This window comes from Hydrogenophaga sp. (assembly GCF_041913525.1).
Taxonomy (GTDB): domain Bacteria; phylum Pseudomonadota; class Gammaproteobacteria; order Burkholderiales; family Burkholderiaceae_C; genus Hydrogenophaga.
In genome coordinates this window covers 1-56,941 of the sequence record NZ_JAYSFD010000015.1, presented here as the reverse complement: position 1 = coordinate 56,941, position 56,941 = coordinate 1, and the positions used below count along the sequence as shown (strand labels likewise).

48 protein-coding genes and 1 tRNA gene (1 of these 49 cut by a window edge) are annotated in these 56,941 nt (G+C 66.9%); 16 read left to right on the top strand and 33 right to left on the bottom strand.

Annotated elements, in window-relative coordinates:
- Together fadB and ACE3RQ_RS16100 are read right to left on the bottom strand one after the other, a co-directional pair.
- Positions 1-265 carry the start of a fatty acid oxidation complex subunit alpha FadB gene (gene fadB / locus ACE3RQ_RS16105; protein WP_374523075.1) on the bottom strand. 1,889 nt of this gene lie to the left of the window's left edge, so 265 of the gene's 2,154 nt are visible here — the first part of the coding sequence; its start codon is at positions 263-265; its stop codon lies off the left edge, out of view.
- Positions 266-385: 120 nt separating this feature from the next.
- Complete coding sequence (locus tag ACE3RQ_RS16100) at positions 386-1,276, bottom strand: acyl-CoA thioesterase (protein ID WP_374523074.1); 891 nt, start codon at positions 1,274-1,276, stop codon at positions 386-388.
- 108 nt (positions 1,277-1,384) lie between these two features.
- Between ACE3RQ_RS16100 and ACE3RQ_RS16095 the strand changes: the two genes are divergently transcribed.
- Positions 1,385-4,087, top strand: coding sequence for a LuxR C-terminal-related transcriptional regulator (locus tag ACE3RQ_RS16095; protein ID WP_374523073.1), 2,703 nt, complete (start codon positions 1,385-1,387; stop codon positions 4,085-4,087).
- A gap of 18 nt (positions 4,088-4,105) precedes the next feature.
- Here the strand turns inward: ACE3RQ_RS16095 and ACE3RQ_RS16090 are convergent, their stop codons facing one another.
- The 3 genes from ACE3RQ_RS16090 to ACE3RQ_RS16080 are packed head-to-tail and all read right to left on the bottom strand — an operon-like array spanning position 4,106 to position 7,244.
- Positions 4,106-4,900, bottom strand: a complete 795-nt coding sequence (locus ACE3RQ_RS16090) for an enoyl-CoA hydratase/isomerase family protein (protein WP_374523072.1) — start codon at positions 4,898-4,900, stop codon at positions 4,106-4,108.
- Positions 4,901-4,946: 46 nt separating this feature from the next.
- Positions 4,947-6,107: an acyl-CoA dehydrogenase family protein gene (locus tag ACE3RQ_RS16085; RefSeq protein ID WP_374523071.1), complete on the bottom strand. Its 1,161-nt coding sequence runs from the start codon at positions 6,105-6,107 to the stop codon at positions 4,947-4,949.
- 42 nt (positions 6,108-6,149) lie between these two features.
- Positions 6,150-7,244 carry a CaiB/BaiF CoA transferase family protein gene (locus ACE3RQ_RS16080; RefSeq protein ID WP_374523070.1) on the bottom strand — a complete coding sequence of 365 codons (1,095 nt, stop codon included), beginning with the start codon at positions 7,242-7,244 and terminating at the stop codon, positions 6,150-6,152.
- Positions 7,245-7,418: 174 nt separating this feature from the next.
- Here ACE3RQ_RS16080 and ACE3RQ_RS16075 point away from each other — a divergent pair, with 174 nt between their 5' ends.
- Complete coding sequence (locus ACE3RQ_RS16075; RefSeq protein WP_374523069.1) at positions 7,419-8,171, top strand: SDR family NAD(P)-dependent oxidoreductase; 753 nt, start codon at positions 7,419-7,421, stop codon at positions 8,169-8,171.
- A 142-nt stretch (positions 8,172-8,313) separates the two neighbouring features.
- Positions 8,314-8,979 carry a DUF2202 domain-containing protein gene (locus ACE3RQ_RS16070; protein ID WP_374523068.1) on the top strand — a complete coding sequence of 222 codons (666 nt, stop codon included), beginning with the start codon at positions 8,314-8,316 and terminating at the stop codon, positions 8,977-8,979.
- A gap of 9 nt (positions 8,980-8,988) precedes the next feature.
- Here ACE3RQ_RS16070 and ACE3RQ_RS16065 read toward each other — a convergent pair whose 3' ends face one another.
- Positions 8,989-9,513, bottom strand: a complete 525-nt coding sequence (locus ACE3RQ_RS16065; protein WP_374523067.1) for a GNAT family N-acetyltransferase — start codon at positions 9,511-9,513, stop codon at positions 8,989-8,991.
- 145 nt (positions 9,514-9,658) lie between these two features.
- Between ACE3RQ_RS16065 and ACE3RQ_RS16060 the strand changes: the two genes are divergently transcribed.
- Both ACE3RQ_RS16060 and ACE3RQ_RS16055 read left to right on the top strand, forming a co-directional pair.
- A complete protein-coding gene (locus ACE3RQ_RS16060; RefSeq protein ID WP_374523066.1) occupies positions 9,659-11,203 on the top strand; it encodes a murein L,D-transpeptidase in 1,545 nt (514 codons plus the stop codon).
- Positions 11,200-11,766, top strand: coding sequence for a DUF882 domain-containing protein (locus ACE3RQ_RS16055; protein WP_374523065.1), 567 nt, complete (start codon positions 11,200-11,202; stop codon positions 11,764-11,766). The genes ACE3RQ_RS16060 and ACE3RQ_RS16055 overlap by 4 nt, the downstream gene beginning before the upstream one ends.
- A gap of 9 nt (positions 11,767-11,775) precedes the next feature.
- Here the strand turns inward: ACE3RQ_RS16055 and ACE3RQ_RS16050 are convergent, their stop codons facing one another.
- Together ACE3RQ_RS16050 and ftsH are read right to left on the bottom strand one after the other, a co-directional pair.
- On the bottom strand, positions 11,776-12,615 hold the full coding sequence (locus ACE3RQ_RS16050; protein ID WP_374523064.1) for a plasmid replication/partition related protein: 840 nt from the start codon (positions 12,613-12,615) through the stop codon (positions 11,776-11,778).
- Positions 12,612-14,489, bottom strand: coding sequence for an ATP-dependent zinc metalloprotease FtsH (gene ftsH, locus ACE3RQ_RS16045; RefSeq protein ID WP_374523063.1), 1,878 nt, complete (start codon positions 14,487-14,489; stop codon positions 12,612-12,614). The genes ACE3RQ_RS16050 and ftsH overlap by 4 nt, the downstream gene beginning before the upstream one ends.
- Before the next feature lie 384 nt (positions 14,490-14,873).
- On the opposite strand from ftsH, the gene ACE3RQ_RS16040 reads away from it, so the two are divergent.
- From ACE3RQ_RS16040 to ACE3RQ_RS16020, 5 genes are read left to right on the top strand one after another with little or no spacing between them, the layout of a single operon-like run.
- A complete protein-coding gene (locus tag ACE3RQ_RS16040; protein WP_374523107.1) occupies positions 14,874-15,860 on the top strand; it encodes an ABC transporter substrate-binding protein in 987 nt (328 codons plus the stop codon).
- Between the two features lie 5 nt (positions 15,861-15,865).
- Positions 15,866-16,708: an ABC transporter permease gene (locus tag ACE3RQ_RS16035; protein WP_374523062.1), complete on the top strand. Its 843-nt coding sequence runs from the start codon at positions 15,866-15,868 to the stop codon at positions 16,706-16,708.
- On the top strand, positions 16,705-17,526 hold the full coding sequence (locus tag ACE3RQ_RS16030) for an ABC transporter ATP-binding protein (RefSeq protein WP_374523061.1): 822 nt from the start codon (positions 16,705-16,707) through the stop codon (positions 17,524-17,526). The genes ACE3RQ_RS16035 and ACE3RQ_RS16030 overlap by 4 nt, the downstream gene beginning before the upstream one ends.
- Complete coding sequence (locus tag ACE3RQ_RS16025; RefSeq protein WP_374523060.1) at positions 17,523-17,729, top strand: DUF4089 domain-containing protein; 207 nt, start codon at positions 17,523-17,525, stop codon at positions 17,727-17,729. The genes ACE3RQ_RS16030 and ACE3RQ_RS16025 overlap by 4 nt, the downstream gene beginning before the upstream one ends.
- A 16-nt stretch (positions 17,730-17,745) precedes the next feature.
- On the top strand, positions 17,746-19,140 hold the full coding sequence (locus tag ACE3RQ_RS16020; protein ID WP_374523059.1) for an AtzE family amidohydrolase: 1,395 nt from the start codon (positions 17,746-17,748) through the stop codon (positions 19,138-19,140).
- Between the two features lie 71 nt (positions 19,141-19,211).
- On the opposite strand, the gene lpdA is transcribed toward ACE3RQ_RS16020, so the two are convergent.
- Genes lpdA through aceE form a run of 3 tightly spaced genes read right to left on the bottom strand, consistent with a single transcriptional unit; the run spans position 19,212 to position 25,426 of the window.
- Positions 19,212-21,041 carry a dihydrolipoyl dehydrogenase gene (gene lpdA / locus ACE3RQ_RS16015; RefSeq protein WP_374523058.1) on the bottom strand — a complete coding sequence of 610 codons (1,830 nt, stop codon included), beginning with the start codon at positions 21,039-21,041 and terminating at the stop codon, positions 19,212-19,214.
- 15 nt (positions 21,042-21,056) lie between these two features.
- A complete protein-coding gene (aceF, locus tag ACE3RQ_RS16010; protein WP_374523057.1) occupies positions 21,057-22,706 on the bottom strand; it encodes a dihydrolipoyllysine-residue acetyltransferase in 1,650 nt (549 codons plus the stop codon).
- 17 nt (positions 22,707-22,723) lie between these two features.
- Positions 22,724-25,426, bottom strand: coding sequence for a pyruvate dehydrogenase (acetyl-transferring), homodimeric type (gene aceE, locus ACE3RQ_RS16005; protein ID WP_374523056.1), 2,703 nt, complete (start codon positions 25,424-25,426; stop codon positions 22,724-22,726).
- Positions 25,427-25,593: 167 nt separating this feature from the next.
- Here aceE and ACE3RQ_RS16000 point away from each other — a divergent pair, with 167 nt between their 5' ends.
- From ACE3RQ_RS16000 to folD, 3 genes are all read left to right on the top strand, one after another.
- Positions 25,594-28,158 carry a PAS domain S-box protein gene (locus ACE3RQ_RS16000; RefSeq protein WP_374523055.1) on the top strand — a complete coding sequence of 855 codons (2,565 nt, stop codon included), beginning with the start codon at positions 25,594-25,596 and terminating at the stop codon, positions 28,156-28,158.
- Positions 28,158-28,784 (top strand): response regulator transcription factor, encoded by a 627-nt coding sequence (locus tag ACE3RQ_RS15995; protein WP_374523054.1) that lies wholly within the window; start codon positions 28,158-28,160, stop codon positions 28,782-28,784. Before ACE3RQ_RS16000 ends, ACE3RQ_RS15995 begins: the two co-directional genes overlap by 1 nt.
- Positions 28,785-28,854: 70 nt before the next feature.
- A complete protein-coding gene (gene folD, locus ACE3RQ_RS15990) occupies positions 28,855-29,712 on the top strand; it encodes a bifunctional methylenetetrahydrofolate dehydrogenase/methenyltetrahydrofolate cyclohydrolase FolD (RefSeq protein ID WP_374523053.1) in 858 nt (285 codons plus the stop codon).
- Between the two features lie 66 nt (positions 29,713-29,778).
- Here folD and ACE3RQ_RS15985 read toward each other — a convergent pair whose 3' ends face one another.
- From ACE3RQ_RS15985 to rpsB, 20 genes are all read right to left on the bottom strand, one after another.
- Positions 29,779-30,246: a DUF4149 domain-containing protein gene (locus ACE3RQ_RS15985; RefSeq protein ID WP_374523052.1), complete on the bottom strand. Its 468-nt coding sequence runs from the start codon at positions 30,244-30,246 to the stop codon at positions 29,779-29,781.
- Positions 30,247-30,254: 8 nt separating this feature from the next.
- Positions 30,255-30,731, bottom strand: coding sequence for a transcription elongation factor GreA (greA, locus tag ACE3RQ_RS15980; protein WP_374523051.1), 477 nt, complete (start codon positions 30,729-30,731; stop codon positions 30,255-30,257).
- Between the two features lie 169 nt (positions 30,732-30,900).
- Positions 30,901-34,173, bottom strand: a complete 3,273-nt coding sequence (gene carB, locus ACE3RQ_RS15975) for a carbamoyl-phosphate synthase large subunit (RefSeq protein WP_374523050.1) — start codon at positions 34,171-34,173, stop codon at positions 30,901-30,903.
- A complete protein-coding gene (gene carA, locus ACE3RQ_RS15970) occupies positions 34,173-35,336 on the bottom strand; it encodes a glutamine-hydrolyzing carbamoyl-phosphate synthase small subunit (protein ID WP_374523049.1) in 1,164 nt (387 codons plus the stop codon). Before carA ends, carB begins: the two co-directional genes overlap by 1 nt.
- Before the next feature lie 209 nt (positions 35,337-35,545).
- The gene (locus ACE3RQ_RS15965) at positions 35,546-36,319 is read right to left on the bottom strand and encodes a TrmH family RNA methyltransferase (protein WP_374523048.1); all 774 of its coding nucleotides are present in this window, start codon (positions 36,317-36,319) and stop codon (positions 35,546-35,548) included.
- Positions 36,316-36,942 carry a ribonuclease HII gene (gene rnhB / locus ACE3RQ_RS15960; RefSeq protein WP_374523047.1) on the bottom strand — a complete coding sequence of 209 codons (627 nt, stop codon included), beginning with the start codon at positions 36,940-36,942 and terminating at the stop codon, positions 36,316-36,318. The genes ACE3RQ_RS15965 and rnhB overlap by 4 nt, the downstream gene beginning before the upstream one ends.
- On the bottom strand, positions 36,914-38,059 hold the full coding sequence (gene lpxB / locus ACE3RQ_RS15955; protein WP_374523046.1) for a lipid-A-disaccharide synthase: 1,146 nt from the start codon (positions 38,057-38,059) through the stop codon (positions 36,914-36,916). The genes rnhB and lpxB overlap by 29 nt, the downstream gene beginning before the upstream one ends.
- A gap of 8 nt (positions 38,060-38,067) precedes the next feature.
- Positions 38,068-38,862 (bottom strand): acyl-ACP--UDP-N-acetylglucosamine O-acyltransferase, encoded by a 795-nt coding sequence (gene lpxA, locus ACE3RQ_RS15950; protein ID WP_374523045.1) that lies wholly within the window; start codon positions 38,860-38,862, stop codon positions 38,068-38,070.
- A 19-nt stretch (positions 38,863-38,881) separates the two neighbouring features.
- Positions 38,882-39,322: a 3-hydroxyacyl-ACP dehydratase FabZ gene (gene fabZ, locus ACE3RQ_RS15945; protein WP_374523044.1), complete on the bottom strand. Its 441-nt coding sequence runs from the start codon at positions 39,320-39,322 to the stop codon at positions 38,882-38,884.
- Positions 39,319-40,371, bottom strand: coding sequence for a UDP-3-O-(3-hydroxymyristoyl)glucosamine N-acyltransferase (gene lpxD, locus ACE3RQ_RS15940; RefSeq protein ID WP_374523043.1), 1,053 nt, complete (start codon positions 40,369-40,371; stop codon positions 39,319-39,321). The genes fabZ and lpxD overlap by 4 nt, the downstream gene beginning before the upstream one ends.
- A gap of 14 nt (positions 40,372-40,385) precedes the next feature.
- On the bottom strand, positions 40,386-40,898 hold the full coding sequence (locus tag ACE3RQ_RS15935; RefSeq protein WP_374523042.1) for an OmpH family outer membrane protein: 513 nt from the start codon (positions 40,896-40,898) through the stop codon (positions 40,386-40,388).
- Positions 40,899-40,903: 5 nt separating this feature from the next.
- Positions 40,904-43,219 carry an outer membrane protein assembly factor BamA gene (gene bamA / locus ACE3RQ_RS15930; protein WP_374523041.1) on the bottom strand — a complete coding sequence of 772 codons (2,316 nt, stop codon included), beginning with the start codon at positions 43,217-43,219 and terminating at the stop codon, positions 40,904-40,906.
- A 19-nt stretch (positions 43,220-43,238) separates the two neighbouring features.
- Positions 43,239-44,606, bottom strand: a complete 1,368-nt coding sequence (gene rseP / locus ACE3RQ_RS15925) for an RIP metalloprotease RseP (protein ID WP_374523040.1) — start codon at positions 44,604-44,606, stop codon at positions 43,239-43,241.
- A gap of 6 nt (positions 44,607-44,612) precedes the next feature.
- On the bottom strand, positions 44,613-45,797 hold the full coding sequence (gene ispC / locus ACE3RQ_RS15920) for a 1-deoxy-D-xylulose-5-phosphate reductoisomerase (protein ID WP_374523039.1): 1,185 nt from the start codon (positions 45,795-45,797) through the stop codon (positions 44,613-44,615).
- Positions 45,798-45,801: 4 nt separating this feature from the next.
- On the bottom strand, positions 45,802-46,635 hold the full coding sequence (locus tag ACE3RQ_RS15915) for a phosphatidate cytidylyltransferase (protein ID WP_374523106.1): 834 nt from the start codon (positions 46,633-46,635) through the stop codon (positions 45,802-45,804).
- Positions 46,628-47,380 (bottom strand): polyprenyl diphosphate synthase, encoded by a 753-nt coding sequence (gene uppS, locus ACE3RQ_RS15910; RefSeq protein WP_374523038.1) that lies wholly within the window; start codon positions 47,378-47,380, stop codon positions 46,628-46,630. Before uppS ends, ACE3RQ_RS15915 begins: the two co-directional genes overlap by 8 nt.
- Before the next feature lie 24 nt (positions 47,381-47,404).
- The gene (gene frr / locus ACE3RQ_RS15905; RefSeq protein WP_374523037.1) at positions 47,405-47,965 is read right to left on the bottom strand and encodes a ribosome recycling factor; all 561 of its coding nucleotides are present in this window, start codon (positions 47,963-47,965) and stop codon (positions 47,405-47,407) included.
- A gap of 37 nt (positions 47,966-48,002) precedes the next feature.
- Positions 48,003-48,722 (bottom strand): UMP kinase, encoded by a 720-nt coding sequence (gene pyrH / locus ACE3RQ_RS15900; RefSeq protein ID WP_374523036.1) that lies wholly within the window; start codon positions 48,720-48,722, stop codon positions 48,003-48,005.
- Between the two features lie 143 nt (positions 48,723-48,865).
- Positions 48,866-49,759, bottom strand: a complete 894-nt coding sequence (tsf, locus tag ACE3RQ_RS15895; protein ID WP_374523035.1) for a translation elongation factor Ts — start codon at positions 49,757-49,759, stop codon at positions 48,866-48,868.
- Positions 49,760-49,872: 113 nt separating this feature from the next.
- The gene (rpsB, locus tag ACE3RQ_RS15890; RefSeq protein ID WP_374523034.1) at positions 49,873-50,628 is read right to left on the bottom strand and encodes a 30S ribosomal protein S2; all 756 of its coding nucleotides are present in this window, start codon (positions 50,626-50,628) and stop codon (positions 49,873-49,875) included.
- Between the two features lie 297 nt (positions 50,629-50,925).
- On the opposite strand from rpsB, the gene ACE3RQ_RS15885 reads away from it, so the two are divergent.
- Both ACE3RQ_RS15885 and ACE3RQ_RS15880 read left to right on the top strand, forming a co-directional pair.
- Positions 50,926-52,194 (top strand): FAD-dependent oxidoreductase, encoded by a 1,269-nt coding sequence (locus ACE3RQ_RS15885; protein WP_374523033.1) that lies wholly within the window; start codon positions 50,926-50,928, stop codon positions 52,192-52,194.
- 34 nt (positions 52,195-52,228) lie between these two features.
- A complete protein-coding gene (locus tag ACE3RQ_RS15880) occupies positions 52,229-53,761 on the top strand; it encodes an NAD(P)H-hydrate dehydratase (RefSeq protein WP_374523032.1) in 1,533 nt (510 codons plus the stop codon).
- A gap of 5 nt (positions 53,762-53,766) precedes the next feature.
- On the opposite strand, the gene ACE3RQ_RS15875 is transcribed toward ACE3RQ_RS15880, so the two are convergent.
- Positions 53,767-54,318, bottom strand: coding sequence for a YggT family protein (locus ACE3RQ_RS15875; RefSeq protein WP_374523031.1), 552 nt, complete (start codon positions 54,316-54,318; stop codon positions 53,767-53,769).
- Positions 54,319-54,348: 30 nt separating this feature from the next.
- Positions 54,349-56,589, bottom strand: coding sequence for a ribonuclease R (rnr, locus tag ACE3RQ_RS15870; RefSeq protein ID WP_374523030.1), 2,241 nt, complete (start codon positions 56,587-56,589; stop codon positions 54,349-54,351).
- A gap of 49 nt (positions 56,590-56,638) precedes the next feature.
- Here rnr and ACE3RQ_RS15865 point away from each other — a divergent pair.
- Positions 56,639-56,723 (top strand) — tRNA-Leu (locus ACE3RQ_RS15865).
- Positions 56,724-56,941: the final 218 nt, after the last annotated feature.

The window sequence follows — 56,941 nt, the reverse complement described above, 5'->3', positions numbered from 1 at the left end:
CGTCGGCCGCGATCTGCTCGGCCGGCTTGTTGAACTTCTGGCCGAACTCGGTGATGTCCGCGCCCACGATGAACACGTCTTTGGCGCTGCTCACCAGCACGCCCTTCAGGTCGGGCTGGGCGGCCAGCCAGCGCGTGGCCTGGTCCAGCTCGGCCACGGTGCGGTTGTCGAACTTGTTGATCGCCTCGCCCTGGCGGTCAAAACACAGCTCGTAAACGCCGGGGGTCGTCAGCGCGCTGACGCGAATGCTCTGTCCTTCAAACACCTGCGGTCTCCTCGAAGCCGGCGTGAGCCGACGATGGAGACCAGTCTAGGCAGGCGCGAGGGCGCGGGCATCGTCCGAAGCGACGAAAGCGAGGCCGGGCCACGCCCCGCGCCAGTCGCCTCAGCGACGCTGGCGGCGCAGCAGGCCCTCTTGCGCCACCGAGGCCACCAGGCGGCCGTCGCGCGCAAAGAGGCTGCCGCGGCAGAAGCCCCGGCCCTGCGAGGCCGAGGGCGAATCGGTTTCGTACAAGAGCCAGTCGTCGAAGCGGAAATCGCGGTGGAACCACATGGCGTGGTCCAGGCTCACGATCTGCTGCCCTGGCTGCATGAAGCTCATGCCGTGCGGGCGCATGGCCACGCCCAGCAGGCTGAAGTCAGACGCATAGGCCAGCAGCGCCTGGTGGATCAGCGGGTCATCGGGCAAGGCGCCGGCAGCGCGGAACCAGGTGCGGCTGTAGGGCGGCGCGGGCTCGGGCGTGAGCAGGTGCACCGGGTCGGCCGGGCGAATTTCGATGGCGCGCGCCTGGTCCACCACGGCGCGGGCAAAGGGCAGCAATTGCTCGCGCAAGGCCAGGCGGGCTTCGTGCTCGTCGCGCAGGCCTTCGGGATCCGGGGCCTGGGGCATCTCGCGCTGGTGCTCGGGGCCGTCTTCCGGGCGGTGGAACGAGGCCGACATCACGAAGATGGTGCGGTCGTGCTGGCGCGCCACCACGCGGCGCATGGTGAAACCGGCGCCATCGCGCACGCGGTCCACCTCGTAGACGATGGGCACCGCCTTGTCGCCCGCGCGCAGAAAGTAGCCGTGCAGCGAGTGCACCGGCTGGCCGCTCACGGTGCGGGCCGCGGCCATCAGGGCCTGGCCCAGCACCTGGCCGCCAAACACCGAGGGGCTGCCGATGTCGATGTGACCGCCCTCGAAGCGGTCATCGTCCAGCGGGGTGAGGCTCAGGCGGTCCACCAGCTCGCGCAGCGCGGCCTGGCGCTCGGCCAAAGAGGGAAGTGAAGGGTTCATGGTGGGGATGCCGTGACATGCAAGAGACGTTTGCGCGCAAGTGTATGGCGCACAATGCACCGCGTTTTTCGTCCGAAGAGACGAAGCGGCCCCGGACACCCAGAGACAATGCGCCCCGCCGAGACCCCCCTGCCCCCTTCGCTTGCGCCGTCACCGGCCCAGACGCCCCCCGTGCACGCCGTGCTGGACGCCAAGTTCCTGCCCCCGGCGGGCCAGTCCATCCAGGTGCTGCGCCAGGCCCTGTGCGAGGCGGTGCGCCGCGCCTCGGGGCAGCTGGTGCTGGTGAGCGCCCCGGCCGGTTTTGGCAAGAGCACGGCCATGGCGCAGGCGCGCGAGCGGCTGGAGGCCGACGGCGTGCCCACCGTGTGGCTCACGCTGGACCGGGCCGATAACGACGTGTCGCGCTTTCTGAGCGGCCTGAGCGAGGCGGTGAACCGCCTGGGGCTGGACAGTGGCAGCGGCGACGCGGTGCAAACCCTCACCCATGCGCAGGCGCCCTACGCGCTGTTTCTGGACGAGTTCGAGGCCGTGCACGAGCCCGCCGTGCTGGGCCTGGTGCGCGAAGTGGCCGAGCACCTGCCGCGCAGCGCCCACCTGGTGATCGGCTCGCGCCAATTGCCGCAGATCGGCCTCTCACGCCTGCGGGTGCGCGGGCAACTGGTGGAGATCGACGCCGACCGCCTGCGCTTCAACGCCAGCGACGTGATCGACTTTTTCCGCCAGCGCGCGCCCGCGCAGGTGCTGGACGCCGAGCAACTGCGCCGCCTGCACCAGAAGACCGAAGGCTGGATCGCCGCGCTGTGGCTGGCCGCCATGGCGCTGGAGCGCAGCGACAACCCGGCCGAATTCGTGGACCGCTTCTCGGGCTCCAACCGCGCCGTGGCCGACTACCTGGCCGAAGACGTGCTGGCCCGCCAGCCCGAGGCCATTCGCCGCTTTCTGCTGCGCACCAGCCTGCTGCGCCAGCTCGACGCCTCGGTGTGCGCGGCGCTCAACCCGCGCACCGACTGCGCCGCCATGCTGGAGCGCCTGGACGCCGAGCACCTGTTCCTCACCCCGGTGGCCGGCGCGCAGCGCACCTGGCGCTACCACAGCCTGTTCGCCGACTACCTGCGCACCCAGCTGGAGCGCGAGCACCCCGACGAGGTGGCGCGCCTGCACCTGGCGGCCTCGGGCTGGTACGAATCGCAAGGGCGGCCGGTGCCCGCGATTGACCACGCCATCGAAGGCGGCGACTACCCCCACGCCATGGACCTGCTCGACGAGCACGCCGAGGCCTTTCTGGAGCAAGGCCGCATGCGCCTGCTCACGCGCTGGTTCTCCAGCCTGCCAGCCGCCCAACTGCAGCAGCGCCCGCGCCTGCAAATGGTGGCCGTGTGGGCCACCGGCTTCACGCGCGGCCCCTGGGAGGCCATGGACCTGCTCGACCACAGCGGCGCCGAGCAGTCGCCCGACCCCTACCTGCGCGCCCACGCCAACGGCCTGCGCCCCATGCTGCTGGCCATGCAAGACCGGGCCGAGGAAGGCCTGCGCCTGGGCCGCCTGGCGCTGGCGCGCCTGCCCACGGGCCAGCGCTTTGCCGACACCGCCCTGCTCAACGCCATGGCGCACATCACCACCATCTCGGGCGACGCGCGCGAGGCCCAGCAACTGCTGGACGCCGCGCGCCACGAGCACGGCGGCGGCAGCACCTTCAACCGCATGTACACCGAGTCGCTGGAGGGCCAGCTTGACTTGCTGCAAGGTCGCCTGCGCCACGCCACCGCGCGCTTTCGGCTGGCGGTGGACGCCACCCACGCGGTGAACCTGCACCACACCCACGGCAACGCCTGGGCCGGCGTGTTCTACACCAGCGTGGTGTACGAGGCCAACCAGCTCGACCAGGCCGAGCACCTGCTTAACGTGTACCTGCCGCTGGCGCGCGACGTGGGCCTGCCCGATCACATGATCGTCACGCACGCGATGCGATCGCGCATCGCCTTTCTCAACGGCGACGTGGACGCCGCCGCCATGGCCCTCACCGAGCTGGAGTACCTGGGCAACCAGCGCAAGCTGCCGCGCGTGGTGGCCTCGGCCAAGCTGGAGCGCGCCCGCCTGCTGCAGGCGCAAGGCAACGCCGCCGCCGCGCACGACGAGCTGGTGCGCGCCGACGACCCCACCCTGTGGGCGCGCGAGCAGCAGCAGCGCCTGGTGGTGCACGACGTGCAGTACATGGCCCTGGCCCGGCTGCGCTGGGCGGTGGCCTTCGGCGACGCGGGCGCCAGCATCGAGCCGCTGCGCGCGCAGCTTCAAGCCGCCACGGCCCAGGGGCGCCGGCGCCGAGCGCTGGTGCTGCAGTTGCTGCTGGGCCTGGCGCTGCAGCGCACCGGCGACAGCGCCGCCGCCATGCAAGAAACCGGCAGCGCCCTGCAGTTCGCCTGCCAGGAAGGCTTCATGCGCCTGATCCTGGACGAAGGCCCCGCCGTGGGCGCGCTGGTGCAGCGCTACCAGGCCCTGCACGACAGCGGGCAGGTGCGCGACCCGATCTTGGGCGAGTACCTGCAGCGCCTGCTGGCGGCCTTCGGCCCCCTGCCCACCGAACCCGAGGTGGGCGCCGAGCTGGCGCACGGCGTGCTGGAGCCGCTCACGCGCAAAGAGATTCGCGTGCTGCAACTGCTGGTGGAGGGCTATTCCAACAGCGCCATGGCCGAGAAACTGTTCGTGTCCGACAGCACGGTGCGCACCCACCTGCGCAACATCAACACCAAGCTGGGCGCGCACAGCCGCACCCAGGCGGTGGCGATTGCGCGCAAGCTCGGCCTGCTGGGCTGAGCCTGGCGCCTTGGCCCATCAGGCGTTGCGGTAGCGCGGCGGGCGCTTTTCCAGAAAGGCCTGCACGCCTTCGTGAAAGTCTTCGCTCTGGGTGCACAGCACCTGCTGGCGGTCTTCCAGCGCCACCACGGCTTCCAGGCTGTTCATGTCCAGCGTCTGGCACAGCGCCTCTTTGGTCAGGCGCAGGCCCAGGGGCGTGGCGTGCAGCATGTCGTCGGCCAGGGCCTGGGCCTCGGCCTGCAGCTCGGGCAGCGGGGCCACGCGGCTGTAAAGCCCCAGGGCGTGGCCTCGCGCGGCGTCCATGAAGCGGCCCGTCAGCAGGTACTCGGCCGCCACCGAGCTGCCCACCATGCGCGGCAGAAAGTAGCTCACGCCCGTGTCGCAGCCGGTCAGGCCAATGCGGATGAAGGCCGCGTTCATGCGCGAATCGGGCGTGACCAGGCGCACATCGCTGGCCAGGGCCAGCGCGAAACCGCCGCCGCTGGCCGCGCCCTGCGCGACGCAAATGATGGGCTGCGGGCAGCGGCGCATGGCCACCATGATGTCGCGAATGCTGTGCTGCACGTCCATGCCGGCCTGCGCCCCGCTGAAATGACCGGGCGTCTGGTCTTTCAGGTCAAGCCCGGCGCAGAAGCTCTTGCCCGCGCCCTGCAAGATCACCACGCGCACGTCGTGGCGGCGGTATAGGCCCTGGAAGTACTCGCGCAGCGCGGTGGCGAGCGCGGTGTTCAGCGCGTTCAGGCGCTCGGGGCGGTTGAGCGTGAGGCGGGCGATGCCGCCGCTTTCTTCAATGAGCAGAACGTCGTCGGCCATGGCTGCCTCTCGTGTGAAACCTCGGGATGAATGGAATCGCGTGCCATTACATGGCGCGCGAGATGACCTCTTTCATGATCTCGCTGGTGCCGCCGTAGATGCGCTGGATGCGCGCGTCGGTGTACAGGCGCGCCACCAGGTACTCGTTCATGTAGCCATAGCCACCGAAGAGCTGCACGCAGGCGTCCACCACGCGGCCCTGCGCTTCCGATCCCCAGAGCTTGGCCATGGACGCGGTGGCGGTGTCCAACTCGCCACGCACCAGGCGCTCCACGCAGCGGTCGATGAAGGCGCGGCCCACCTGGATCTCGGTGGCGATCTCGGCCAGCTTGAACTTGGTGTTCTGAAAGTCGGCAATGGGCTGGCCAAAGGCCTTGCGGTCGCGCACATAGGCCAGCGTGGCCTCGTAGGCGCCTTCCATGGCGGCCAGTGCTGTCACGCCAATGATCAGGCGCTCATACGGCAGATCGGCCATGAGCTGGAAGAAGCCCTGGCCTTCGCGCCCGCCCAGCAACTGTTCCTCGCCCACCCACACGTCGTCGAAGAACAGCTCAGAGGTGTCTTGCGCCTTCAGGCCCATCTTGTCGAGCAGGCGCCCCACGCGGAAACCGGGGCAGTCTTGCGTGTCCACGATCAGGATGGACGTGCCCTTGGCGCCCTGCGCCGGGTCGGTCTTGGCCACCACCAGCACCAGGCCGGCCAGGAAGCCGTTGGAGATGAAGGTCTTGGCGCCGTTGATGAGGTAACCCTTGCGGCCATCGCGCTCGGTGCGCTCGGCGCGGGTGCGAATGCCTTGCAGGTCTGAGCCGGTGCCGGGCTCGGTCATGGCGATGGCGCCCACCAGCTCGCCGCGCGCCATGCGCGGCAGGTAGCGCGGCTTCTGCGCTTCGGTGCCGTGGTTGAGCAGGTAGTGCGCCACGATGCTGTGCACCGAGGCGTTCATGCCGGTGAGGCTGCGGCGCGACATCTCTTCGTAAAACACCGCCTCGTGGCGGAAGTCGCCGCCCGCGCCGCCCCATTCCTCAGGAATGTCGGTGCACAGCAGGCCGGCCTCGCCGGCGCGGCGCCACAGCTCATGGCCCACGTGGCCGCGTTGTCGGGCGGCCTCGTCGTCGGGCTGCATGTGGTCGTCAATGAAGCGCACCACGGTGTCGCGGTACTGCTCGATGTCGCTGTCGCTCCAGGAGCGCTCGAAGGTGATGGGCATGGTGGTGAAGGCTCGGGGTGAAATCAAAGGGTTGGGCGCGGCTCAGTCGGCCACGCCCCAGCGGCGGCGCAGCTCTGCCAGGGCAGCCGCATCGACCGGCCGGCCAACCTGGGGCGCATCGGGGGTGCTGCGCGAAAAACGCGGCGCGGGGGCGGGCTGCACCACGCCGTCCACGCTCACGAAGGTGTGCCGCGCCACGTTGTGCGGGTGGCGCGGGGCCTCGTCCCAGTCCAGCACCGGGGCCACGCAGGCGTCGGTGCCCTCCAGCACGGCGCACCACTCGTCGCGCGTACGGGTGCGCAGCACGGCGGCCAGCTTCTCGCGCAACGCGGGCCAGGCGCGCGGGTCCATCTGGCGGTCAAAGTCGGGGTCATCGGCCAGGCCCACGCGCTGGCGCAGCTCGGCATAAAACTGCGGCTCGATCGGCCCCAGCGCCAGGTAGCGGCCATCGGCGCAGGCGTAGGTGTCGTAGAAGAAGGCGCCGCCGTCGAGCAGGTTGGTGCCGCGCTCGTTGCGCCACTGGCCTTGCGCCTTGAAGCCGAACATCATGGCCGAGAGCAGCGCGGCGCCGTCGGTCATGGCGGCGTCCACCACCTGGCCCTGGCCACTGCGCCCGGCCTCCAGCAAGGCGCTCAGCAGGCCCACGGCCAGCAGCATGGCGCCACCGCCAAAGTCGCCCACGTAGTTCAGCGGCGGCACCGGCGCTTCGCCGCGCCGGCCAATGGCCTGCAGCGCGCCGGTGATGGCGATGTAGTTGATGTCGTGCCCGGCGGCGTGGGCCAGCGGGCCGTGCTGGCCCCAGCCCGTCATGCGGCCGTACACCAGGCGCGGGTTGGCGGCCAGGCACACGTCAGGCCCCAGGCCCAGGCGCTCCATCACGCCAGGGCGAAAGCCCTCGATCAGCGCATCGGCCTTCGCCACCAGGGCCAGCGCCTGCTGCGCGCCCTCGGGCTGGCGCAGGTCGAGCTCCACCGTCTGGCGGCTGCGCCCCAGCACCGGGCCGGCCGCGCCCTGCCCGCCCGGGCGGGCGATGCACAGCACCTCGGCCCCCAGGTCGGCCAGCAACATCGCGCAAAACGGCCCCGGGCCAATGCCCGCGAACTCCACCACCTTGAATCCCGCCAACGGTCCGGGCATGCCAGTCTCCTGGGCGCCCCCTGGCGCCCGATCGCCACGGATGATGGGCAAGGCCCGCCCGCGCGGCATCGTCCGAACCGACGAAGTTGGGGCCTGCCCGGGTGACAGCGCCCCGCCACATGCGCTGCCCATAATGGGGCGATACCCCCACCCGGCATTCAAAGGAGAGACCCCATGCGCCTGCCAGACAAGACCATCCTCATCACCGGCGGGGCCAGCGGCATTGGCCTGGCCACCGTGCAGCGCTGCCTGCAAGAAGGCGCCAACGTGGTGATGGCCGACCTGCCCGGCAGCGACGGCCCCCAGCAGGCCCAGGCACTGGACGCGCAATACCCCGGCCGCTGCGCCTTTCTGCCGGTGGACGTGACCTCCACCGAGCAGGTGGACGCACTGGTGGCCGCCGCGGTGGGCCGCTTTGGCCGCCTGGATGGCGTGTTCAACAACGCCGGCATCGGTGGCATGAGCCCGGCCGAGCAATACCCCGACGCCGACTACCTGCGCGTCATCGACATCAACCTCAACGGCGTGTTCCGCGTGGCCCGCGCGGCGCTGCGCCAGATGTACGCGCAGGGCAGCGGCAGCATCGTGAACTGCGCCTCCATCCTGGGCGTGTTCGGCCAGAGCGCCACCGCCGCCTACACCGCGGCCAAGGGCGGCGTGGTCAACCTCACGCGCACCCTGGCGCTGGAAGGCGCGGCGCACGGCGTGCGGGTGAACGCCCTCGGCCCCGGCTACATCGACACCCCGCTGCTGGCCGGGCTTGACCCCGCCATGCGCCAGGCCCTCATTGGCCTGCACCCGCTGGGGCGCCTGGGCCGCCCCGAAGAAATTGCCAGCGCCACCGTGTTCCTGCTCAGCGAAGAGGCCAGCTTCGTGACCGGCGCCCACCTGTTGGTGGACGGCGGCTTCACGGCCGGCAAGTCCTGAGGCGGGTGCCGCGCGCTGTCATCGCTGCAACATTTGCAACGAACGCTTACGCCAGCGGGACGAACGGCACCTTGGAATGCCACCAGGCGGGGCCACCTGCCACAGAAGGGCTGCGAGGGCAGCCGTCTGGAGGAACCCCAACATGCAGCGAAAGCAGTTCTTGCGCGCCCTGGGCGCGATGGTCGGTGCCGGCGCCCTGGGCTCGGTGTTGTCGGCCTGTGGCGGCGGTAGCGCCGCCGATGGTCTTGAGCCCGTGGCCAGCGCCACCGGCACCTCTGGCACCACCACCCTGTCGGCCGAGGAGATCGCCGGCCTGAAGTTCATGCGGGAAGAGGAAAAACTCGCCCACGACGTGTACGCCGCCCTGTACAGCGTGTGGGGCGCGACGATCTTCGACAACATCTCGCAGAGCGAAACCACGCACACCGAAACCATCCTGGCCTTGCTCGACAAATACGGCGTGGCCGACCCGGCCGCCGGCAAGGCCCCGGGCGAGTTTGAAGACCCCGAGCTGCAGGCCCTCTACAACGCGCTGATCGCGGCCGGCCGCGCGTCGCTGATCGAGAGCCTGAAGGTGGGCGCCCTGATCGAAGAAACCGACATTCGCGACATCACCGAAAAGAAGCTGGCCACCGACGAGGCCGACATCCTGCGCGTGTACGACAGCCTGATGTGCGGCTCGCGCAACCACCTGCGGGCCTTCAACGGCGCCCTGCTCGATCAGGGCGTGGTGTACGTGCCCACCGTGATCACGCAAGCCGAGTGGGACGCCATCGCCAACTCGACCATGGAAACCTGCGGCGGCTGACCCCGGCCCTCAGGCCCCGGCCTCGGCGCCCCGCCACATGAGGCGGGCGTCCGCCCCGTAGCTGGCGAGCTTGGCCGCCATCTCGCGCGGGGCCACCTCGCGGAAACCGTGGCGCGCCCAGTAGCTGCTGGAGCCCTGGATGGCGATCAGGCACATCTGGCGCCACTGGCCGTGGCGGGCGGCGTCCATCACCCGGCGAATCAAAGCGCCGGCCGCGCCGCTGCCGCGCAGCGTGGGCGACACGGCCACGTCGTGCACATAGAGCGCGTCGGCGTGGGGTGGGGGGTTGCAGTGCGGCTGGTCGAGCACGGGCAGCTCGGGAAAGGCCACCGGCACCGCGATGGCGTAGGCCACGGGCTGCTGGTCGGCCACGGCCACGAAGCAGGTGTCGGGCGCGGCTTGCAGCTTGGCCTGCAGCGACTCGCGCGACTCGGGCTCGATGGCGGTGTAACAGGCCGCCTGGATGCGCAGGACGGCGTCAAGATCGGCCACGGCCATGGGCCGGACCTTCAGGTCGGAATGCAGGGAAGTCATGGGCTTGAAGGGCGGGCATTTTAGTCCCGGGGGTATGCACCGCCGGGAAGCTCGGGCAGCCAGACGGCGGCCGGATACCCCCCCGGAGCACCGACAATGGCGCGATATGCCTTTTTGTGAGCCCGTTTCCCGTGGCCTGCGCGGCATGGCACTGGCCCTGACCCTGGGGCTTGGGTTCATGGCGTCTGCCCAGGCCAACGCCGCCGACACGCCCTCGCCCTGGTTCGAGGCCGGCCGCCCCAGCCCACTGGCCCGGCAGGCGCTGGACCTGCTGGCCGCCGCCCCCAGCCACGGCCTGAGCCCTTCCGACTACGCCACCGAGACCCTGCGCCAGCGCCTGGGCTTGGCCACCGACGACGCCACGCGCCAGCGCCTGGGCCAAGACCTGACGCAGGCCCTCACCCAGTACCTGCGCGACCTGCGCCAGGGCCGGGTGGACCCGCGCCAACTGGGCTACCGCTTCGAGCCGCCCGCCCACGCCAGCTTCGACCCCGCCGCCCTGCTGGCCCAAGGCCTGGCCACCGGGCGACTGGCCGACTTGCCCAGGCAGGCCGCCCCCGCCCTGCCTCAGTACGCCGAACTGCGCCAGGCAATGCAAGGCCTGCAGGCCCTGGCCGGCCACCCCGCCTGGGCCCAGCCCCTGGCGCCGCTGCCGCGCCCCAAGCCCAAGCGCCCGGGCAAGCTGGAGCCCGGCCAAGCCTGGGACGGTCTGCCGCGCCTGGGCGAGCGCCTGCGCCTGCTGGGCGACCTGCCCCCCAACGCCGCCCTGCCCGCCAGCTACACCGGCCCCTGGGTAGACGCCGTGAAGGGCTTCCAGGTGCGGCATGGCCTCACGGCCGATGGCGTGATCGGCCAGGGCACGCTGGCCGCGCTGGAGGTGACGCCCGAGGCGCGCGCCCAGCAAGTGGCGCTCAACCTGGAGCGCCTGCGCTGGACACCGCTCACCCAGGCGCCGCGCATGGTGGTGATCAACATCCCCGAGTTCACCCTGCGCGCCTACGAGGTGCAGGGCGAGCGCATCGCCGTGCGCCACACCATGCGCGTGATCGTGGGCAAGGCACTCGACACCCGCACCCCCGTGTTCGACGAGTGGATGCGCTTCATCGAGTTCAGCCCCTACTGGAACATCCCGCCCTCCATCGCGCGGGCCGAGACCGTGCCGCGCCTGCGCCGCGACCCGGGCTACCTGGCGCGCGAAAACATGGAGTTCGTGCACGGCAGCGGCGCCACCAGCACCGAGGTCACGCCCCAGGTGCTGGCCGACGTGCTGGCCGGGCGCGCGCGCATCCGCCAGCGCCCGGGCCCCAAGAACGCGCTGGGCGAGATCAAGTTCACCTTCCCCAACAGCGAACACATCTACCTGCACCACACGCCCTCGGTGGGCCTGTTCGAGCGCACCCAGCGCGACTTCAGCCACGGCTGCGTGCGGGTGCAAGACCCGGTGGCCCTGGCCCTGTTCGTGCTGCAAGACATGCCGCAATGGACCGAGGCCCGCGTGCGCGAGGCCATGGCTGCCGGCCAACTGCAAACCGTGAAGCTGGCCACGCCGGTGCCAGTGCTCATTGCCTATGGCACGGCCCTGGTGAAACAGGGCCAGTTGCACTTCTACCCCGACATCTACGGGCACGACCGCGCCCTGGCCCAGGCCATGGCCCAGACCCGCGCCCTTCCCCTCAAGGCCACGCCATGAACCCACCCCACCACGCCCCCCGCCGGCGCTGGCTGCGCCAGGCCGCCACCACCACCCTGGCCCTGGCGCTGCCGGGCCTGGCCAGCAGCGCCCGCGCCGCCAGCCTGAACAGCGGCCCCGAGCGCGCCCTGGCCTTTGCCCACACCCACACCGGCGAGCGCCTGAGCCTGGTCTATGCCGTGGGCGACCACTACCTGAACGATTCGCTCTTCAGCCTGAACCACTTCCTGCGCGACCACTACAGCGGCGAGCAAGGCGTGATGGACCCCCGCCTGTTTGACCTGCTGCACCGCCTGCGGCTGGAGCTGGGCGCGAGCCAGAACTTCGAGGTGATCTCGGCCTACCGCAGCCCCAGCACCAACGAGCACCTGCGCGCCACCCGCGCCGGTGGCGTGGCCAAGCGCAGCCTGCACATGGACGGCCGCGCCATGGACATTCGCCTGCCCGGCGTGCCCCTGGCCGACCTGCGCCAGGCCGCGCTGTCACTGCGCCTGGGTGGCGTGGGCTACTACCCGCGCGAACAGTTCGTGCACGTGGACACCGGGCCGGTGCGCCACTGGTAAGGCCAAGGCTCAGAACGGGGCCGTGCCACCGGGCGCCTGAAGCGCCTGCAATTGCTCGCGCAGGGCGGCGTTCTCGGCCTCCAGCTCGGCCACGCGGCGGCGCAGGGCCTGCAGCTCATCGGCGCCGCCTTCTTTGCCAGTGGCCGGTGCCATCGCCTCGTCGGGCGGGGCCGCAGGCGCTTCGGCGCGCGGTTTGCGCTTGGCCTCGCGCACGCGCTTGGCAGCCTGCTTGAGTTCGTCCACACCGGCCTGGGCCACGGCCTTTTGCTCCTCTTCGGGCAGCGAGGCCACGGCTGCGGCGGCGTTGATGGAAATGGCGCCGGCCTTCACCGCCGCCACCACCTCGGGCGCGGCCTGCTTTTGAATTTTCTCGATCAGCACCACCTGGCTGCTGCTCAGGCGGGCTGCCTTGGCAATGTCTTCGCGGCTCTTGAGCGGCTGGGGCTCGGGCGCGGGCACCGGCTCGGCCGGTGTGTCAGCGGCCCCGGTGGGGGGCACGTCATCCGTGGCCTGCGCGCGGGCGCGGCGCGCCGCCAGAATTTCGCGCTGGCGCAGGGCCAGCACACCGCGCTGAAAGTCGGACACGCTGCGCCGGCCCAGGTGCTGCTCGATCATCCACAGGTGCACGTCTTCCAGCGACTGAAAGCGCGGGTTCTGCACCGTCTTGAACGGCAGGCCGTGTTTCTGGCAAATGCCGTAGCGGTTGTGGCCGTCCACCAGCACATCGCCCCACAGCACCAGGGCATCACGGCAGCCCTCGGCCAGGATGCTGCGCTCCAGCGATTCGTGCTCTTGCGGCGTGAGGGGTTCGATATAGGCTTTGAGTTCTTCGTTGACGACGATGTTCATGGGGTCTGGTCAGGGGCACGGCTGGGGGCCGGCATTGTAGGCGCCGCCCTCCCCTCGTCCACGCCGACGATCGCCCTCAGCGCCGCCTCGTCCAGCGTCTCGCGCTCCAGCAGGGCCTGCGCGCCGGCCTCCAGTCGCGCGCGTTCGCGCACCAGCAGTTCGGTGGTTCGCGCCAGGGCCTGGGTCACGATCTCGCGCACCGCCTCGTCGATGCGCTGGCGCGTCTCGGCGCTGAGCTGCCAGCCGCCCGGCGCGTAGCCAGGCACCTCCAGAAAGGCCTGGCGCGGTGGCTCGTAACTCAAGGGCCCCAGCGCGGGCACCATGCCAAAGCGCGTGACCATGTCGCGCGCGATGTCGGTGACCTTGGCCAGGTCGTCCGCCGCGCCGGTGGACAGCTCGCCAAACACCAGTTGCTCGGCCGCGCGCCCGCCCAGCAACACCATGATCTTGTGCTCCAGCTCGGCGCGGGTCATCAGGAAGCGGTCTTCGGTGGGCCGTTGAATGGTGTAGCCCAGCGCGCCAATGCCGCGCGGAATGATGGACACCTTGTGCACCACGCCGCCGTCGCCCAGGCGCAGCGCCACCAGGGCGTGGCCCATCTCGTGGTAGGCCACGATGCGCCGCTCGCGCGGGTTGAGCAGGCGGTTCTTCTTCTCCAGCCCGGCCACGATGCGCTCCACCGCCACGGTGAAGTCGTCCACGCTCACCTCATCGGCGCCCCGGCGCGTGGCGGCCAGCGCGGCCTCGTTGCACAGGTTGGCCAGGTCGGCGCCCGAGAAGCCGGTGGTGAGCTGGGCCACCTGCTCCAGGTCCACCTGGGCACCGAGCGTGATTTTGCGGGTGTGCACGCGCAGCACCTGCACGCGGCCGGTCTTGTCGGGCCGATCCACCAGCACCTGGCGGTCAAAGCGGCCGGCGCGCAGCAGGGCCGGGTCCAGCACCTCGGGCCGGTTGGTGGCCGCCAGCAGCACCAGCCCGGTGGAGCTGTCAAAACCGTCGAGTTCGGCCAGCAACTGGTTAAGCGTCTGCTCGCGCTCGTCGTGCCCGCCAATGGCCGAGGCCGCGCCACGCGCGCGGCCCAGCGCGTCAAGTTCGTCAATGAAGATGATGGCCGGCGCCTGCGCCCGCGCCTGCTCAAACAAGTCGCGCACGCGGGCCGCGCCCACGCCCACGAACATCTCCACGAACTCGCTGCCCGAGATGCTGAAAAACGGCACCCCGGCCTCGCCCGCCACCGCCTTGGCCAGCAGGGTCTTGCCCGTGCCAGGTGGGCCCACCAGCAGCACGCCACGCGGCAGGCGCGCCCCCAGCCGGCCCCGGCCCTTGGGGTCTTTCAGAAAGGCCACGATCTCCTGCAGCTCGGCCTTGGCCTCGTCCACCCCGGCCACGTCGGCAAAGGTGACGCCGGTGTCGGCCTGCACGTACACCTTGGCGCGGCTCTTGCCCACGCTCATGAAGCCACCCAGCCCGCCGCCCTGCTTGTCCAGCACGCGGCGAATCAGGAAGAACCACAAGGCAAAAAACACCAGCCCCGGCAGCACCCACGAGAGCAGGTCGCGCAGCAGCGTGCTTTCCACCACGCGGCGGTACGGCACCGGGTAGGCCGAAAGGCGCTGCGCCAGGTCGGGCTCCACCCGGTTGGCCACCAGCGTGGTCTTGCCGTCGGACCCGGGGGATTTCAGCCGCCCGGTGAGCGTGGTGTCGCCCACCGTCACCTCGTCGATGCGGCCATCGGCCAAGGCCCGCTCGAACTCGCTGTAGGGCACGGCCTCCACCGTGCTGGCCGCCTGCCAGGCCGACTGCAACCACACCAGCAGCAGCAAGGCGAACACCCAGTAGCCCACGTTCCACGATGTCTTGTTCACGGCCGGCATGGCACCCCCTCTTTTCTCGGCTTGGCGATACAGCGGGGAGCATCGCCGCAAACGGCGCGGGCGTCAAAGCACCGAGCGGCTCAGGCCTGCGCCAAGTAAGTGATCGATCAGCCCGATCGGCAGCAGGTCCGTCGTGGTGCACAGGCCGCGCCAATCTGGCGCGTTGCGCACCGCCCCGATGCCAGCTACCCCGCTGTGCACCTGGCGGGCCCCACAGCGCGCGCCAAACCATCATCGAGAGGCGAATGGGAGACCGGCACCAGATGGCATCGATATTGCGAAGGAGAAGAACAAGCAATCGCTTGATTGCCTCAAGTCCCCAAATTCACTTCTCATCGTTCTCATAGGAGCCTTTCCATGACCACCACCTCGTCCACCGCCCCCATGAGCCCCCAGCGCCGACACCTGCTGCGCGCCGGCGCGACCAGCCTGGCCATCGGCGCGCTGGGCGCGCCCGCCGTGTTGCGCGCCCAGAGTGCCCCGGTGGTACGCGTGGGTTATTGGCCCATCGCCGCGGGCCTGCCTTTCTACGCGGCCGTCGAGCTGGGCTACTTCAAGGAAGCGGGCCTGAACGTCGAGGTACAGCGCTACGCCGGCGCACAGCAGGTAATGGAGGCCATGCTGGCCGAGCGCTGTGACGGCAGCGCCAACGGCACCGGCTCGGCCAACATCGCCATCGGCGAACTGGCCGCGCCGGGCAGCTTCAAGATCTTCTGCTCCAACCCGAGCAATGCCAAAAACGTACTCGATGAAGTGATCGTGCCCGTGGGCAGCAGCGCCAAGTCGGTGGCCGACCTCAAAGGCAAGCGCGTGGGCAGCGGCCCCGGCATCCAGAACGTGACCTTGGCCAAGACCGTGCTTGAGCGTGGCGGCGCCACCGGGGCCACCGTGGTCGAGCTGCCCATTGGTCAGCACGTGGCGGCACTGGCCGCCGGCCAGATCGACGGCGCCTATACGCTGGAGCCCACCGGCACCGTGGGCCGCCTCAATGGCAGCACCCGCGTGCTGGAAGCGGGCGTGATCTCGCGCTACGTGCTGGGCGACCCCATGGCCCCCTGGTTCGGCGGCTCGGCCTCGCTCACCGCCAGCTTCCTGAAAAAGCACCCAGCCGAAGCGAAGAAGTACATCGCCGCCTATGGCCGGGGCGTGGCCTATGTGCGCCAGCAGCCAGCCGAAGCGCGCAAGTTCCTGAAGGGCTACACCGCCATCGAAGGCGCGCTCACCGCCGAGGTACCACTGGCGGCCTACACGATGTACAACGAGTTCACCCCGGCCGACGTGGCGCACTTTCAAAAGTTCTTCGACCTGTTCGCCGAGAAGGGCGTGTTCAGCTCGCGCCTGATGGTCGACTCCATGCTCTACAAAGGCTGAGCGCCATGGCCGCCCAACCTCTTGCCGCGGCCAACGAGGCCGCCAAACCCTGGGTGTCCCCGGCTGCCAGCGCCCCGATCGCCGTCCCGCGTACCACCGACTGGGGCCGCGCCCTGCCCTTCGTGGGCCCGGTGGTGCTGTTCATCGTGTGGGACCTGGTGGTGCGCCTGGGCTTGGTCAAGCCCATCCTGCTGCCGCCGCCGCTGGCCGCACTTGGCGCTTTGGCCAATGGCCTGGCGGGCGGTGCGCTGCTTGGCGATTTCGCCGTCACGGTGTGGCGCACGGTGCAGGCCTTCGGCATCGCTGCCGTCATCGGCATGCCCCTGGGCGTGCTGCTGGGCAGCAACGAGAAGGCTTACCGCAGCGTGGAGTTCCTGATCGACTTCTTCCGCTCCACGCCCTCATCGGCCCTGATCCCGCTGTTCCTGATGATCTTCGGCGTGTCCGACATCAACAAGGTGGCGATCGCGGCTTTCGGTGCCCTGCTGATCGTCACCTTCAACAGCGCCTACGGCGTGATCAACGCCCGCAAGCAGCGCGTGATGGCGGCGCGGGTGATGGGCGCTACGCGATGGCAGATCTTCAAAGACGTGCTGGTTTGGGAAAGCCTGCAACCCAGCTTCGTGGGCCTGCGCTCGGCCGTGTCCATGGCGCTGGTCATCGTGATCGTGGCCGAGATGTTCATCGGCGCCGACAGCGGCCTGGGCAACCGCATCATCAACGCCCAACAGGTGATGAACGTGAAAGACATGTACGCCGCCATCCTGGCCGCCGGTGCGCTGGGCTATGCACTGAACGTCCTATTCCTGCTCGTCGAGCGCCGTATCGTTCACTGGAGCGGACGATGAGCCGATTCCTCAATGCCCCCGTCTTTGCAGACGTGCCCACGCGCCCCTTCCAGCCGGGACCTGCGGGCACGCACATCACCATCCGCGGCCTCACCAAGTACTTCGCCGGTTGGCCGCTGTACGAGAACTTCGACCTCGACATCCCCAAGCACAAGATCGTCTCGGTCTTCGGGCCCAACGGCTGCGGCAAATCCACACTGATCAACATGATCGCCGGGCTGGTTCCCATCGACGCCGGTGAGATCTTGTTCGATGGCAAAAGCCTGAAAGACACCAAGATCGGCTATGTCTTCCAGAACTACCGCGAGGCGATGTTTCCCTGGATGCGAACCATCGACAACATTGCCTACCCGCTGCAGCTGGCTGGCAAGAGCAAGGCCGAGGTGGACCGGCGCATGGCCGAGCTGGTGGCCTCTTTCGACGTGAAGTTCGACCTGAACCGCTACCCCTACGAACTCTCGGGCGGGCAGCAGCAGACCGCGTCCATCATGCGCGCGCTGGCACCCGAGCCCGAGGTGCTGTTCCTCGACGAGCCGTTCTCTGCACTCGATTTCGAGATGACGCTGTTCATCCGCGAAAAGCTGCAAGAGGTTTTCATACAGACCGGCACGACCATGGTGCTGGTCTCGCACGACCTGGAAGAGGCCGTCTACCTGGCCGACGAGGTGCTGCTGCTGACCAAGCGCCCCACCAAGGTGGCCGAAATCCTGCCCTACACCGACCCTCGCCCTCGCACCACCGCCACCCTCTCCGAGCCCAGCTTCGTGGCCGCCAAGAAGCGCAGCCTGGAGGTGTTTCAGCGCGAGGTGCGGCGATGACCGAAGCCCACACCTTGGCCTACGTGCAGGCCTGCGCCGTGGCACTGAACTTGCCACTGGACGATGAGCGTGCCACCCGCGTGGCCTTGCACCTGCAGCGCACCTGCGCCATGGCCGCGCTGCTGGACGACGTGCCGCTGGGCCCACACGACGAATTGGTTGAGATCTACCGACCCGCCCCCTACTTTCCCCCGATCGATTGACCACCAGGCACCCAGCATGTCCATCGGCCTCACTGTCCACCAAATTGCGCAGGCCGTGGCCAGCGGCCAGCGCAGCGCGGTTCAGGTGCTGGAAGAACACATCGCCCGCATCGAGGCGACCGATCCCGCCATCAATGCTTTCACCAGCCGGCGCTTCGCCCAAGCCCGCCAGCAGGCCACTGCCATCGACGCCCGGCGCCAGCGTGGCGAAGCGCTGGGCTCCCTGGCTGGCGTGCCGTTCGCTGTGAAGAACCTGTTTGACGTCGCTGGTGACGTCACCATGGCCGGCTCGGCCGTCCTGCGCGACCATCCCCCCGCCAACCGGCACGCCGTGCTGGTGGAGCGTCTGCTGGCGGCCGATGCGGTGCTGCTGGGCTCGCTCAACATGGACGAGTTCGCCTACGGCTTCACCACCGAAAACCACCACCACGGCGCCACCCACAACCCTCACCGCGCTGGCCACACGGCCGGTGGATCATCCGGCGGTAGCGGCGCGGCCGTGGCCGCCGCGCAAGTGCCGCTCACGCTGGGCTCCGACACCAATGGCTCAATCCGCGTGCCGGCGTCCTTCTGCGGGGTGTGGGGCCTAAAGCCCACCCTCGGGCGGCTTTCGCGCCGGGGCTGCTACCCCTTCGTGGACAGCCTCGACCACCTGGGCCCGCTGGCCAATGACGTTACCGGACTCGCCCTCACTTACGACGCCCTGCAAGGCCCCGACCCACAAGACCCGGGCTGCCACGCGCTGGGCATTGACCCCACCACCGAAGGGCTGCACCTGGGAACACAAGGCCTTCGAATTGGCGTGCTGGGTGGCTATTTCCACGAGCAGGCCGGCCCGGCGGCGCGCGCGGCCGTAGAGGCCGCCGCCACCGCGCTGGGCGCGCGCGACGAGGTGCTGTGGCCAGACGCCGCGCAGGCACGCGCTGCGGCCTTCGTCATCAGCGCCAGCGAAGGCGGCAGCCGTCACCTGCCGCTGCTGCGCCGCTGCCCCGAGGCGCTGGAGCCGCTTTCGGTGGACCGCTTCATCGCTGGCGCTCTGCAACCCGCCGCCTGGTACCTGCGGGCACAGCGCTTTCGCCACCTGCACCGCAAGCGCGTCAATGCCCTTTTCCACGATTGGGACGTGTTGCTCGCCCCCGCCACGCCCTTGTCGGCACCTGCCATCGGCACAGAGTGGATCGACATCAATGGCCAGCGCCTGCCCTGCCGCGCCTCCATCGGCGTACTCACGCAACCCATTTCGCTCTCGGGCTGCCCCGTGGTGGCCGCGCCCCTGTGGCCTGCGGGCAGCGACGGCCTGCCCATCGGCGTGCAGCTCATCGCTGCGCCGTGGCGCGAAGACCTGGCACTGCGCACCGCCCACGCCCTGCAAGCCAGCGGCGTGGCGCGTCTGCGCCCACCGGCGGCCTGAGACGGGCCCACTCGACAAAAAGCCCGGGCCGTTGCCGACCCGGGCTTTTGTTCGTGAGTGGCAGAACCGCTTTACTTCTTCTGCGGCGGCACGTCGGTGCAGCTGCCGTGCGCCACCTCCGCCGCCATGCCGATGCTCTCGCCCAGCGTGGGGTGCGGGTGGATGGTCTTGCCGATGTCCACCGCGTCGGCGCCCATCTCGATGGCGAGCGCGATCTCGCCAATCATGTCGCCCGCGTGCGTGCCCACGATGCCACCGCCCAGGATCTTGCCGTGGCCGTGCGCCTCGGGCGAGTCATCGAACAGCAGCTTGGTCACGCCCTCGTCGCGCCCGTTGGCAATGGCACGGCCCGAGGCCGTCCACGGGAACAGGCCCTTCTTGACCTTGATGCCTTGCGCCTTGGCCTGGTCTTCGGTCAGGCCCACCCAGGCCACCTCGGGGTCGGTGTAGGCCACGCTGGGGATGACGCGGGCGTTGAAGGCCGCAGCCGCCAGTTCTTTGTTGCCCTGCAGTTCCCCGGCAATCACCTCGGCCGCCACGTGCGCCTCGTGCACCGCCTTGTGCGCCAGCATGGGCTGGCCCACCACGTCGCCAATGGCGAAGATGTGCGGCACGTTGGTGCGCATCTGGATGTCCACGTCGATGAAGCCGCGCTCGCTCACCGCCACGCCGGCCTTGTCGGCGGCGATCTTCTTGCCGTTGGGCGTGCGGCCCACGGCCTGCAGCACCAGGTCGTAGGTGCCTTCGCTCTTGGTGCCGTCCAGCCCCTCGAACTGCACCTTGATGCCCTCGGGCGTGGCTTGTGCCCCCACCGTCTTGGTCTTCAACATGATGTTGTCGAAGCGGTGCTGGTTCATCTTCTGCCAGACCTTGACCAGGTCGCGGTCGGCGCCCTGCATGAGGCCGTCCATCATCTCCACCACGTCCAGGCGCGCGCCCAGGGTGCTGTAGACGGTGCCCATCTCCAGGCCGATGATGCCGCCGCCGATGATGAGCATCTTCTTGGGCACACCTCCATCATTGACAGGAAGCGCCAGCGCGCCGGTGCTGTCCACGATGCGCGGGTCTTCGGGCAGGAAGGGCAGTCGCACGGCTTGCGAGCCGGCGGCGATGATGGCGCGCTTGAAGGCCACCACTTTCTGGGTGCCGGTCTTCTCTTGCCCGGTGCCGGTGGTCTCTTCCACGGTCAGGTGGTTGGGGCCGGCGAAGCTGCCGTAGCCGCGCACCACGGTGACCTTGCGCATCTTGGCCATGGCGGCCAGGCCGCCGGTGAGCTTGCCGATGACTTTCTCTTTGTGGCCGCGCAGCTTGTCCACGTTGACGCTGGGCGCGCCAAAGTCCACGCCGAGCGCGGCCATGTGGCTGACCTCGTCCATCACCGCGGCCACGTGCAGCAGGGCCTTGGAGGGGATGCAGCCCACGTTCAGGCACACGCCGCCCAGGGTGGCGTAGCGCTCAACCAGCACCACCTTCAGGCCGAGGTCGGCCGCGCGGAAGGCGGCCGAGTAACCACCAGGGCCGCCACCGAGCACGAGCACGTCGCAGTCGAGGTCGGCTGCGCCGTTGTAGCTGGCGGCGGTGGGGGCCAACACTGGCGCGGCGGCCGCGGGAGCCGGTGCGGCGGCGGCGGGAGCCGGTGCAGCGGCGGGCGCTGCTTCAGCGCCGGCCACCTCCAGCGTGAGCACCACCGAGCCTTGCTTGACCTTGTCGCCGAGCTTGACCTTCAGTGCCTTCACCACGCCGGCGTGCGACGAGGGGATTTCCATCGAGGCTTTGTCGGATTCCACCGTGATGAGGCTTTGCTCGGCCTTGACCGTGTCGCCTTCCTTGACCAGCAGCTCGATCACGGCGACTTCGTCGAAGTCGCCAATGTCGGGAACCTGGATGTCCATGAGTGCCATGTTCGGGTTCCCTTCTTAGAGCAGCACGCGGCGGAAGTCGGCCAGGATCTGGCCGAGGTAGGCGTTGAAGCGCGCCGCGGCAGCGCCGTCGATGACGCGGTGGTCCCAGGTGAGCGAGAGCGGCAGCATCAGGCGCGGCACGAATTGTTTGCCGTCCCACACGGGTTCGGTCTGGCTCTTGCACACGCCCAGGATGGCGACCTCGGGCGCGTTGATGATGGGCGTGAAGTAGCGCCCACCGATGCCCCCCAGGCTGGAGATGGTGAAGGTGGCCCCGCTCATGTCGGCCGGGCTGAGCTTGCCGTCGCGGGCTTTCTTGGCGAGTTCGGCCATCTCCTGGCTGATCTGCAGCACGCCCTTCTTGTCGGCGTCTTTGATCACGGGCACCACCAGGCCGTTGGGCGTGTCGGCCGCGAAGCCAATGTGCCAGTACTGCTTGTAGATGAGCGCGTCGCCGTCGAGGCTGCTGTTGAACTCGGGGAACTTCTTGAGCGCGGCCACGCAGGCCTTGATCAGGAAGGCCAGCATGGTGACCTTGATGCCGTTCTTCTCGTTTTCCTTGTTGGTGGACACGCGGAAGGCTTCGAGTTCGGTGATGTCGGCGTCGTCAAAGTTGGTGACGGCCGGGATCACCACGGCGTTGCGCGTGAGGTTGGCGCCGCTGATCTTCTTGATGCGGCTCATCTCCTTGCGCTCGATGGGGCCGAACTTGGCGAAGTCCACCTTGGGCCAGGGCAGCAGCTCCAGGCCCACGCCAGAGCCCGCAGCAGCAGCCGGCGCCTTGGCCGCCTGGGCCAGGGTCTGCACCGCACCACTCATGACCGAGCGGGTGAAGGCTTGCACGTCTTCGGCCGTGATGCGGCCCTTCTGCCCCGAGCCCTTCACCTCGGCCAGCGGCACGCCCAGTTCGCGGGCGAACTTGCGCACCGAGGGGGAGGCGTGGGGCAGACCCAGCGCCGGGGTGGAGGTGGGGTTGTGGGCGGGGGCGGCGGCCACCGCCACGGTGGCAGCGGCCGGTGCCACGGCGGCGGCCTGGGCCACCGGCGCGGGCGCGGGGGCCGGCGCTGCGGGTGCCGATGCGGCCGCCGTTGCAACGCCTTCCAGCACGGCCAGCAGGTCACCGATGTTGACCTTGTCGCCCACCTTGACCTTCAGTTCCTTGAGCACGCCGGCGGCCGACGAAGGGATCTCCATCGAGGCCTTGTCCGACTCGACGGTGATGAGCGACTGCTCCACCGCGATCGCGTCGCCCGGCTTCACCAGCACCTCGATCACGGCCACGTCCTTGAAGTCGCCAATGTCGGGCACGCGCACCTCCACCGGGCCGGCGGCCGCGGGGGCCGCCACCGGGGCGGGAGCAGGCGCGACGGCCATCGGGGCGGCGGCGGGCGCAGCAACAGGAGCGGGTGCCGGCGCGGCGGCTTCGCCAGCGGCGTCCACCACCAGCACCACCGAGCCTTCCTTCACCTTGTCGCCCAGGGCCACGCGCAGTTCCTTCACCACGCCCGCGTGGGACGAGGGAATCTCCATCGACGCCTTGTCCGATTCCACGGTGATGAGCGACTGCTCGGCCTTCACCGTGTCGCCGGGCTTCACCAGCACCTCGATCACCGCCACTTCGTCGAAGTCACCGATATCGGGGACCTTCACTTCGATCAATGCCATGTTGGTCTCTCCCCTTATCAGGCGTACAGCGGGTTGGTCTTGTCGGCGTCGATGCCGTACTTCTGGATCGCCTCGGCCACCTTGGTCATGGGCACCGAGCCCTCATCGGCCAGCGCGCGCAGCGCGGCGACCACGATGTAGTGGCGGTTGATCTCGAAGTGCTCACGCAGCTTGCTGCGGAAGTCGCTGCGGCCAAAGCCGTCGGTGCCCAGCACCTTGTAGGTGCGGCCCTTGGGCAGGTACGGACGAATCTGCTCGGCGTAGTTCTTCATGTAGTCGGTAGACGCCACCACCGGGCCGGCGTGCGAGGCCAGCTGTTGCGACACGAAGGACACGCGCGGGGTCTCCAGCGGGTGCAGCAGGTTCCAGCGCTCCACGTCCTGGCCATCGCGGGCCAGCTCGTTGAAGCTGGGGCAGCTCCACACGTTGGCGGCCACGCCCCAGTCTTTCTCGAGCAGTTCCTGCGCGGCAATGCTCTCGCGCAGGATGGTGCCCGAGCCCAGCAGCTGCACGCGCGGCGTGAGCTTGGCGCCCTCTTTGCAGAGGTACATGCCCTTGATGATCTGCTCTTCCGTGCCGGGCTTCAGGCCAGGCATGGCGTAGTTTTCGTTGAGCAGGGTCAGGTAGTAGAAGACGTTTTCCTGCTTCTCCACCATGCGCTTCAAGCCGTGGTGCAGGATCACCGCCACTTCGTGCGCGAAGGTCGGGTCGTAGCTGACGCAGTTGGGGATGGTGCCAGCCAGGATGTGGCTGTGGCCGTCTTCGTGCTGCAGGCCCTCGCCGTTGAGCGTGGTGCGACCCGAGGTGCCGCCCAGCAGGAAGCCGCGCGCTTGCATGTCGCCAGCGGCCCAGGCCAGGTCACCGATGCGCTGGAAGCCGAACATCGAGTAGTACACGTAGAACGGAATCATGATCCGGTTCGAGGTGCTGTAGCTCGTGGCCGCGGCGATCCAGCTGCTCATGCCGCCGGCTTCGTTGATGCCCTCTTGCAGGATCTGGCCGGCCTTATCTTCCTTGTAGTACATCACCTGGTCTTTATCGACCGGGGTGTACTGCTGACCATGCGGGTTGTAGATGCCCACTTGGCGGAACAGACCTTCCATGCCGAAGGTGCGGGCCTCGTCCACCAGGATGGGCACCACGCGCGGGCCCAAGGCCTGGTCGCGCAGCAGCTGGGTGAGGAAGCGCACATAGGCCTGGGTGGTGGAGATCTCACGGCCTTCGGCGGTGGGCTCCAGCACGGCCTTGAAGGTTTCCAGCGAGGGCACGGTGAAGCTCTCGTCGGCCTTGGTGCGGCGGTGCGGCAGGTAGCCGCCCAGGGCCTTGCGGCGCTCGTGCAGGTACTGCATCTCCGGCGTGTCGTCGGCCGGCTTGTAGAACGGGATCTTCGGCAGCTCGCTGTCGGGGATGGGGATGTTGAAGCGATCGCGGATGTACTTGATGTCTTCGTCGGTCAGCTTCTTGGTCTGGTGAACGGTGTTCTTGCCCTCACCGGCCTTGCCCATGCCAAAACCCTTCACGGTCTTGATCAGCAGCACGGTGGGCTGGCCCTTGTGGTTGACGGCCTGGTGGTAGGCGGCGTACACCTTCTGCGGGTCGTGGCCACCGCGCTTGAGGTTCCAGATGTCGTCGTCGCTCATGTGGGCCACCAGCTCCAGCGCCTTCGGGTCACGGCCGAAGAAGTGCTTGCGCACGTAGGCACCGTCGTTGGCCTTGAAGGCCTGGTAGTCGCCGTCCAGCGTCTCCATCATGATCTTGCGCAGGGCGCCGTCCTTGTCGCGCGCCAGCAGCGGGTCCCAGTTGCTGCCCCACAGCAGCTTGATGACGTTCCAACCCGCGCCACGGAACTCGCCTTCGAGTTCCTGCACGATCTTGCCGTTGCCGCGCACCGGGCCGTCCAGGCGCTGCAGGTTGCAGTTCACCACGAAGATCAGGTTGTCCAGGCCCTCGCGCGCGGCCAGGCCGATGGCGCCCAGGCTCTCGGGCTCGTCCATCTCGCCGTCGCCGCAGAACACCCACACCTTGCGGTTCTCGGTGTTGGCGATGCCGCGGGCGTGCAGGTACTTCAGGAAACGCGCCTGGTAGATCGCCATCAGCGGGCCCAGGCCCATCGACACCGTGGGGAACTGCCAGAACTCGGGCATCAGCTTGGGGTGCGGATAGCTGGAGAGGCCCTTGCCGTCCACTTCCTGGCGGAAGTTCAATAGCTGCTCTTCGGTCAGGCGGCCTTCCAGGTAGGCACGGGCATACACACCGGGCGACACGTGGCCCTGGATGTAAATGCAATCGCCACCGTGGTTCTCGCTCTCGGCGTGCCAGAAATGGTTGAAGCCGGCGCCGAACATGTGGGCCAGCGAGGCAAACGAGCCGATGTGGCCGCCCAGGTCACCACCGTCTTCGGGGTTGTGGCGGTTGGCCTTGACCACCATGGCCATGGCGTTCCAGCGCATGTAGGCGCGCAGGCGCTCTTCAATTTCGATGTTGCCGGGGCAGCGGGCCTCTTTGTCGGGCTCGATGGTGTTCACGTAGCCCGTGGTGGCCGAGAACGGCATGTCAATGCTGTGTTGACGGGCCTCTTCCAGCAACTGCTCCAGCAGGAAATGGGCGCGTTCCGCACCCTCTCGCTCGATGACGGCGGCCAGCGCCTCCATCCATTCCCGGGTTTCCTGGGCATCCACATCCCCGGCACCACGGCCGTTCTGAGGGTCGGTCGCTGACATGCGTGTCTCCTGTTGCGTCAAGTCGAAGGTGCAGGGTACTCCCCTGCTGGCGCGCGAATTCTTCCACAGATCGGATGGCGTTTCAATATCTGGTTACTGATTTCATATTGCAGAATTTAACGACCGGTCGTGAGCGGATTGACAAGCTCACGTAGACTCCCCCCAGCATGTCAGCCGAGCCTGTTCCCTCCCCCTCTCCTGCCCCCGCCGCACCCGTGTCTTCCCACTGGTGGAAGCGCTGGTGGCGCCGCCTGCCACCGGCCAGGCAAGACCGCTTTGCCACCTTCGCACCGCTGCTGTCGGTGTTGCTGTTTTTGAGCGCCATCGTGGTGGCCATTGCCTACCTGCGCTACGAAGAGCTCGACCGCGAACAAGAGGCCGTCACCCGCGACGTGGAGTACGCCCAGCAGCGCCTGCGCCTGCGCCTGCTGGAGCGCCAGGAACAACTCATGCGCCTGGCGCGAGAGTTGGACAACCGCGAAATCCACGCAGATGAATTCACCTTCCAGGCCGAGACCCTGGTGAGCCAGTTCCCCGAGTTGCAGGCCATCACCTGGATGGACAGCCGCCGCGAAGTGCAGGCCACCTACACCTCGCCCAGCGCCCCGTCACGCCTGTACCGCCCGGTCGGCAGCACGATTGGGGTCAGCGAGACCGATGGCTCGTTCGAGCTGGCGCGCGAACTGCGCCAGCCGGTGTACTCGCGCCCCATGGGAGACAACCCGCGCAACGCCACGCTCATGCTGCAAGTGCCGCTGACCGAACAAGGCCGCTTCAATGGCACGGTGATGGGCGAATACACGGTAGACGGGCTCATGCGCTTTGGCATGCCACCGGAGATCATGGCCCGCTACGCCGTGGCCCTGCTGGACGACAGTGGCAAGGTGCTGGCCGGCAACCTGCAAACGCCCACGTCTGTCTGGCGCCTGCTGCCCTGGTCCAACCCGCCCATGGAGCACGAGGTGCCCGTGTCGCCAGTGGGCAATGGCCTGCTCCTCAAGGCCCAGGGCTACCGCACCTCGCAAGACATCGTGGGCACCGGCTTCTTCTGGGTGATCGGTGCGCTCTCGGCCCTCACCGTGTGGATGCTGCTGGGCACCTGGCGCCACACCCGCAAGCGCGTACAGGCCCAGCAAGCCCTGGTGGCCGAGACCAACTTCCGCCGGGCCATGGAAAACTCCATGCTCACCGGCATGCGCGCGCTGGACATGCAGGGCCGCATCACCTACGTGAACCCGGCCTTTTGCTCCATGACCGGCTGGACCGAGGCCGAGCTGGTGGGCCGCACCGCCCCCTTTCCTTACTGGCCCGAAGAAGACCAGGAGACCCTGACGGCCCGCCTGAAAGACGAACTCAGTGGCCAGTCAACGCCTGGCGGCTTCGAGGTGCGCGTGCGCCGGCGCAACGGGTCCATCTTCGACGCGCGCATGTACGTCTCGCCCCTGATCGACCCGAAAGGACAGCAAACCGGCTGGATGACCTCGATGACCGACATCACCGAGCCCAAGCGCATCCGCGAAGAGCTGTCGGCCTCGTATGAGCGCTTCACCACGGTGCTGGAGTCGCTGGACTCCGCCGTGTCGGTGGCCCCGCTGGGCAGCGACGAAATGCTGTTCGCCAACAAGATGTACCGCCTGTGGTTCGGCACCCGCGGCCAGGGCCACCGACGCCTGGTTGACCTGGCCAGCCACCAGCCCCAGCCCAACTCCGACGAGGGCGACGCGGTGGATTCGTTTGCCGGCATGCCCACCGAACCCCTCACCGACGCCGGCGCGGAGAACGCCGAGGTATTTGTGGACGAGCTTGGCCGCTGGCTGGAGGTGCGCACCCGCTACCTCACCTGGGTGGACGGCCGGCTGGCGCAAATGGTGATCGCCAGCGACATCACGCCGCGCCGCCAGGCCGAAGAACAGGCCGCGCGCCAGGCCGAGCGCGCCCAGACCGCCAGCCGCCTGATCACCATGGGTGAAATGGCGTCCAGCGTGGCGCACGAACTGAACCAGCCGCTCACCGCCATCAGCAACTATTGCAACGGCATGATCTCGCGCATTCAAGACCAGCGCATCACCACCGACGAGATGCTGGCCGCGCTGGAAAAGACCGCCCGGCAAGCCCAGCGGGCGGGCCAGATCATCCAGCGCATCCGCGCCTTCGTGAAGCGCAGCGAACCCAACCCCACGCTGTCGGAAGTGCCGCAGATGGTGAGCAACGCACTGGAGCTGGCCGACATCGAGCTGCGCCGCCACCAGGTGCGGCTGAACTCTTACGTGGCCGCCCGCCTGCCGCTGCTGATGGTGGACCCCATCCTGATCGAGCAAGTGCTCATCAACCTGATCAAGAACGCCGGCGAGGCCATCGTTCAAGCCGACCGCCCCGTGGGTGAGCGCCAGGTGGAACTGCGCGTAGGCCCCAAGCGCGAGGACGACCAGGAAGGCGTGGAGTTTGCCGTGCGCGATTCGGGCAACGGCGTGCCCCCGGAAATGATTGAGCGCATCTACGAAGCGTTCTACAGCACCAAGAGCGAAGGCATGGGCATCGGCCTGAAGCTGTGCCGCAGCATCGTCGAGTCTCACCACGGCCGAATGCACGTGGAGAACCTCTACAATGGCGCGCAGGTGGTGGGCTGCTGCTTCAGCTTCTGGATCCCCGCCACCTCCCGGCTGCAACACCCCGGCACGGCCAACGCCACACCGACGCCCGCCGTGACGCCGACGGACAACGAAGGAGCATGATGAGCTTGATCCCCAAGAAAGGCACCGTGTATGTCGTCGATGACGACGAAGCCGTGCGCGACTCCCTGCAGTGGCTGCTCGAGGGCAAAGACTTCCGCGTGCGCTGCTTTGAATCGGCCGAAGCCTTCCTCAGCCGCTACGACGCCCGCGAAGTGGCCTGCCTCATTGCCGACATCCGCATGGGCGGCATGAGCGGCATGGAATTGCAAGAGCGCCTGCTAGAGCGCAATTCCCCACTGCCCATCGTCTTCATCACCGGCCACGGCGACGTGCCCATGGCGGTGGAGTCCATGAAAAAAGGTGCCCTGGACTTCATCCAGAAACCCTTCAAGGAAGACCAGCTCGTGGCACTGGTCGAGCGCATGCTCGAACGCGCCCGTGAGGCTTTTGCCACCCACCAGCAAGCCGCCAGCCGCGACGCCCTGCTGTCCAAGCTCACCGGCCGCGAGGCCCAGGTGCTGGAGCGCATCGTGGCCGGTCGCCTGAACAAGCAGATCGCCGACGACCTGGGCATCAGCATCAAGACCGTGGAGGCGCATCGCGCCAACATCATGGAGAAGCTGGGCGCCAACACCGTGGCCGATCTGTTGAAGATTGCCCTTGGGCAGACGGCCGCGAAGGCCTGAGGCCCAGCCCCACCCCCAACGCCCGCCACCCGGCGGGCGTTTCGTTTTCTCTCTCTGACGCCCCAACGCCATGACCGCCCAACTCATCGACGGCAACGCCCTTTCCCAACAACTCCGCGCCGAGGTCAGCCAACGCGTGCAAGCCCTCAAGGCCCGTGGCGTCACGCCGGGCTTGGCCGTGGTGCTGGTGGGCGACAACCCCGCCAGCCAGGTCTATGTGCGCAACAAGGTCAAGGCCTGCCAAGACACCGGCATGCACTCGGTGCTGGAGAAGTACGACGCCTCCATGAGCGAAGCCGAATTGCTGGCGCGCGTGGACGCCCTGAACCAAGACCCCAGCATCCACGGCATCCTGGTGCAGCTGCCCCTGCCTGCGCACATCGACGCGCAAAAAGTGATTGAGGCCATCTCGCCCGCCAAGGACGTGGACGGCTTTCACATCGCCAGCGCCGGTGCCCTGATGACCGGCATGCCCGGCTTCTGGCCCTGCACGCCCTATGGGTGCATGAAGATGCTGGAGAGCATCGGCTACGACCTGCGCGGCAAGCACGCTGTGGTCATCGGCCGCAGCAACATCGTGGGCAAGCCCATGGCCCTCATGCTGCTGCAGAAGAACGCCACCGTCACCATTTGCCACAGCGCCACCAAAGACCTCAAGGCACAGACCCTGCAGGCCGATGTGATCGTGGCCGCCGTGGGCAAGCGCAACGTGCTCACCGCCGACATGGTCAAGCCAGGCGCCGTGGTGATCGACGTGGGCATGAACCGCAACGACGAAGGCAAGCTCTGCGGTGACGTGGACTTTGCCGGCGTGAAAGAAGTGGCGGGCCACATCACCCCGGTGCCAGGCGGCGTGGGCCCCATGACGATCACCATGCTGATGGTCAACACCCTGGAATCGGCAGAGCGCGCCGCCCAGGGCGCCTGAACCCCATCCACCCCATGAAAAACGCCGGCTCACAGGCCGGCGTTTTTCATGGGGCGGGAAAGCCGCTCAGGTCTTCCTCGGCGAAGACAAGCGCCACAGAATGGCGCCCGCGCACAGCCACTGCCCCAGCACCATCGCGCTGCCCACGCTGTGCCACAGGCGCAGGTTGCCGCCACTGGCGCGCGCCGTGACGATCTTCTGCGCCACGCCAAACTCTTGCACCAAGGCCAGCAGCATGGCGGCCAGCACAAAACCCATGGTGCCCAGCACGCGCTGCATGTTAGCCAGTTGCACCGGATCGATCGCCTCGCCCGGCAAGGGAAACTGGGCGGCCGCGCGCTCGCGGCGCAACAGCACCAGCAAGCCCAGGCCGATTACCAGACCGGCCCAGCACTGCAGGGAAAACAGATGGGCCGCGGCCGGCCCCGCCACGGGTGCGCCCAGCTTGGCGAACAGCGCAGGCACGGCCAGGAAGCTCAGCGCGGTGATGCCCCCCCACCAGAGCGCCGCCAGAAAAAGGGCCACCCGTCGCATGGCAGGCCTCACTGGTAGCGAACGGCCACGATCTCGTACCGCCGTGTGCCGCCCGGTGCCTGCACCTCGGCGGTGTCGCCCTCTTCCTTGCCGATCAGCGCGCGGGCAATGGGGCTGCTGATGTTGATCAAGCCCAGCTTCAGGTCGGCCTCGTCCTCACCCACGATCTGATAGGTGACGGGGTTACCGCTTTCTTCGTCTTCCAGGTCAACCGTGGCGCCGAACACCACGCGACCACCGGCGTCCAGCGATGCCGGGTCGATCACCTGCGCGGCCGAGAGCTTGCCCTCAATCTCGGCGATGCGGCCTTCGATGAAACCCTGGCGCTCCTTGGCGGCGTCGTAGTCGGCGTTCTCGCTCAAGTCACCCTGAGCCCGCGCATCGGCAATGGCCTGGATCACCGTGGGACGGTCCACGGTCTTGAGCTTGTGCAGCTCGGCCTTGAGCAGGTCCGCGCCGCGCTTGGTGATGGGGAAGGTGGACATGAAGCGTCTCCAAAAAAAGCCGACGCAGCCCAAGGGCTGCGTCCGCTGCGTATCCAAAAGCAAACCGCCGAGCGTTGCCGGTCGGCGGTGGTGTCTGGCGGCATTATGCCGCCTTTGAAGAGGCCGGCTCAAGCGGGTCAAACCCGCAGGGCCGGCCGGGGCCGCCAGCTCAGGCGGCCAGTTGGGCGTGCATTTCCTGCACCGAGATCACGCCCAGGCTGTCCATGTACTTCATGCCCTCCACGGCCGCTTCCGCGCCCGCGATGGTGGTGAAGGTGGTCACACGGGCCAGCAGGGCCGAGGTGCGGATGGCGCGCGAGTCGGCGATGGCGTTGCGGCGTTCTTCCACCGTGTTGATGACCAGGGCGATCTCGTCGTTCTTGATCATGTCCACGATGTGCGGGCGGCCTTCGGTCACCTTGTTCACCACCTGCACCGGCACGCCGGCCTCGGCGATGGCCGCAGCGGTACCGCGCGTGGCCACCAGCTCGAAGCCCATGCCATGCAGGTCACGGGCCACGGCCACGGCACGCGCCTTGTCGCCATTCTTCACCGTGAGGAACACCTTGCCCGATTTGGGCAGCTTGGTGCCGGCGCCGAGCTGGCTCTTGACGAAGGCCTCGCCAAAGGTCTTGCCCACGCCCATCACCTCGCCGGTGGACTTCATCTCGGGGCCAAGGATGGTGTCCACACCCGGGAATTTCACGAAGGGGAACACCGCCTCCTTCACGCTGAAGTACGGCGGCGTGACTTCCGCGCCAATGCCCTGCTGGTCCAGCGTCTGGCCGGCCATGCAGCGCGCAGCCACCTTGGCCAGTTGGATGCCGGTGGCCTTGGACACGAAGGGCACGGTGCGCGAGGCACGCGGGTTCACCTCCAGCACGAAGATCACGTCCTCCTTGTGGCCGTTCTCTTCCACTTCCTGAATGGCGAACTGCACGTTCATCAGGCCCACCACGTTCAGGCCTTCGGCCATGGCAGCGGTCTGGCGCTTGAGCTCGTCCACCGTGGCCTTGCTCAGGTAGTAAGGCGGCAGCGAGCAGGCCGAGTCGCCCGAGTGCACGCCAGCCTGTTCGATGTGCTCCATCACGCCGCCGATGAACACGCGGCCCGAGGCGTCGCGGATGGCGTCCACGTCGCACTCGATGGCGTCGTTCAGGAAGCGGTCAAGCAATACGGGCGAGTCGTTGCTCACCTTCACGGCCTCGCGCATGTAGCGCTCCAGGTCACGTTGCTCGTGCACGATTTCCATGGCGCGGCCGCCCAGCACGTAGCTGGGACGCACCACCAGCGGGTAACCCAGGGCCGCTGCCTTTTCCAGGGCATCGGCCTCGGTGCGCGCGGTGGCGTTGGGCGGCTGCCGCAGGCCCAGGTCGTGCAGCAGCTTCTGGAAGCGCTCACGGTCCTCGGCCGCGTCGATCATGTCGGGGCTGGTGCCGATGATGGGCACGCCCGCGGCCTCCAGGCCCAGCGCCAGCTTCAGCGGCGTCTGGCCGCCGTACTGCACGATCACGCCAGTGGGCTTCTCGGTCTCGACGATTTCCAGCACGTCTTCCAGCGTCAGCGGCTCGAAGTACAGGCGGTCGCTGGTGTCGTAGTCGGTGGACACGGTCTCGGGGTTGCAGTTGACCATGATGGTCTCGTAGCCGTCCTCGCGCATGGCGAGCGCGGCGTGCACGCAGCAGTAGTCGAACTCGATGCCCTGGCCGATGCGGTTGGGCCCGCCGCCGAGCACCATGATCTTCTTCTTGTCGGTGGGCGCGGCCTCGCACTCGTCCTCGTAGGTCGAGTACATGTAGGCGGTGTTGGTGGCGAACTCGGCGGCGCAGGTGTCCACGCGCTTGTACACCGGGCGCACGTTGAGGGCACGGCGCGCGTCACGCACGGCCTGTTCCGTGGTCTTGAGCAGCTTGGCCAGGCGGCGGTCGGAGAAGCCCTTCTTCTTGAGCGTGCGCAGGGTGCCGGCGTCCAGCGCATCCAGCGCGGCCTCGCCCCTCTCGGCGGCGAGCTTGTCCAGATCCAGCTCGATCTTCACGATCTCCTCGATCTGCACCAGGAACCACTTGTCGATCTTGGTGAGGTCGTACACCTCGTCCACCGACAGGCCCATGGCGAAGGCGTCGCCCACGTACCAGATGCGCTCGGGGCCGGGCTCGCCGAGTTCCTTTTCGAGCAGCTCGCGGTCCTGGGTCTTCTCGTTCATGCCGTCCACGCCCACTTCCAGGCCGCGCAGGGCTTTCTGGAAGCTTTCCTGGAAGGTTCGGCCCATGGCCATGACCTCGCCCACCGACTTCATCTGGGTGGTCAGGCGGCTGTCGGCGGCCGGGAACTTCTCAAAGGCGAAACGGGGAATCTTGGTGACCACGTAGTCGATCGAGGGCTCGAACGAGGCCGGCGTGGCGCCGCCCGTGATCTCGTTGCGCAGCTCGTCCAGCGTGTAGCCCACGGCCAGCTTGGCCGCCACCTTGGCGATGGGAAAGCCGGTGGCCTTGGAGGCCAGGGCCGACGAACGCGACACGCGCGGGTTCATCTCGATCACGACCATGCGGCCGTCCTTCGGGTTGATCGAGAACTGCACGTTGGAGCCGCCAGTGTCCACGCCGATCTCGCGCAACACGGCCAGCGAGGCGTTGCGCAGGATCTGGTATTCCTTGTCGGTCAGCGTCTGGGCCGGGGCCACGGTGATCGAGTCACCGGTGTGCACGCCCATGGGGTCGAGGTTTTCGATCGAGCAGACGATGATGCAGTTGTCCGCCTTGTCGCGAACCACTTCCATCTCGTATTCCTTCCAACCCAGCAGCGACTCTTCGATCAGCAGCTCGTTGGTGGGCGAGGCCTCCAGGCCGCGCTTGCAAATGGTCTCGAACTCTTCCGGGTTGTAGGCAATGCCGCCACCCGTGCCGCCCAGGGTGAAGCTGGGGCGAATCACCACCGGGAAGCCCACGGTCTTCTGCACGGCCCAGGCTTCTTCCATGCTGTGGGCAATGCCCGAGCGCGCAGAGCCCAGACCGATCTTGGTCATGGCGTCCTTGAACTTCAGGCGGTCTTCGGCCTTGTCGATGGCCTCGGGCGTGGCGCCGATCAGCTCGACGTTGTGCTTCTCCAGCACGCCATTGCGCCACAGGTCCAGCGCACAGTTCAGCGCGGTCTGGCCGCCCATGGTGGGCAGGATGGCGAAGCCACCGGGGGTGAGCGGGCGCTCTTTGGCGATGATCTTCTCGACCGTCTGCCAGGTGATGGGCTCGATGTAGGTGACGTCGGCCGTGGCCGGGTCGGTCATGATCGTCGCCGGGTTGCTGTTGATCAGGATGACCTTGTAGCCCTCTTCGCGCAGGGCCTTGCAGGCCTGCACGCCGGAGTAGTCGAACTCGCAGGCCTGGCCGATGATGATCGGGCCGGCGCCAATGATGAGGACGGTTTGAATGTCAGTGCGCTTGGGCATTATTTCTTCTCCTGGGCCGTGGTCATCAGCGCAATGAAGCGGTCAAACAGGTAGCCGATGTCGTGCGGGCCGGGTGATGCCTCTGGGTGGCCCTGGAAGCAGAACGCCGGCTTGTCGGTGCGGGCCAGGCCCTGCAGCGTGCCGTCGAACAGGCTCACGTGGGTGGCGCGCAGGTTGGCGGGCAGCGCATCGGCGTCCACCGCGAAGCCGTGGTTCTGGCTGGTGATGGACACGCGGCCGGTGTCCAGGTCTTTCACCGGGTGGTTGGCGCCGTGGTGGCCGTGGCCCATCTTGAAGGTCTTGGCGCCGCTGGCCAAGGCCATGATCTGGTGGCCCAGGCAGATACCGAAGGTGGGCATGCCCGATTCCACGATCTCGCGCGTGGCGGCAATGGCGTAGTCGCAGGGCTGCGGGTCGCCAGGGCCGTTGGAGAGGAACACGCCGTTGGGCTTGAGCTTGAACACATCGGCCGCCGGGGTCTGCGCCGGCACCACGGTGATCTTGCAGCCGCGCTCGGCCAGCATGCGCAGGATGTTGCGCTTCACACCGAAGTCATAGGCCACCACGTGAAAACGCGGGGCGATCTGCTCGCCGTAACCGAAGCCCAGCTGCCACTCGGTTTGCGTCCAGGTGTAGGGCTGCTCAACCGACACCACCTTGGCCAGGTCAAGGCCAGCCATGCTCGGGGCGGCTTTGGCGGCCGCCACGGCCGCGGCGCGGTGGGCGTCGGTGATGGCTTCGCCAGCAGGCAGCGCCAGGATGCAGCCGTTTTGCGCGCCGTGGGTGCGCAGGCGGCGCGTCAGGGCGCGGGTGTCAATGTCGGCAATCGCCACTGTGCCCTCGCTCTGCAGGTATTGCGAGAGGGTCTGTTCGCAGCGGAAGTTGGAGGCCAGCAGGGGCAGGTCTTTGATGATCAGGCCGGCGGCGTGCACACGGGTGGCTTCCACGTCTTCGGCGTTGATGCCGGTGTTGCCAATGTGCGGGTACGTCAGCGTGACGATCTGGCGGCAGTAACTCGGATCGGTGAGGATCTCCTGGTAACCGGTGAGCGAGGTGTTGAACACAACCTCACCCGTGGTCTGGCCAGTGGCACCGATGGAAATGCCTGTAAAGACCGTGCCGTCGGCGAGCGCGAGAAGGGCTTTCGGGTGGACGGGAAGCACGGAACTCTCCAGAGAAGGGCGGCAGTGCCACAGGAGCCGGCGGCAGGTGCCGCGCAGGGCTTGCGCTCTGGCTGCTGCTGCACTGGGCAGAAGCAAGACCAGAGGAAAAACCTGGGGTGAAAAGCCGGGGCGCGCGTGGGCTGCGCAAATTGCGGGTAAACCGCGGGATTATAGCCCGGGCAATCCCATTGTCGCCCTGGCGACGCCGATTATTCCGCGCGTTGCGCGGCGCTGGCGTGCAGGCAAATGGCGGCGGCCGCCGCCACGTTGAGCGACTCTTCTCCGCCGGGCTGGATGATGCGGACATGGGCACTGGCACGGGCCATGAGGGCCTCGCCCACGCCCTGCCCTTCGTGCCCCATCACCCAGGCACAAGGCCAGGGCAATTGCGCCTTGTGCAGCCACTGGCCCTGGTGCGAGCTGGTCACCAGCAAAGGCAACTCCAGGCCATCGAGCGCCTCGGCGCCCAGGCCCTCAACCAAGTGCAAACCGAAATGCGCGCCCATGCCGGCGCGAACCACCTTGGGCGACCACAGCGCCGCCGTGCCCTTGAGGGCCAGCACCTGGGCGAAACCCAAGGCAGCGGCACTGCGAACAATTGAGCCCACGTTGCCCGCGTCTTGCAGTCGGTCCAGCACCACCGTGGGCACGCCGGCACGCGGCTGCGCGCCAGGGCTGGGCGAACACAAAAAGCCCATGGTCGGCGGCGATTCCAGCCCGCTCACGCTAGCCATCAGCGCATCGGGCACCAGCACCACCTGGGGAGCCGCGTCGCGCAGTGCCTCAGGCACCTGGGGCCAGGCGGATTCGGTGAACACCGCCACGTCGGGTCGGCCGCCGCGCTGCAGCAGGGCGCGCACCAAGTGATCGCCCTCCAGCCACACCTGGCCGTGTTTGCGATAGGCCGTGCTGTCTTGCGCCAGTTGGCGCAGCTTCTTGATCAGCGGGTTGTCCCGCGACACGATGTGCTGCGGCGTGTTCATGCCTCGGCCCTGCATTGCTGCGCCACGGGCGCGAACGACCGGCGGTGTTCCGGCAAGGGCCCCAGGCGGCGCAAGGCCGCCAGGTGCTGCGCGGTACCGTAGCCTTTGTGCTGGTCAAAGCCGTACTCGGGGTGGCGGATGTGCAGATCGGCGAGCATCCGGTCGCGCGTGACCTTGGCCAGAATGGACGCCGCCGAAATGGCCGGCACCTTGGCATCGCCCTTCACAATGGCCTCGGCCAGTACGTCCAGCGGGGGGATGCGGTTGCCGTCCACCAGCACCTTGGTGGGCTTGAGACGCAGGCCCTGAACGGCCCGGCGCATGGCCAGCATGGTGGCGTGCAGGATGTTCAGGCGGTCAATCTCTTCCACCGAGGCCTCGGCGATGCTGCAGCACAGTGCGCGCGCCCGGATTTCGTCGTACAAGGCCTCGCGCCGCTTGGGACTGAGTTTCTTGGAATCGGCCAGACCCTTGATCGGGCGCATGTCGTCCAGGATCACGGCCGCGGCCACCACCGGGCCGGCCAGCGGGCCACGGCCCGCCTCGTCCACCCCCGCCACCAGACCAGGCACGTCCCAGGCCAGGGTGGCTTGCTCAGCGTGCAAGAAGCTCTTCGATCGCATGGGTGGCCAGCATCGCCGTGTCGCGGCGCAAGGTGTGATGAAGGTCGGTGAAACGGGCCTGCAGCTCGGCACAGCGGGCCGGATCGTCCAGCCAGTCGGTGACCGCCTGCGCCAAGGCCTGAGGCCGGGCGCGGTCTTGCAGGAACTCGGGCACCACAAAGTAGCCACTGAGGATGTTGGGCAAGCCCACCCAGGGCTGCAACTGCTTGCGCCGCATGATCTGCCACGACAGCCAGTTCATGTTGTAGGCGATCACCATGGGCCGCTTGAACAAGGCCGCCTCCAGCGTGGCCGTGCCACTGGCGATCAGCGTGACGTCACAGGCCGCCAAGGCCGCGTGCGACTGCCCCGCCAGCACCGTCAAGCGATCGCACAGGCCAGCCTTGGCCACCAGGGCGTCAATGCGGGCCCGGTGCGCGGGCACCGCTGGCAACACAAATTGCAGGTCCAGGCGCTGGCGCGCCAGCAGAGAAGCCGCGCTCAGGAACAGCTCGCCCAGGTACTGAATCTCGGAAGCTCGGCTGCCCGGCAGGATGGCCACCACCGGCGCGTCCGCACGCAAGCCCAGCGCAGCTCGGGCGGCTGCGCGGTCAGGCACCAGGGGAATCACGTTGGCCAGCGGGTGGCCCACGTAGGTGGCGCCAATGCCATGCTGGGCCAGCAACTCGGGCTCAAAGGGAAAGATGCACAGCACGTGGTCAGCGCTGCGGCGGATCTTCTCCACCCGCTCGGGCCGCCAGGCCCAGATCGAGGGGCAAACGAAATGCACCGTGCGCACACCCTGCTCACGCAGGCCGGCTTCGAGGTCAAGGTTGAAATCGGGCGCGTCCACGCCGACGAACACGTCGGGGCGCTGCCCTTGCAGCAGGCGCTGCTGCAGCTCTCGGCGGATGCCCACGATCTCGCGGTAGTGGCGCAACACCTCCACATAACCGCGCACCGCCAATTTGTCGCTGGGCCACCAGGCATCGAAGCCTTGCGCTTGCAGGTGCGGACCGCCAATGCCAAAGGCCTGCAAGTCTGGCCAGCGCTGGCGGAGGCCGCCCAGCAACAGGCCGCCCAGCAAATCGCCCGAAGTCTCCCCCGCCACCAAGGCGATGCGCACCGACGGCGACACGGCAACCCTCAGCGAACGATGCCGCGCTGGGGCGAGACACCAGCCAAGAAGCCGACTATCAGGTCAACGTCCTGCGCCACGTCCGGCTTGCCCTCGGCCAGCGTGGAGACACGCTGCGTGGCCTGCTCCAGCGTGAGGTCTTCGCGGTACAGGGCCTTGTGCATGGCCTTGACGGCCGCGATGCGCTCGGCCGAGAAACCACGGCGGCGCAGCCCCTCGAAGTTCATCGAGCGGGCCTTGGCCGGCTGGCCCTGGCACATCACGAAAGGCGGGAGGTCGGCAAACAGCAGCGAGCACATCGCCGTCATGGCGTGCGCCCCGATGCGCACGAACTGGTGCACCACCGTGAAGCCGCCCAGAATCACCCAGTCGCCCACTTCCACATGGCCCGCGAGTTGCGAGTTGTTGGCGAAGATGGTCTTGTTGCCCACGGTGCAATCGTGTGCGAGGTGGACGTAGGCCATGATCCAGTTGTCGTCGCCCACGCGCGTGACGCCCTTGTCACCGGGCGAGCCGATGTTGAAGGTGCAGAACTCGCGAATCGTGTTGCGGTCGCCAATGATCAGCTCACACGGTTCGCCCGCGTACTTCTTGTCTTGCGGAATCGCGCCCAGCGAGTTGAACTGGAAGATGCGGTTGTCGCGCCCGATCGTGGTGTGCCCCTCGATCACGCAATGGGCGCCCACGGTTGTGCCGGCGCCGATCTTCACGTTGGGGCCGACCACCGTGTAGGGGCCGATCGCCACGCTGCTGTCGATTTCGGCTTTCGGGTCCACCACGGCGGTGGGGTGGATGTGGCTCATCTCACGCCCTCCTGTGGTGTCAGGCGATCGTGCGCATGGTGCACATCAGCTCGGCCTCGCAGGCCACCTCACCCGCCACGCGGGTGATGCCCTTGAACTTGAAGATGCCGGCCTTCATGCGGTCCAGCGTCACGTCCATGATGAGCTGATCGCCCGGCTCAACTGGGCGCTTGAACCGCGCGCCGTCAATGCCGGCGAAGTAATACACCGTCTTGTCGTCGGGCGTGACACCGAGGGTCTCGAAGGCCAGCAGCGCGGCGGTCTGGGCCATGGCTTCCAGAATCAGCACCCCCGGGAACACCGGGCGGTGCGGAAAGTGACCCGTGAACTGGGGCTCGTTGATGGAGACGTTCTTCAGCGCCTTGATGCTCTTGCCCTTCTCCACCTCCAGCACGCGATCGACCAGCAGGATCGGGTAACGGTGGGGCAGTTGCTTGAGGATCTGGTGGATGTCCATCATGGTGTGTCGTTCTTCGGTGAGGCCTGCGCGATCGCGTTTTCCACGGCCTTGAGCCGTTCGCGCAGGCGATTGAGTTGCTTCAGGGAAGCGGCGTTCTTTTCCCAGGCGGCATTGTCGTCGATGGGGAACATGCCGGTGTAGTGGCCGGGGCGCTGGATGGAACGGGTCACCACCGACGCGGCCGAAATGTGCACGCCGTCGGCCAGGCTCAGGTGCCCCAGCACCACCGCGCCACCACCCACGGTGCAATTCGCGCCGATCGTGGCGCTGCCCGCCACCCCCACGCAGCCCGCCATGGCGGTGTTCGACCCCACCTGCACGTTGTGGCCAATCTGGATGAGGTTGTCGAGCTTCACGCCATCGCCAATGACCGTGTCGTCCAGCGCACCACGGTCGATGCAAGTGTTCGCACCGATCTCCACGTCATCGCCAATGCGCACCGCGCCCAACTGCTCGATCTTGACCCATTGCCCCTGATGGGGCGCAAAGCCAAAGCCATCGGCGCCGATCACCACGCCCGGGTGCAACACGCCGCGCGCGCCCACCGAGCAACGCGCACCGATCACCACCCGAGGGTAGAGCACCGTGTCATCGCCCACCACCGCATCACGCCCCACGACGGCATGTGCGCCGATGCGCGCGCCATCACCGATGCGAGCGCCGGCCTCGATCACGGCGAACGGACCAACGTCCACGCCCTGGCCGATCACGGCCGACGGGTCGATGCTGGCCTGAGGGTGAAGGCGAGGCGGCGGCAAATCGTCGTGCTGCTGCCGCCACCATTGGGTGAGCCGGGCGAAGGCCAGGTAGGCGTCGTCCACCACGATGCAGGCTCCTCGCGCCTGGGCCGCCTCGACCAAGGCGGGCGGCACCAGCAAGGCAGACGCCTGGGTGGTGTCGATCTGCCTGGCGTAGCGGGCGTGCGAGACAAAAGATAACTCGCCCGGGGCTGCGGAACCCACGGGCGAGAGCTTGTGAATGATGAGGTTGGCGTCACCGATGAGCCGGCCCCGCAGGGCCTCGGCGATGGCGCCCAGCGGTTGGCTCACGGGCGATGGGGCGCTTACTTGGCGCCGTTCAAGCCGCCGATCACCTTGTCGGTGATGTCGTGCTTGGGGTTGATGTAAACGGCTTCCTGAACGATCAGGTCGTATTTCTCGGACTCGGCGATCTGACGAATCACGCGATTGGCCCGCTCCAGCACACCCTGCAGTTCCTCGTTCTTGCGCAGGTTCAGGTCTTCCTGGAACTCGCGCTGCTTGCGCTGGAACTCGCGATCCTGGTCGATGAGCTGGCGCTGGCGCGTGGTGCGCTGGCCTTCAGCCAGCGTGGGCGCTTCGCGCTCGAACTTCTCCGACGCCGACTTCAGTTGGGCAGCCAGGTTCTGGATTTCCTTCTCCCGGCTGGCGAATTCCTTCTCCAGCTTGGTTTGGGCCGCCTTGGCGGAAGTCGAGTCGCGAAGGATGCGCTCGAGGTTGACGTAGCCAATGCGCAAGCTCTGCGCCGACACGCTCAGGGACATCACCGCCAGGGCCGCAGCCATGACCAGGCGCCGGGTGGTCGAAGTGGAAAACATGGTCATCAAAAGGAGGTTCCGATCTGAAACTGGAAGCGTTGAATTTTATCCCCGTCGAGTTTGCGAATGGGGTTGGCAATGGCAAAGCGCAATGGCCCCACCGGGGACACCCAACTCAGACCAACACCCACCGAGGCCCGCAGCTGAGAAAACGACAGGCTCTCGCTCGGGCCGTACACGTTGCCCACGTCAGCAAAGGCAAACATACGAAGGGTTCGGTCATTGCCCGCGCCGGGGAACGGCGCGATGAACTCGGCGTTCAGTGCCACGCTACGGTTGCCACCGATGTTGATGAACTCGCCAGGCAAACCATTCACTGGAGAGCGTGGACCCAGGGTGCCTTGCTCAAAGCCACGCACCGACCCCAGGCCACCACCGAAAAAGTTCTTGAAGATCGGGTACTCACGGCCATTGAGTCCCTTGCCGTATCCCAGCTCGGTGTTGAAGGCCAGGGTGTACTGCTTGGTGAGCGGCACGTACTGCTGGAACTGGTAGTTGGCTTTGAGGTAGCGTGCATCGCCGGCAATCGCCAGCTCGGTGTTGAAGCGCTGGAGGCGACCACGGGTAGGCACCAGCGAACTGTCGCGCGTGTCGCGGGCCCAGCCCACCGTCAATGGCAGCGTGTTGCTGGTCTTGCCGAAGGTTTTGGAGTAATCCACGTAGGCCTGTGGCAGGAAGTTGCCTTCCTCAATGGTGGTCTGCTCCAGGCCGGCACCGAAGTACACCGTGTCCGCCTCGGTGAATGGCACACCGAATCGGGTGCTCACGCCCTTGGTGATCAGGCGGTAGTCACCGTCCTGGTTGTCGTAGGGGCGCGTGGTGCGGTAGTAGGCGTCGAAGCTGCGCGACACGCCATCCGGCGTGAAGTACGGATTGGTGGTGCTGAGCACCATCTGCCGGTTGAACTTGCTGGTGTTGATGTCAAAGCCCAGGTAATTGCCCGAGCCGAACACGTTTTCCTGGCGAATACCCGCAATGATGGACAGCTCTTCGGCCTGCGAGTAGCCGGCACCCAGTGTGATGTTGCCAGTGGGCTTTTCGGCCACCGTCACCGTCAGGTCCACCTGGTCGGGCGAGCCCGCCACCGGCTGGGTGTCGATGCCCACCTCGGTGAAGAAACCCAAACGGTCCACACGGTCGCGCGAGAGGCGAATGCGATCGCTGTCGTACCAGGCCGATTCGAGTTGGCGGAACTCGCGGCGGATCACTTCGTCGCGCGTGCGGTTGTTGCCCTCGATGTTGATGCGCCGCACATACACGCGGCGGGCCGGCTGGGCGCGCAGCACGAAGGCCACGCGCTTGTTCACCCGATCGATCTCGGGCACGGCTTCCACCTGAGCGAAAGCGTAACCAAAGGCGCCGAAGTAATCGGTGAAGGCCTTGGTGGTGGCCGTCACGTCTTCGACGTTGTAGGCCTCGCCCGCGCGCATGGCGATGAGCGACTTGAACTCGTTCTCCCGGCCCAGGTACTCGCCCTCTAGCGACACCGACGACACCTGGTAACGGTCTCCCTCGGTGATGTTGAGGGTAATGCCCATCTGCTGCTTGTCGGGGCTGATGGAGACTTGGGTGGAATCCACCCGGAACTCAAGGTAGCCACGCGTGAGGTAGTACGAGCGCAGCGTCTCGATGTCGGCATTGAGCTTGGCGCGCGAGTAACGATCGGACTTGGTGTACCAGCTCAGCCAGTTGCCGCTGTTCAGGTCAAACAGATCGCGAAGGGTCGATTCCGAGAACGCGCGGTTGCCCACGATGCGGATCTCGGTGATCTTGGCCACATCGCCTTCGGTGACACTGAAGTTGAGGTTCACACGGTTGCGGTCGGTAGGGGTGACGGTGGTCACCACCTGAGCGGCGTACATGCTGCGGTTGATGTACTGGCGCTTGAGTTCCTGCTCTGCCCGGTCGGCCAGGGCTTTGTCGTAGGGACGCCCCTCGGTCAGGCCCACGTCGCGCAAGGCCTTCTTGAGCACGTCTTGGTCGAACTCTTTCACGCCCGAGAAGCTCACGTCGGCCACGGTGGCGCGCTCTTCGACGATCACCGTCAGCACTTCACCCGACACCTGAATGCGCACGTCACTGAAAAGACCCAGGCCAAACAGCGAACGGATGGCCGAGGAGCCTTTTTCGTCGTTGTACAGGTCGCCAATGCGAAAAGGCAGCGAAGCGAACACCGTGCCGGGCTCAACACGCTGCAGACCTTCCACCCGGATGTCCCGAACGGTGAACGGCTCGACGGCCCAGGCAGGCAAGGCAGCCAGCAAAGTCGACGCGAGCACAGACAGGGTGAGGCCGCGCAGACCAGGTTTTTTGTTCTTCATGAGCAGGGGGGGAGAAAGGTCAGCCAGCCAGGCGGGCCACATCGTTAAACAGGGCAACCGACATGAGCAACATGAGAATCATGAAGCCGCCGCGTTGGAGCCGTTCCATCCAGACGTCAGACACCCTGCGCCCGGTCACGGCCTCCCAAAGATAATACATCAGGTGCCCCCCATCCAAGACGGGTAGCGGGAGAAGGTTCAGCACACCCAGGCTCACGCTGATGAGCGCCAGAAACATGATGTAAGCGCTCAGGCCAAGGGTGGCCGATTTGCCGGCGTAATCGGCAATGGTCAGTGGCCCGCTGAGGTTCTTGATGGAGGCCTCGCCAATCAGCATGCGCCCCATCATCTTGAGCGTGAGCCAGGAGACTTCGCCTGTTTTCACCGTGGCCTGCCAGAGGCCGTCCAGCACACCGTATCGCACCGTGGTCATGGCTGGCGCCTCGCCAACGTAAGCCGAGATGCGCCCCACCCAAGCTTGTCCCAACGGTTCAGGACGGGGCACCACGGTCAGTGCCATGGCCTGGCCAGCGCGTTCAATGTCCCAATGCTGTGTGACTGGTGCACCAGCCGGGCCGACGGCAGCCCGAATCGACTCGCGCAGGGACTGTCCATCGCGCACCTCATGACCGTCGATGCGCCGCACCCGATCACCTTGCTGCAAGCCAGCGGCCGCCGCAGCGCCATCGGGCATCACCTGCCCAATCACCGGCGCGGTGTAGGGGCCCAGCAAGCCGATGCGCTTGAACAGGGTGGCGTCGGCTTCCCTGGCATCAAGTTCGCTGAGGCGCATCGTCATCGGCCGGCCAACATCGCCATCGCCAGCGGAGACCCACAGGGTGACGTCCTGGCCATCGAGCGCCGCCTGGGTCAGGCGCCAGCGCAGGTCGTCAAATGAGGCCACAGGGCTGCCCTCTTCGCCTGTGGCCGCCATCTGCAGCACGCGGTCGCCGGCCTGCAATCCCGCCCGCTGAGCGGGCGAGCCAGCCACCGGCGACCCCAGAATCGGCTGGGGCTCATCCACACCGGCCCAGAACACGCCGGCATAGAGCAACACCGCCAGCAGCAGGTTGGCCACCGGTCCCGCCGCCACGATGGCCGCGCGCTTGCGCAGGGATTGGTTGTTGAAGGCCAAGTGGCGCTCCAGCGGGTCAACCGGCGCCTCTCGCTCATCGAGCATGCGCACATAGCCGCCCAAAGGCAAGGCGCCAATCACGAACTCAGTGGGGCTGCCTTTTCGGCGCCAGGTGAAGATGGGCTTGCCAAAGCCCACCGAAAAGCGCAAGACCTTCACCCCGCAGGCCACCGCAACGCGGTAGTGCCCGTACTCGTGCACGGCAATCAGCAAACCCAGAGCAAGAACGAAAGCCAGTGCGGTGGTGAGCATGGAGAATCAGGGAGACAGAGACGCCACCTTCGCAGACGCCACCGAGCGGGCATGGGCGTCGATGGCCAGCAGGTCGTCAAGAGAATCCGGCTTGGAGGGCTGGCAAGCGTCCAAAGTTGCATGGTTGACCGCGTAAATCTGGTCAAAACGCAACCGCCCATCCAGAAACGCCTCCACGGCCACTTCGTTGGCTGCGTTCAGCACGGCGGTGGTGCCGGGCGCCGCTTTCAGCGCCTGCCAGGCAAGTTGAAGACCCGGGAAACGCACAGCGTCGGCCGACTCGAAGGTGAGCGCGGACAGCGTGGCGAAATCCAGCGACGCCGCGCCCGACGCCATGCGCTCAGGCCACGACAAGCCGTACGCGATGGGCACGCGCATGTCTGGCGTGCCGAGCTGGGCCACCACCGAGGTGTCCGTGTACTGCACCATCGAATGGATCACACTTTGCGGATGGATCACCACCTCAATGCGCTCGGGCGGCAGGCCGAACAGGTAGCGTGCCTCAATCACTTCCAGCGCCTTGTTCATCATGGTGGCCGAGTCCACCGAGATCTTTCGGCCCATCACCCAGTTGGGGTGGGCGCAGGCCTCCTGGGGCGTCACGTGGCTCAGGGTCGCCACGTCGCGCGTGCGGAAGGGCCCGCCCGAGGCGGTCAATACGATTTTCTGCACGCGGCGCGACCAGCTGGCCGGGTCATCGGGCAGCGACTGGAAGATGGCCGAGTGCTCGCTGTCGATCGGCAACAGGGTGGCGCCGCCCACCTGCACGGCCTGCATGAACAGCTCGCCCCCCACCACCAACGCTTCCTTGTTGGCCAGCAGCAGCTTCTTGCCCGCACGGGCCGCCGCCAGGCTGGGCGGCAAACCCGCTGCACCCACGATGGCGGCCATCACGGCATCGACCTCGGGAGCTTCGCTGACTTCGCACAACGCCTGGGCACCGTGAAGCACTTCGGTGGCCACACCTGTTGCCTTCAGGCGCTCTCGCAAGCGCCGGGCCGGCTCCTCGGTTGACATCACGGCAAAACGCGGTGCGAAACGCGCGCATTGCTCGGCCATCAGCTCCACCTGGGTGGCCGCGGTGAGTGCGAACACCCGGAAACGGTCGGGGTGGCGGGCCACCACGTCCAGCGTGTTTTTGCCAATGGAGCCGGTCGACCCCAGAACGGTGATGTGTTGCAAGTCGCTCATTCGCTCAAATCGATGCCAGCATCATGCCCAGCGGCAACACGGGCAGCAGCGCATCGACGCGGTCAAGCACCCCTCCGTGACCGGGCAACAGCTGACTGGAATCCTTGACCCCGGCACTGCGCTTGACCAGGGATTCGATCAGGTCACCGGCCACACTCATGGCCGTGAGGCCGAGCACCGCCAGCACCGTCCAGGTCGGGCCCTTGGCCCAGAGACCTGAGTACAAACTGCCCTGATGCGCCAAGCCGCGCTGATCGGCGACGATCCAGCCTGCCGCGAGCACGGCCACGCCCAGCGCCCCCGAAATGGCCCCCTCCCAGCTTTTGCCCGGGCTGATGGTGGGCGCCAGCTTGCGCCGACCGAAGGCCTTGCCGCCGAAATAGGCTGCGATGTCGGCCATCCAGACGAGCAGCAGCAACGACAAGAGAAACTCAAGCCCTCTCATGCGGGCCTGCACCAGTGCCAGCCAAGCCACGGCGATCAGGAACAAACCCGCCATCAAGCGCAAGCCAGCGGGCCAGCGCCCCCAGCCAACAACCCCACGGCGCAGCATGACCAAGGCCAGCAGCACCCAGACCAGCCCCACGCCCATCCACAAGGCCCGCCAGTCCGTGTCCAGACCACCAGCCATCCAAAAGGCAGCCAGCAACAGCCCCAGCACAAGCCCGATGGCGCGGGAGCCCGCCTCGCCGACGCCGTTCAGTCGGGACCACTCCCAGCCCGCTGCCGTGATGAGCAAGAGCCCAAGGGCAGCGAACGGGCCGATCTGTGAATAGAACAAGGCCGGCAAGAGCACGGCGAGCAGCGCCAGGGCAGTGATGACGCGCTGCTTAAGCATGGTCGGAAGCGGTGGGCAGTTCGGCGGCTGGCCGAACCTGTTCAGAAGTCTTGCCAAAGCGGCGCTCACGCCGGGCGTACTCGGCCAGTGCGCGGTCCAGCTCGGCACCGTCGAAGTCGGGCCAAAGGCAGTCAGAGAAATACAGTTCGGCGTAGGCGGCCTGCCACAAGAGGAAGTTGCTGATGCGAACCTCGCCGCCGGTGCGGATCACCAGATCGGGGTCTGGCACATGGGCCAGGGCCAAGTGCGAGGCCAGCGAGGCCTCATCGATCGGCAAGCCTTCTTGCGCCAAGCGCTTGGCCGCCTGGGCGATGTCCCAGCGTCCGCCGTAATTGAAGCAGACGTTGAGCACCAAACGGCGATTGTCGGCGGTGCGCTGCTCTGCGGCTTCCAGCCCTTGCACCACCCGGGATGACAAGGCGCTGCGATCACCGGGGAAGTGCAGTTGCACGCCGTTCTCGGCCAGGCTGGGCACCTCGCGCGACAAGGCCAGCGCCAGCAGCTCCATCAAGCCACTCACCTCATCGGCGGGGCGATTCCAGTTTTCCGAGGAAAAAGCAAACACGGTGAGTGCACCAATGCCCCGTTCAAGGCAGAGGCGCACCACCCGTCGCAAAGTGTCAACGCCCTGCTTGTGGCCCGCCACGCGAGGCAGCCAGCGCTTCTGCGCCCAGCGGCCGTTGCCATCCATCACGATGGCCACGTGCCGTGGCAGGCGCGGACTCTCGGTCGTATCGGACTTCATCAACTGAGGGCGAGGCACCTGGCCTCAGACGGCCATGATGTCCTGCTCTTTGGAGGCCACCAGCTTGTCCACCTCGGTGATCATGCGGTCGGTGAGCTTCTGAATGTCGTCGGCCGCGCGGCGCTCATCGTCCTCGGAAGCCAGCTTGTCCTTCACCAGCTTTTTCACCGACTCGTTGGCGTCGCGGCGCAGGTTGCGAATGGCCACCTTGGCGTTTTCGCCCTCGCCTTTGACCACCTTGGTGAGTTCCTTGCGGCGCTCTTCGGTCATGGGCGGCATTGGCACGCGAATGAGGTCACCCTGGCTTTGCGGGTTGAGGCCCAGGTCAGACTCGCGGATGGCCTTCTCAATCTTGGCGCCCATGCCCTTTTCCCAGGGCGACACACCAATGGTGCGGGCGTCCAGCAACGACAGGTTGGCCACTTGCGACAGCGGCAGCATCGAGCCGTAATAGTCCACGTGCACCGTGTCCAACAGTGCCGGGTTGGCGCGGCCGGTGCGCACCTTGGTGAGGTTGGTCTTGAACGCCTCGATCGACTGCTGCATCTTGTGCTCGGCGTTCTTGCGGATATCGGCGATGGTCATGGGAACTCCTGGAAACGACGGAAAAGCCTGGCGAGAATCAGACGTGGACAAGGGTGCCTTCGTCGGCGCCCAGAACCACGGCGCGCAACGCGCCCGGCTTAAAAATCGAGAACACCTTGACGGGCAGCTTCTGGTCGCGGCACAAGGCAAACGCCGTGGCGTCCATCACCTCAAGGTTGCGGGACATGGCTTCGTCAAAAGTGATCGTGGCGTAGCGCGTGGCCGTCGGGTCCTTCTTGGGGTCGGCGGTGTAAACGCCGTCCACCTTGGTGGCCTTCAGCACAATCTGCGCACCGATCTCTGCACCGCGCAAGGCGGCGGCCGTGTCGGTGGTGAAGAAAGGATTGCCGGTGCCCGCAGCGAACACAACCACCTTGCCCTCCTCAAGGTACTGCAACGCCTTGGGACGAACGTAGGGCTCAACCACCTGCTCAATGGCAATGGCCGACATCACCCGGGCCACCAAGCCCGCCTTGTCCATCGAATCGGCCAACGCCAGCGAGTTCATGACCGTGGCCAGCATGCCCATGTAGTCTGCCGTGGCACGGTCCATGCCCACGGCACCACCGGCAACGCCACGGAAAATATTGCCGCCACCGATCACTACCGCCACTTGCACACCCAAACGCGTCACTTCGGCGATCTCGGCCACGATGCGCTCGATGGTGGCCCGATTGATACCGAATGCGTCGTCGCCCATCAGGGCTTCGCCCGACAGTTTCAGCAAGATCCGTGTGTACCGTGTGTTGGCTGACATGAAAGACTTTCTGCAGGAGAGGATGCGGCGCTACAGCCGGCAAGTGTAACGAGGACGGCCCTCGCCGCGGAGCCGTCCTGATGTGACAACGGGCCTTGCGGCCCGTCGTCTTTTTCAGCACCCCGAGGGGCGCAGCAAGGGGATCAGGCGCCCTTGGCAGCGGCCACCTGGGCAGCCACTTCAGCGGCGAAATCGTCCACCTTCTTCTCGATGCCTTCGCCCACCACGTACAGGGTGAAGCCCTTGGCGGTGGTGTTGGCCGACTTAAGGTACTGACCCACGGTCTGCTTGCCGTCTGCGGCCTTCACGAAGACCTGGTCCAGCAGGGAGACTTCTTTCAGGTACTTCTGCACCGAACCTTCGACCATCTTGGCCACGATGTCGGCGGGCTTGCCCGACTCGGCAGCCTTCTGCTCGGCCACCGAACGCTCCTTGGCGATCAGCTCGGCCGGCACGTCGGCGCCAGACAGGGCCACGGGCTTCATGGCGGCCACGTGCATGGCCACGTCCTTGGCGGCCACGGCGTCACCGTCAAACTCCACCATCACGCCAATGCGCACGCCGTGCAGGTAGGCGGCCAGTTGGCCACCACCGCTGTAGCGCTTGAAGCGGCGGATGCTCATGTTCTCGCCGATCTTGCCAATCAGGCCCTTGCGCACGTCTTCCACCGTGGGACCGAAGTCTTCCATCGACAGCGGCAGTGCCGACAGGGCAGCCACGTCGGCAGGGTTGTGCCCAACCACCAGCTTGGCGCAGGCATTGACGAAGCTCAGGAAGATTTCGTTCTTGGAAACGAAGTCGGTTTCGCAGTTGACCTCGATCAGCGCACCATTGGTGCCCTCAACGGCGGCAGCGATCACGCCTTCAGCGGTCACGCGGGAAGCGGCCTTGCTGGCCTTGTTGCCCAGCTTGACGCGCAGGATCTCTTCGGCCTTTTCCATGTTGCCGTCGGCCTCGGTCAAGGCCTTCTTGCATTCCATCATGGGAGCGTCGGTCTTGGCGCGCAGTTCGGCGACCATGCTTGCGGTAATTGCCATGTTTGTTTCTCCGTTGGCCCGGGGACCGACACGGCCTCCTGGGCAGAGTGAATATTGAGAAGCTTGTATGAAAAAGGGGCTACATGAGCCCCTCAGTCACGGCGGAAGCCGGATCAGGCCGAGGCGCCGTCCTGCACTTCCACGAACTCGTCGCTGCCTTCAGCGGCCACGGCCTTGACCACATCGGTCACGGCGTTGGCGCGGCCTTCCAGGATGGCGTCGGCGATGCCACGGGCGTACAGAGCCACGGCACGGGCCGAGTCGTCGTTGCCGGGGATCACGTAGTCGATGCCAGCCGGCGAGTGGTTGGTGTCAACCACGCCCACCAGCGGGATGCCCAGCTTCTGGGCTTCGGCCACGGCGATCTTGTGGAAGCCCACGTCGACCACGAAGATGGCGTCGGGCAGAGCGGCCATGTCCTGAATGCCGCCGATGTCCTTCTCGAGCTTTTCCATTTCGCGAGCAAACATCAGTTGCTCTTTCTTGGTCATGCTGTCCAGACCGGCTTCCTTCTGGGCCTGCATGTCCTTCAGGCGCTTGATGGAGGTCTTGACGGTCTTGAAGTTGGTCAGCATGCCGCCCAGCCAGCGCTGGTCAACAAAAGGCACGCCAGCACGACGGGCCTCAGCGGCCACGATGTCGCGCGACTGGCGCTTGGTGCCCACCATCAGGATGGTGCCGCGGTTGGCGGACAGCTGGCGCACGAACTTCTGGGCTTCCTCGAACAGGGGCAGGGTCTTTTCGAGGTTGACGATGTGAATCTTGTTGCGGTGGCCAAAGATGTACGGGGCCATCTTGGGGTTCCAGAAGCGGGTCTGGTGACCGAAGTGGACACCGGCTTCCAGCATTTCGCGCATGGAGATCGACATGGGATTTCTTTCCGTAGGTTGGGTCTAAAATCCAGCCCCGATTGCTCGCTGTAAAACAACGTAACAACACCTGGTTGGGCTGGTTTGCGATTGCTTTGCAAGCCACGACCACAAAGCGGGGCGCCAACTGCAAAGCCTGTCGAGTATAGCACCCCGCCCTCCCCACTCCCGAACCCTCCCCCGGCCACCCCGCAACTCTGCGCTGCTGCCCCGGACAAACTGACGCGTCATGCCGCCAGCCGCCCTCCCCTTTTCCCCATTCCCTGACCTGCACCCCATCGTGTCCGGAATTCGCCCATGAACATCGCCGTGATCGGAGCCGGCGTGGTTGGTGTGGCCACGGCCTGGGAGCTTGCCGCCGATGGCCACGAGGTCACGCTTTACGACCGCCACCCGACAGCCGGCGAAGAAGCCAGCTTCGCCACGGGGGCACTCACAGGTCCCGGCTGGAACGCCGCCTGGCTCCCCGCACAGACCAATTGGAACGGCCCCTGGGGTTCGGCGAAAGGCGGCCTTCACCTGCAGCGTCTGCCACGGCTTGGTGAGTGGACCTGGCTCTGGCGCTGGGCCAAATGCACCAAAGGCCGCGCCAGCACGCCTCAGCATCAAGCCCTGCAACGCCTGGCCCTTTACAGCGCCGAGCACACGCACGACCTGAACCGGGCCTTGGAACTTGACCACGACGCCAGTGACGGGTTGCTGGTCTTGTTGCGCACCCCCCAAGAAGCCGACTCGGCCCAAACAACGATTGAGCGATTGCGAGAAATTGGCGTCGCGGCACAGGCCCTGACCGCGGAACAAGCGCGCCAACAAGAGCCGGCCCTCAATCCTGAGACCCCCATTCACGCCGCGATCTCCATCGCGAACGCAGGCGCCGCCAACTGTCGCGAGTGGACCCTGCTGATGAAAACGCGCGCCCAAAAGTTGGGGGCACGCCTGGCATTGGGCACCCTGGTCAGCCGCCTCGAACCCATGGCCGGTGGCGCCTGGCGCGTGCACACGCCCAAGTCATCGGCCCCCTTCAGCGACCACGATGCCGTGGTTGTCTGCACCGGTGCGTCGGCGCCAACGCTGCTGCGCCCACTCGGCCTGAAACTGCCCACGCAGACCATCACCGCTCACTCGGTTAGCGCGGCGATCCGGGAGCCTCTGGATGCCCCCCTGTCTGCCGTGTTCGACCCCGCCAGACAGGTCTCGATCGCCCGCCTCGGCCAGCGGATAAGGGTGTCGGGTGGCGCCACCTTGGGCGCCAAGCCCGGCGCAGCCCCCGACGCGGCGGCCCTGAAACAGCTCTACAAGACCTTGATGGACTGGTTCCCCGGTGCGGCGCGCTTCGGTGGGCCGCAGGGCAGCGTTCAAGAGTGGCGCGGCTCGTATGCCGCCACGCACGATGGTCTACCCCTGATCGGCGGCACCCGCTTGCCCGGCCTATGGATCAACCTGGGGCATGGCGCCGCTGGCTGGACGCTGGCGGCCGGCAGCGCACGACTGCTTGCCGATGAACTTGGGGGCGCCTCCCCCGCACTCGACGCTGCCACCTACGCCCCGCTGCGGCAAGGTCTCTGACGGCAGCGCCTTGGCGTGTTGAAATGAACCCACCATGACATGCCGCCCACCCCCACGCCGACTCAGTCCGCAGACCAGGGAGCTGCTTCACAGCGCAGCCGCCACCCGCCAACTGGAGGCAATCGCCCAGGAGGCACTGCCCGCGCACGAGCTCATGAAGCGGGCTGGCGAGGCGGTGGCGCGCCTGGCCCGCGCCTGGGTGCCACACGCCAGGCGCATCTGGGTCGCCACCGGCCCAGGCAACAACGGCGGCGATGGCTGGGTTGCCGCCCACCTCCTGCACAAAGCCGGCATTGCAGAAGTCTGGGTTACCCAGGTGGGGGAGCCGGCCCGGCTCCCGCCCGACGCGGCTTGGGCGAGGCATGCGGCATTGGAAGCCGGTGTCACGATCAGGCAGCATGCACCAGAGGCGGCCGACCTGATCATCGACGCCCTGCTCGGTCTTGGCGCCTCTCGCCCCCCCACCGGGCTGCTGGGCGAGCAGATCGACACCATCCGCAACAGCGCCAGCCCAGTACTTTGCGTTGACCTGCCCAGCGCACTCGACGCCGACACCGGCGCCTGCCTTGGCCCCCTCCCACGCACGGCAGGCGCCAGGCTCACCCTTTCACTGCTCACGCTCAAACCAGGCCTTTTCACCGCGCACGGCCGCGACCTGGCTGGCGACGTCTGGTTTGACGACCTTGGTGTGGCTCAGACCGAGACCGAAGCGCCAGCCGCTTGCGCCACTTGGGGTGGCACCGACCACTTACCCACAGACCGCGCCAAGCACGCACACGCCAGCCACAAAGGCAGCTTTGGCGACGTGGCCATCCTGGGAGGCCAAGGCCCGCAGATCGACGGCGCGGGCATGGTGGGCGCGGCCTTGCTGGCCGCGCGCGCGGCGCTTCACGGCGGCGCTGGCCGGGTATTCGTGGGCTTGCTGGACGGAGGCGCCAACCACTGGGACCCTCTGGCCCCCGAGTTGATGGTGCGCCGGCCAGATCGCCTGACCGAGCCTGAGTTTCTGGCCCAGGCAACGGTGGTGGCGGGCTGTGGCGGCGGCCAAGCCGTGGCCGAGTACCTGGAGCCGCTGCTTCGGCTGGCCAAGCGCCTGGTGCTGGATGCCGACGCACTGAACCAGCTGGCCGGCACACCCGCTCTGGGCAAGCTGATAAAAGCCCGCCGCCACAACGGACAGGAAACAGTGATTACCCCGCACCCGCTTGAAGCGGCCCGCCTGCTGGGCGCCACCACGTCCGAAGTCATGGCAGACCGGCTGCGCAGCGCGACCGCACTGGCCCACGGGCTGGGGGTGGTCTGTGTGCTCAAGGGGGCGGGAACGGTGGTGGCTTCTTCAGACGCCCTGCCCTGGATCAACCCCACCGGCAATGCCCGGCTGGCCACAGCCGGCACCGGCGACGTGCTGGCGGGCATGCTGGGGGCCAGCCTTAGCGTCTCACCCGGCCTGCCTTTGCGCGAACGGGTGGAGCGGGCGGTGGCGCAGCATGGCGCCCTGGCCGACACCTGGCCTGGTGGCGTCGCGCTCAGCGCCTCGCGCCTGGCCGACGCCGTGCAGACCTGGTGAGCCGATCAGCCCAGCACCATCAGGCCAACTTGCAGCAGCACGATCGCAATCAGCACCGACAGGTCAACGCCACCCACCAGCGGCACCACGCGACGCAACGGCCGCAAGATGGGTGCACTCAGGCGTTCCAGCGTGCCCATGACCGGTGAATGCGGCTGCACCCAACTGAGCACCGCGTAAGCCAGCAGGAGCAGCATCAGGCCTTGCAACACGGTGCGCACCAGGTGCTTGACGGCCAGCAGCAAGGCACCGGTCACCCACATGGCACCGCTCGGCGAGGCGAACGAGGCCAGCGACAGCAGCAAGACCGCCACGACGCCGTACACCAGCGAGAGCACCACAGCCGCCAACAGACTGGCCCAATCCCAGCGGCTTTGCTTCATGCTGGCCGGCATCGCACGGCGCAGCGGCTGCACCAGCCAGTTGGTCACCGCCATGACGAACGGGCCGGGCTGCACCGCCATGTGAATGCGCTGCTGGTTCATCCAGGCACGTGCAAGCGCGCAAGCCACGAGCACGAAGAACAGCGTATCAAGCAGAAAAAGAAGAATGGACATGGCGCCGAGTGTAGGACCGAGCCTCGCCCATCATCGGCGGCCCTTGCGGGTTTTTCCGGCAGCCTTGGCCGCCTTCTGCGCAGCCTTCTTGGCGGCCTGCCGCACAGCCGCTTTCACGTCCATCGCACCAGCCGGTTCGGGTCGCGAGCGGCGCTTGCCTTCAGAGCGAGCCCCCGGGTCAGCCGAGCCCGAACCGGTCTTGTCGCGCATGGCGCGGGACATCAGGTCGTCGTGGTCTCGCACCAGGCGGAAATCGATGCGGCGACCATCCAGGTCAACACGGCTCACCTGCACCTGCACACGGGTACCCAGTGCATAGCGAATGCCGGTGCGTTCGCCGCGCAGCTCTTGGCGGGCTTCATCGAAGCGGAAGTACTCACCCCCGAGTTCGGTGATGTGCACCAAGCCCTCCACGTACATGGCGTCGAGCGTGACGAACAGACCGAAGCTGGTCGCCGCCGTGACGACGCCACTGAACTCCTCGCCCAGGTGTTCACGCATGTACTTGCACTTGAGCCAAGCCTCGACATCGCGACTGGCCTCGTCGGCACGGCGCTCGTTGGCGCTGCAGTGCAAGCCTGCGGCCTGCCAGGCCTGGGTGTCGGCCGACAACTTCTTCGGGGTCTGCGTGGGCGTGGGCGCTCGACTGGCCAGGCGCTTGCTGAGCTTGGCGTGCGCTTCGCCCGGCGTGGGCAATGCCGGCAACTGGTAGCGCTTGCCCGTGAGGATGGACTTGATCACCCGATGCACGAGCAGGTCGGGGTAACGGCGGATGGGGCTGGTGAAGTGCGTGTAGGCCTCAAACGCCAGGCCGAAGTGCCCGCTGTTGATCGGCGTGTAAATGGCTTGCTGCATTGAGCGCAACAGCATGGTGTGGATCTGTTGCGCCTCCGGCCGGTCTTTGGTGGCGCTGGCGATCTGCTGAAATTCGCTGGGGTGCGGCTCGTCGCTGATGGTGTAGGGCAAGCCCATCGCCTTGAGGTAGTTTCGCAGCACCTCCTGCTTCTCAGGCGTGGGGCCTTCGTGAACCCGGAACAGGCCGGCGTGCTTGCTGCTGCCGATGAAATCGGCCGAACAAACGTTGGCGGCCAGCATCGCCTCTTCGATCAGCTTGTGTGCGTCGTTGCGGGTGCGCGGCACGATTTTCTCGATGCGCCCGGACTCGTCGCACACGATCTGGGTTTCCACCGTCTCGAAGTCCACCGCACCGCGCACCTGCCTCGCGGCCAGCAAGGCGCGATACACATCGTGCAGGTTCAGAAGGTACGGCACCAGCGGCTTGCGGTTGGCGGCCTCGGGTCCCCGAGTGTTCTGCAGGATGGCCGCCACCTCGGTGTAGGTGAACCGGGCATGGCTGAACATCACCGCCGGGTAGAACTGATAAGCGTGGATCTCGCCCTTGGCGTTGATCAGCATGTCGCAGACCATGCACAGCCGCTCAACCCCGGGATTGAGTGAGCACAGGCCGTTGGACAACTTCTCCGGCAGCATGGGGATCACGCGCCGAGGGAAGTACACCGAGGTGGCCCGGTCATAGGCGTCCACATCGATGGGGGAGCCCGTCTCCACATAGTGGCTCACGTCGGCAATGGCCACCAGCAAGCGCCACCCTTTGGCCCGCCCGATCTTGGCGGGTTCGCAATAGACAGCGTCGTCGAAATCGCGGGCGTCTTCGCCGTCGATGGTGACCAACGGAATGTCGCGAAGGTCCACGCGATGGCGCAGGTCTCTGGGCAACACATGGTCAGGAATGCTGCGCGCCTGCGCCATGGCCGCGTCTGAAAACTGATGCGGCACGCCGTACTTGCGCACAGCGATCTCGATCTCCATGCCAGGGTCATCGATGTCACCCAGCACTTCCTTCACCCGCCCCACCGGCTGGCCATACAGCGCTGGTGGCTCGGTCAGCTCAACCACCACCACCTGGCCCGGCTTGGCCGAGCCCGTCGCCCCCTTGGGGATCAACACGTCTTGGCCGTAGCGTTTGTCTTCCGGGGCCACCAGCCAGACACCGCTTTCCTGCAACAACCGACCAATGATCGGCACGTCGGGCCGCTCCAGGATTTCGGTCACGCGCCCCTCTGGCCGGCCCTTGCGATCGAGGCGCACGATGCGGGCCTTGACCCTGTCCTTGTGCAGGACCGCACGCATCTCGTTCGGCGGCAAATAGATGTCGGCTTGCCCATCATCTCGGATCACGAAACCATGTCCATCGCGATGACCGGACACCACACCTTCGAACTCGGCCAACAGGCTGTTTTTGTCGTTCACTACTTCTCTTAGATGAAATTTTGATGCTATACTAGCGGCTTCCTGAGATGCCCAGGTGGCGGAATTGGTAGACGCACTAGTTTCAGGTACTAGCGCCGAGAGGCGTGGAGGTTCGAGTCCTCTCTTGGGCACCAAACACATCATAAAGGCCTGACAGTCACCCGCTGTCAGGCCTTTTCGTTTATCGACACGTTTTTCTTTCTCGCGCTCACCCGAATTCAAAAATTCGAGCACCAGAAAAGAACTCGTTCAAACAGCTGCTATAATTGCGGTTTTCCTGAAATGCCCAGGTGGCGAAATTGGTAGACGCACTAGTTTCAGGTACTAGCGGGTAACTCCGTGGAGGTTCGAG

Coding starts and splice junctions, on each gene's coding strand:
- ftsH (WP_374523063.1), bottom strand. CDS start 14,489: ATGCCGGCCGTGAACAAGACATCGTGGAACGTGGGCTACTGGGTGTTC.
- ACE3RQ_RS16080 (WP_374523070.1), bottom strand. CDS start 7,244: ATGCCCGGACCGTTGGCGGGATTCAAGGTGGTGGAGTTCGCGGGCATT.
- ACE3RQ_RS16060 (WP_374523066.1), top strand. CDS start 9,659: ATGGCACTGGCCCTGACCCTGGGGCTTGGGTTCATGGCGTCTGCCCAG.
- ACE3RQ_RS16020 (WP_374523059.1), top strand. CDS start 17,746: ATGTCCATCGGCCTCACTGTCCACCAAATTGCGCAGGCCGTGGCCAGC.
- ACE3RQ_RS15885 (WP_374523033.1), top strand. CDS start 50,926: ATGAACATCGCCGTGATCGGAGCCGGCGTGGTTGGTGTGGCCACGGCC.
- pyrH (WP_374523036.1), bottom strand. CDS start 48,722: ATGTCAGCCAACACACGGTACACACGGATCTTGCTGAAACTGTCGGGC.
- ACE3RQ_RS15995 (WP_374523054.1), top strand. CDS start 28,158: ATGAGCTTGATCCCCAAGAAAGGCACCGTGTATGTCGTCGATGACGAC.
- folD (WP_374523053.1), top strand. CDS start 28,855: ATGACCGCCCAACTCATCGACGGCAACGCCCTTTCCCAACAACTCCGC.
- rnhB (WP_374523047.1), bottom strand. CDS start 36,942: ATGCGATCGAAGAGCTTCTTGCACGCTGAGCAAGCCACCCTGGCCTGG.
- ispC (WP_374523039.1), bottom strand. CDS start 45,797: ATGAGCGACTTGCAACACATCACCGTTCTGGGGTCGACCGGCTCCATT.
- bamA (WP_374523041.1), bottom strand. CDS start 43,219: ATGAAGAACAAAAAACCTGGTCTGCGCGGCCTCACCCTGTCTGTGCTC.
- ACE3RQ_RS16085 (WP_374523071.1), bottom strand. CDS start 6,107: ATGCCCATCACCTTCGAGCGCTCCTGGAGCGACAGCGACATCGAGCAG.
- ACE3RQ_RS16030 (WP_374523061.1), top strand. CDS start 16,705: ATGAGCCGATTCCTCAATGCCCCCGTCTTTGCAGACGTGCCCACGCGC.
- ACE3RQ_RS16000 (WP_374523055.1), top strand. CDS start 25,594: ATGTCAGCCGAGCCTGTTCCCTCCCCCTCTCCTGCCCCCGCCGCACCC.
- ACE3RQ_RS16070 (WP_374523068.1), top strand. CDS start 8,314: ATGCAGCGAAAGCAGTTCTTGCGCGCCCTGGGCGCGATGGTCGGTGCC.
- ACE3RQ_RS15965 (WP_374523048.1), bottom strand. CDS start 36,319: ATGAACACGCCGCAGCACATCGTGTCGCGGGACAACCCGCTGATCAAG.
- ACE3RQ_RS15875 (WP_374523031.1), bottom strand. CDS start 54,318: ATGTCCATTCTTCTTTTTCTGCTTGATACGCTGTTCTTCGTGCTCGTG.
- ACE3RQ_RS15880 (WP_374523032.1), top strand. CDS start 52,229: ATGACATGCCGCCCACCCCCACGCCGACTCAGTCCGCAGACCAGGGAG.
- rpsB (WP_374523034.1), bottom strand. CDS start 50,628: ATGTCGATCTCCATGCGCGAAATGCTGGAAGCCGGTGTCCACTTCGGT.
- uppS (WP_374523038.1), bottom strand. CDS start 47,380: ATGAAGTCCGATACGACCGAGAGTCCGCGCCTGCCACGGCACGTGGCC.
- ACE3RQ_RS15915 (WP_374523106.1), bottom strand. CDS start 46,635: ATGCTTAAGCAGCGCGTCATCACTGCCCTGGCGCTGCTCGCCGTGCTC.
- ACE3RQ_RS16040 (WP_374523107.1), top strand. CDS start 14,874: ATGAGCCCCCAGCGCCGACACCTGCTGCGCGCCGGCGCGACCAGCCTG.
- ACE3RQ_RS16065 (WP_374523067.1), bottom strand. CDS start 9,513: ATGACTTCCCTGCATTCCGACCTGAAGGTCCGGCCCATGGCCGTGGCC.
- ACE3RQ_RS16055 (WP_374523065.1), top strand. CDS start 11,200: ATGAACCCACCCCACCACGCCCCCCGCCGGCGCTGGCTGCGCCAGGCC.
- fabZ (WP_374523044.1), bottom strand. CDS start 39,322: ATGATGGACATCCACCAGATCCTCAAGCAACTGCCCCACCGTTACCCG.
- tsf (WP_374523035.1), bottom strand. CDS start 49,759: ATGGCAATTACCGCAAGCATGGTCGCCGAACTGCGCGCCAAGACCGAC.
- ACE3RQ_RS15935 (WP_374523042.1), bottom strand. CDS start 40,898: ATGTTTTCCACTTCGACCACCCGGCGCCTGGTCATGGCTGCGGCCCTG.
- rseP (WP_374523040.1), bottom strand. CDS start 44,606: ATGCTCACCACCGCACTGGCTTTCGTTCTTGCTCTGGGTTTGCTGATT.
- lpxA (WP_374523045.1), bottom strand. CDS start 38,862: ATGAGCCACATCCACCCCACCGCCGTGGTGGACCCGAAAGCCGAAATC.
- ACE3RQ_RS15985 (WP_374523052.1), bottom strand. CDS start 30,246: ATGCGACGGGTGGCCCTTTTTCTGGCGGCGCTCTGGTGGGGGGGCATC.
- aceF (WP_374523057.1), bottom strand. CDS start 22,706: ATGGCATTGATCGAAGTGAAGGTCCCCGATATCGGTGACTTCGACGAA.
- frr (WP_374523037.1), bottom strand. CDS start 47,965: ATGACCATCGCCGATATCCGCAAGAACGCCGAGCACAAGATGCAGCAG.
- greA (WP_374523051.1), bottom strand. CDS start 30,731: ATGTCCACCTTCCCCATCACCAAGCGCGGCGCGGACCTGCTCAAGGCC.
- lpdA (WP_374523058.1), bottom strand. CDS start 21,041: ATGGCACTCATGGACATCCAGGTTCCCGACATTGGCGACTTCGACGAA.
- ACE3RQ_RS16025 (WP_374523060.1), top strand. CDS start 17,523: ATGACCGAAGCCCACACCTTGGCCTACGTGCAGGCCTGCGCCGTGGCA.
- ACE3RQ_RS16090 (WP_374523072.1), bottom strand. CDS start 4,900: ATGGCCGACGACGTTCTGCTCATTGAAGAAAGCGGCGGCATCGCCCGC.
- ACE3RQ_RS16095 (WP_374523073.1), top strand. CDS start 1,385: ATGCGCCCCGCCGAGACCCCCCTGCCCCCTTCGCTTGCGCCGTCACCG.
- ACE3RQ_RS16035 (WP_374523062.1), top strand. CDS start 15,866: ATGGCCGCCCAACCTCTTGCCGCGGCCAACGAGGCCGCCAAACCCTGG.
- ACE3RQ_RS16075 (WP_374523069.1), top strand. CDS start 7,419: ATGCGCCTGCCAGACAAGACCATCCTCATCACCGGCGGGGCCAGCGGC.
- ACE3RQ_RS16050 (WP_374523064.1), bottom strand. CDS start 12,615: ATGAACATCGTCGTCAACGAAGAACTCAAAGCCTATATCGAACCCCTC.
- aceE (WP_374523056.1), bottom strand. CDS start 25,426: ATGTCAGCGACCGACCCTCAGAACGGCCGTGGTGCCGGGGATGTGGAT.
- carB (WP_374523050.1), bottom strand. CDS start 34,173: ATGCCCAAGCGCACTGACATTCAAACCGTCCTCATCATTGGCGCCGGC.
- ACE3RQ_RS16100 (WP_374523074.1), bottom strand. CDS start 1,276: ATGAACCCTTCACTTCCCTCTTTGGCCGAGCGCCAGGCCGCGCTGCGC.